Below are 43,773 nucleotides of genomic sequence, written 5' to 3'. Positions count from 1 at the left end.
AGAAGAAAAATGCAAAAAGACTTAATAGCGCCGATGTTATTCAGCGGAAGCTTAAATGCAACAGGTTTTGAAGGATGGCTTGAATTCTTTTTAATACCAGCATTGACAATGACGTCGGTGTTGATTACGGATAACGCCCCCATTCATCGAAAAAGAAGGATTAGGGAAATAGTAGAATCTGCAGGACATATTGTGTTATTTTTGCCAACTTATTCTCCAGATTTGAATGATATAGAGCATGACTTTAGTGCACTAAAGAGGGCGAGAATGTACGCACCTCCGGGTACTAGCATAGATAAGGTTATTCAAGATTACTGCATAGCTTAACGTCTCATAATTATCCTAATTAGCTATACATTGATCTACATACCTTATACCCCACTAAAGCGAAAAGTGCTATAGATTAAAATATTTGGTAAATTTATGGAATCAATTTCACTACTCATCTGCCTAGACTGACGGAAGAGGGACAAAACTTGACCAATTCGGTTTAAAAATCCGGCCTGCCCTGGCTTGATCGGACAATCACAACAGGGGCATAGTTTTGATAATTGAGCAAATGGGATCAGAGCACCCCCTTTTGGTTAACAAAAAATTAAAGGTCAATGCCCCCTTCGTTGAGCACCACGTTGGGATTTTCCCCCATGCGGAGAATATGGGCTGCCGTATTATGCACACCAAATTCGGCCCCTAGTTGGGCCCCCAGGGTGCCATGGATGGCCATATAGGCCATGAGGAATAGGGCAAAACCGAGATAGGCCCAGCTAACTTCATTGCGGCAATTGGTGCGCCAAACAAACCGTTGATAGCCGCGCCAAATGGTTGTGCCCACCATCATCGCCAGTAACAAGATACCTCCGACGCCATGGAGCAACATAGTTGTACCGGCGCCAATGCCCCAATCACTCACCTGATTTGTGGGAGGTTGGGCCAAGAGAATTTCAAAAAAGCCCGCCGCCACAGTAAAAAAACTAATAAAGGCACCGGCCACAGCATTGTACCAACCCACATCAAAGAAGTTTTGGCGTTGGGCGGGAATGGCAAACCCTTTAAGAATGATTTTGTCTAGGGGAAAAAATACGCCAGCAAAATCAAAAATTAGGGCAATGATGAATAACCCCAGACTGAAATGGACCAAATTGGGGTGGATGGGAAATCGGTAGGGCAGACCATTGGTGCCTAGCTGGAGGCCAATTTCTTTGAGTTGGTCAATCAGGGAGGGGTTCATGGGGCGGTCAATTTCCTCAGGAAAAAATGAGATGGGTAAGGGAACTTAAACCTAAAAGCTAGGGAATAATGCCGTCTTTGGTGGCTTGCACCACGGGAAGGGTATGCAGACCATATACCCAATCAACCAGGGAGCCGAGGAAAATTTGGATACACACTAATACCATAAATACGGTGGCCAGCATGAGGAAAGGCAGGCTGGTTTTCAGCGGGTTTCGCACCCTCAATACCCCCCGCCAAGCCGTTAACCCCGCCAAAATGGCCGACAATGACCAACCGTTGACCGTATGCCAATCCAATGCCGGTTGGGCCGCCGGGTAGGGCATGGCCAGGGCCGCTTCAAATTCACCGAAAATCACCGCAAAAAAAATGGCGATCGCCGCTGTGAGCCAATTCCACCAAGCTACTTCAAAGAACCGGGGCTTTTTTTGGAGGTAGCCCACCAGTTCGCTGATGTAGGCAAAGAAAACCATGCCAATGACAAAGTGGACAATGATGGGATGGAGGGTATCGGGGTAGGGCAGATTTTGGTCATTGAGGGTGAACATGGGCAGGTTCCACAAAGATGTTTTGGGTTGGGGGCTGGGGTTAGTAGTTAGTGGCCGGTCTGACGAAATTCATAAGTTAAACAAGTCAGAGCAAAAATAGAGTTAACTTAACCGAAGCTAATTGGCCATGGAGTTATCGTTCCTACTGGTTAACACTGGGGCTGGGTTGGGGCACAAAGGGCGGTCTTTCCCTTTCTGGAGTTTTGAAGCCAAAGTACAACAGGACAATAAAAATCAGGGGGGCAATGATGGCGATCGCCTTGATGCCCTGGTATTCCCGCTGTTGGGCTGGGGTCATGGCGGCCCATTTTAGTTCCTGGGCTGTGGGGGCATGGGGACGATGGAAACGGTCGATGGTTTCTTCGGCTAGCCATTGGGTGGTGGCCTTGAAGTTATGTAGAGGGGTGGGCAATAGCTCCAGATAGGTGGCGTTCCGCAATAAATCCCCCGCCTTGCCTTGGATGCGTACCCGGTCAAATAAATTGGCTACCCCATTGTTCAAACCCAGCTTCATCAACGTGCCCCGCAGTTGGGGATCGGGACTGACCAACGGTTTTCCCTTTTGCGCCGCCATCAAATTTTTGGCGATCGCCGCTCCTTGTTGATAGGCAATCTGGGCCAGGGCAGGTTTAGGATTTTCCTTGACGGTCACACAGTCTCCGGCAGCAAATACTTCAGCAAAGCTAGGTAATTGTAGGGTACTGGTCACCAGGGGTTGCCCGTGGCGGTCAATTTCCTCCGGGGGAATCTCTGCCGCCAAGGCTTTGAGGAGGGGATTAACCGCTGTACCCGCTGTCCAAATGGTGGTGCAAGTGTCTAAATGGCGCAATTCCTCCTCTCCGGTTTCCACAAATTGCAAACTTTCTGGGGTAACACCTTTAACCCCTACCCCCAACTTCAACGTCACCGGAATAGTTCTGGCTTGCAACTCTTCCAGGGCACAACGCTTGAGCCCACTATTGGCGTCCCCCGCTAGAATTCCCGGTGCATGGTTCACTAAGTAAATTTTTAAATCATTGATATCCCCCCCCATGGGCACGTACCAACTAGGCAGTAAATCCGCCAGCGTGGCCGCCATCTCCACCCCCGCCGGGCCGGCCCCAACGATCGCCACCGTCAGCAATCTTTCTTTTTCCGCTTTATCTTCCGTGGTTAGGGACTTTTCTAAACAGGTTTTCAAGTGATCCCGCAGGGCGATCGCCTCGGTTTGGGAACGGAAAGCAAAGGCATGTTCTTCGGCTCCTTTGGCCCCCAGATAACCCTGCACAGACCCCACCGCCAGCACTAAATAGTCATAATGCTGTTCCTGGCCGGAATCGAGCACCAAACGCTTCTCCGCCAACTGCACATCGGTTACCTTCGCCTGCACTAATTCAACATCACTATTGGCCAACAACTCCCCGTAGCTGGGACACACCACTGACTCAGGCAGTTCCTCCGTGAGCAACTCATAGAGCATGGGCTTAAAGACAAAATTTGTCTGGGGGTCCACCAAAATAATGGGGCCGGCGTGCTGATGGTGGCGCAGATGTAGGGCGGTGAATAGTCCCACAAAACCACCACCGACAATAACTGTTGTTGCTGAATCGGACGCATTAATGGCCACAGTTTTCCATCCCACTGCCGAACAATTTTCACCGTGCCCTGGGCACTTCCCTTGTAAAGGTAGCACGCAAGCAAAAAGTGGGGCCAACTTTCTAGAAATTGGAACCCCACTTCAGGGATGGTCGAATTGAGATGGTGCGTAGCCAGCCGCCTCACTCCCCCAGGGAAAGAAATTGGCTAAAAATTACTATTTATCGACAATTTAGAGGATAAATTACCATCTTGGGCAAAGATTTGCTGACAATCAATTACATAGGAGGCAAAATCACCTGATCCACCACATGGATAACACCATTGCTGGCATCCACATCGGCGGAAATCACTGTGGCTTTGTTGACTTTAACTTTGCCATCTTTAACTTTGAAGGTGAGGGCTTCCCCAGCCAAGGATTCCACTTCCCCAGAAGTGACTTGGGCGGCGGTAATTTTGCCGGGTACTACGTGGTAGGTCAAAATTTTCACCAATTTATCTTTGTTTTCTGGCAACAAGAGACTTTCCACCGTACCAGCGGGCAAAGCAGCAAAGGCATCATTGGTGGGGGCAAAAACGGTAAAGGGCCCCTCAGCGGATAAAGCTTCCACTAAATCAGCCGCTTCCACTGCAGCGACAAGGGTACTGAAGGTTTCGTTTCCAGCGGCAACTTCCACAATGTTCATGGTGGTTTCCATCGCGGCTTGGCTGACTACGGCGGGTTTTTCAGTGGTTTCCATTTCTGCCATGGCGACGCTGGGGACCCCGAGGGCAAATCCAGTCAGAGCAGTAAAAGCAACAATTCTAGCGGCGGTTTTCATAGCAATGTTTCCTAGTGAGAAGACTGTCCACCGCTATTATGACAAATTATAAATTTTTGTGAAGAGATGTTAAGGCAAAATTGCCACTGGCACAAGCTGACCCATGGGCGCAGCTTAGAAGATATCCGCCGGATCTGCGGCCCGCAAACGCCCCACGGCGATCGCCCCGGAAATACAACACATGGCAATGGTCATAATCAGTACGGTCAAAGCCCGAGCAGTGGTCATAATCAGGGGTAAACCCGTGGCCCGGGCGGTGTTGGTGTAGAGCAAAACCCCCAAACCAAAGCTAGGCAAAAAGCCAATCACCGCTAGCAGTAAAGCTTCTTGGAACACTACCCCCAACAAATAACGATCGCCGTAGCCAATGGCCTTGAGGGTGGCATATTCCGGTAAATGGTCGGAAACGTCGGTGTAGAGAATTTGGTAAACAATCACCGTGCCCACAATGAAGCCCATGGCGGTGCCCAAGCCGAAGACAAAACCAATGGTGGTGCGGGTTTGCCAATAATTTAATTCGTATTGCACCAACTTTTCTTTGGTGAAAACCTGGACATCGCCCCCGGTTAACTCCCGCCGGATTTGTTCGGCCACTAACTCCGGATCTTGCCCCGGTTTGAGTTGCAAAATGCCCACATCAATGGAACTGCGGTCCCGGCTGGGAAAAAGACGGAAGAAATTTAAGTCGCTGGTTATTAACGTGCCGTCCGCCCCAAAGGAAGAACCAAGGGTGAATAAACCCTGCACCTGGACGCGGCGATTACCCACTTCCGTAAAAACGGGGCCATCGGCTGCTAACAAAGTGGGTACCGGGCCAAATTCTTCCCTGGAGTCTTGGTCAAAGAGGAACACGTCAGGGCGTTTAATCAGGTTTAAATTTTCTTCTACCCCCGGTAGATTGATCGGATTACTGACGGGATTAAAACCCATGATATAAATTTGCCTGCTGACTTTGGTTTCCGGGTTTTTCCAGCGGTTGATGTCAATGTAAAGACTAGTGCCCCTGCTAACCGCTTTATTGCCCATGGCTTGGTACAAACGGCGGGACGCAAAAGGGGTAGGGTTAACAAAGGTGTCGGTTTGGGTGCTGAGAATGAATAAATCCCCTTGCAAACTCTCAGGAACCCGGACTGCACTGTCAAACAGGGCATTTTTGAACCCCAGTTGCATAAAAATCAACACATCGGCAAAGGCAATGCCGGCGATCGCCGCCAGGAGTCGCATCCTTTCATGGAATAACTGGTGCCAAGCAAGGGGAATTTTCATCTATTGGGTAGAGTGACGGATAAATCTGGGGTTGATGGACTTTTAATTAGGGGGAGAGGGGGGGGCACTGTCGGGTTCAATTTTCACCACCACCTTGGCATTGCTCAAACCGGCCACCTTTTTGCTTGCCCCGGGGCTGAGGGCAATTTTCACTTCCACTACCCTGGCATCAATGTCGGCGGCGGGATCGGAGTCCAGCACATCATTTTTGCCAATTCTCAAGCCAATATTGGTAACCTTACCTTCCAATTCCCCGCCAAAGCTGTCATTTTCACTGCGTATCCAGGCGGTTTGCCCCAGTTCTACCCGACCGATGTCATTTTCGTACACCTCCGCCACCACAATCATTTGGGACGTGATGCCCAGGTCGAGGATGCCATTGGTGTCACTGACTTTTTCCCCTGGGCGGGAATAAATTTTTAACACCTGGGAATCCACTGGAGCCCGCACCACAGCGGTGTCCAATTCAGCCCGGGCTTCCTGAAAGCGGGCCATGGCCAGGTTTAATTCCGCTTGGGCTTTTTGCACATCCACCTGGCGAATTTCTGCGATTTGGGAGAGGGTGGCCCGGGCCGATTCCCTTTCCAGCAACATGGTCTGGGCATCCTTATCCCGGATGGATTGTTGTTCTCGAATTCGTTCTTCCAGGGTGGCTTCGGTCTTCATTAACCGGGCCCGAGCTTCCTGTAACCTCTGGTTACTAGTTTCTAAGTTCAAGCGCCGCTGTTCCCAATCCGCCATGGCGATCGCCCCATTTTCCGCCAAACTGCGATAACGTCGGTCATCGTTGGCCGCTTGGTTCACCTCCGCCTGCAGACGGTCTATGGTGGCCTGTTGCTCTATTCTTTCCCCTTCCAATTGCTTAACTAAATTTGCCAGGGCGGCCTGGTTAACAGCAAAATTCTGTTCTAACTCCGCCTGGGCTTTCCGGACTTGGGATTCCTGGGCAGCAATTTGCCCCCGCTTAGCACCGGCTTCGATGATGGCCAAATCGGCCTGGGCCACCCGCACCGACTCCTGGGCGGAAACTACGGCGGCGGCCTTTTGTTCGTAGGAATCCAGCACTGCCACCACCTGGCCTTCCTTAACTTTATCCCCTTCCTTTACCAACACCTTCGATACTTTGGCTCCCCCAAAGGAACCGGGAGAAGCAGAAAGTTTGATAATTTCCCCTAGGGGGGCAATGCGTCCCAGGGCGGCCACGGGCTGGTCTTCTGGGGTCTGGGCTGCGGGAGCAAGGGCACCGGAAGCGTTTTCCTCCCCTTGGTTTACCCCGGAGCGGAGACTGTAAAAAATTATTCCCCCAGTGAATAAAACCCCCACCACCATGGCCAAAATGATCCAGCGGAGGCTATGGTCAGGGCTGGCAAGTTGTCCGGTTCTCGTGGATTCACCCATAAGGCAAAAGGGGCCAATAGCTGGAAAAGACTAGGTAAATTGTAACATTTCGATACAGGGGAATATGGGGGATATGGGCAAAGTTCTGGGGGGCTCAAGAAGGGCGCAGATTTTCCCCGGCCGCTTGGTCTAGGAGCCAGAGCAATTCCCCCTGGGGCTGGATATACCGGGCTGGATATTGCTGGGGGTCGGCTTCTAGGGCAAAGATTTCCCCCAAGGCTTGCTGTTTACTGGCCCCTGCCACGAGAAAAACCACAGAGCGGGCCTGGTTAATCAGGGGAATGGTGAAAGTTAACCGGGGTTGTCCGTCCTTGTTACCCACTGTGATTAGGCGATCGCCAACGGTCAGGGCCGGGGTGTGGGGAAAGAGGGAAGCGGTGTGGCCGTCATCCCCCAAACCAAGTAATACCAAGTCAAAAGCGGGGAAGTGCCCTGCTTCCACCTGGAAAAAAGTGGCCAACTCATTTTCGTAGGCCTGGGCATCCTGTTCCGGATCGGCGGCGGCGGTAGGCATGGGATGGATGTTGGCTTCGGGAATATCCACCTGGTCTAACCAAGCGAGGCGGGCCATACGTTGATTACTGTCGGGGTGGTCGCCGGGGACATAGCGTTCATCGCCCCAAAACACATGGATTTTTTCCCAGGGCAGGGCTTGGCGGGCCAGGGCTTCGTATAGCGGTTTGGGGGTACTGCCCCCCGAGAGGGCAATGGTGCCTTGGCCCCGTTCGGCGATCGCCTTGGTGATGCGGGTGGTGACACAAACTAGGGCCCGCTCAATCAAAATTTGTTTATTTATCAACACATCCACTTGGGGAGCCATGGAAACCTCTGGGCAATGGATAATCTAATTTTTCCCCTCCATATTGGGGTTGTTTTCCACTTAGGTAAAGGAATTGTCTAATTTCTTCATCTTTTGGCTTCTTGATGGGCTAATTTGCCGTAACCCCCCAGGGCCATTAACCACACTGTCACCACTAACCAATGGAAAATAGTAATTAACCAGAGGGAGCCGCTATACCAATAAAGGGCTGTGGTCACTATGCCCAATAGACCAGTGAGGGTAAGGAAAATGGGCTGGAAAAACAAATTTCTGCCCCTGGGATAAAACAGCAGGGCGTTGAGGGGATGGTAGATCAAAAACAGCACCAGACTCAGGGCCATGGCCCCCAAGGTGGGCCAAAATAAATTCAGTTCAGTGGGATAGGGCAATAACATGACCCGAAAAACCAATTCTTCCCCCAGGGCCGGCAGAAAAAACAGGGCCAAGATTGATTTCACACTGCCCCCCAAGGATTGCTCCCACCATTGCCATTGCAATAGGCCAAATTTCATCCCCAGGGGAATGGCGATCGCCCCGTAGACCACAACAGCGATGCCGAAGAATTGCCAATCCTGGGGCTTGGGTAAAAGAACTATGGCGCCCAAAGTCCGGCGGGCTAGGGCCGAAAACACCGGCACATCGCCAAAAATACTAGTGGGGGCCAGGGGTAAAATTTCCGGCATGGCTCCCCCCACTTGGTTGGGGCGCATAAACCAAAGTTGGGCACCCTGTTCAAGGAAAATTTGGTTGAGGATATCTTGGTTAACCCGGGGCAACATGGACTGCCAACTGAGCAGGGCATTGACGAGGGTATTGTCCTGGATGAAATCGTATTGATTGGTGAGATTGTCCGGGTCTAAGCCCGCTAGGGTGGCGGCATTGTTTTGCCAGTCTTCCCTGGTAACGCCCCTGGGTTTGAGCATGGCCAACAGGCGCTCGCCCAATTGTTTCAGCCGTTGAAAACGTTGACTTTCCGGGGAACTGGGGTGCTGATCCAACCAACTGAGAATTTCCGGGCTATTCTCCACTTTTTGCTGTAAACCCACAATGGCTAGGTACAGGGCTTGGTTAGAATCCTGCACACAGGACGCCGCCGGACTAACCCCCGCATAACCAGTGCCATCCCCGGTGCGGTAGCGGGCCATCATAATTTGCAGTTGTTTTTGCAATTCATCCAGGGGGGAAAGCACCACCTCACCAAAATTGTAATCCTGTAACAGGTCCAGTTTGACCATCACATCGGCAAAGGGACGACTTTGGACCCAGCCCCGCTGTAAATTGCCCGCATAGTTTTCCCAGGTTTGGGAGCCTGCAATGATGCCCTGGGGATTATGGGCATAGACCTGGTAGTAGGGAATTTCCCACTGCAACTCGTCGGTAAAGGGGTCCCGCACAATCTTAGGCAGGCTAAAGGCAAAATGCCCCGTCACTGTGCCCAACATCGTCTTTTCTCCCAATTTCCCCCCAATGCCGCCAAATAAATGCATCCCCAACAGGCGATCGCCTTCTTGCCATTGGCCCAGGGCCACCTCGGGGGAATCACTGCGGGGATCAAGTAAAACCTTTTGGGCTGTACCTTTGCGAGCGGGGGTATTGTGCCAATTTTGCTGACTAATATAGTCTCGACCGGGGCCTAGGCGAAAAATTTGTTCATCGGGTTGCAATTGCACCAAGGAGCGTGACTGGAGGGATTGCACCGTGAATAGGCCATCCTGACCTTGGGCCCCATAGATATACCATCCCGCTCGACCCACAGCGGTAGTGGCCAAATCCCTAGGAGTAGACATAAACCGATCGCCATTCAGGCGGGGCTGTTGGGGAATACGAATTGTTTCCTGGGGGCCATCAAACTGCTTACTGATGGCATTGTAATGTTGGACCAGCATTAAATCCGTGGCACAGGGCTGGGAACCAGGACAATCCTTGGGCACTGTGCTAGGGTCTGCTTTCGGATCAGGGCCAATGATTTTCACCAGGGCTTGATAACGGCCCGTCACCATTTCCGGCATGGTGGGCAGTTTAATTTCTGCTCGATTGCCGGCAGGGATATTCACCTGGGCCTGGGGAAAGCGCACCAACACATCGTCCACTGGTCTGGCTCCAGCTAAGGATTGCAACGGCCCTACCTGCGATCGCCCATTTAAACGACTGGGTAACAGATTGCCCCGGCGTTCACTATCCAAAGCGGCGGGGGTAAAGTTTACGTCGGTGGTAACTAGCTTTAAGTATCTTTCCAAATCGCCATTGCCCTGCCAGGTGAGGCGGAGTTTTTGCCCCACTAGGCCCTGTTGGCTTGAAGGAGCCTGATACAGTTCCATCCAGACCCAATCCCCGGGAGTGGCTTTAGTTTCTGCCACCGTGGGCAGGATTAATCGCCCCAACCATTCCCCCAAGGGTCGATAATACGCCCCATCTAAATTCTGTTGCAGGGGATAATAATCCACCTGGTTAGCGGGCAACTGACTGCTGATTTGATAGTCCGGGATGCGGTCGGAAGAGCCCTGGGGACGGAATAGCATGACCAGGAAAACTATCACCAAAGCGGCGATCGCCCCTAACCCTATCCGCCAGCGCCATTGCTTCATTTTTGAACCGCCCTAAAAATTGCCATAAAAAAACACCTGGGGCGTCTTTCCTTGTTTCGACTCCAGATGTTTTTCTAATTTCCTCACACCTGACCTAAGTATAAATCACCAACGGAGAATGTCAAGGCTCCACCCCAGAAAAAAGCTGATTTTCAAGAAATGTTGACCCAAAGCAGAACTCCAAAGCCTTTTCCTCCGTCGTTTGCCGTAGATTGTGAATTTTTTCTAAAATTTTCTCAAATCCTTCAACCTGGGTCTCCCCGATGCCAGCACAGTTCCATAGACCAAAAGCAAATCCCCCACCTGGATTATTCTTGGTTAAGAGTTGTACACAGGCGATCGCCATTTTGATAACCACGCTAAGATCACGGAGGATTGGCAAAAAGCCCAGGCTGATTGGCGACTTTCTTCTGCGGCCATAAACCGCTCCTGAAGCGGCTTTTCCTTTCTAGATCCGACGTTGTAATTGATCAATTATTTCAGTCGCCCGGCCGATGGACAACCGCCATGGCTCTCCAAATCGGGGTTCCCAGACCAGGATTAAATTAGCCTTTCCGGACAAGGCCTCTGTGAAAATCTTAAAAAAGTATTAAGATTTTAAAAGCTAGCTTATTTTCGGAGGAAATGTGTTTACTCGACTTGCCCAGCAACACCGCGATTTCGTGAAGGATTTAGTCATGAGTCTCAGGGCTCTGGCCACTGTGCTCGAAAATCGAGGCTATATTGCTTCTTGCTACACCTGTGGCGACCAACTCAATAGTGCTTCCTTCATGGTGAGTTTGGGGGAAAATCATCTGATTCGCTTTTTGGTATCGGACTACGGCATCACCTGGACAGAAATGCGGGATGACCGGGAATTAATGAAATTAGAAGGGGCCGAGGCGATCGCCCAATTGGAAGAGTTGGCCAATGTGGTCAAATATTGCTTGGCCGATGCCCCCAAAGGTGGCCGTAAAAAACGGAAAACCGCCCAGCTACAACTAGTCTAAGGCTGGGGTGTGCCATGGCCTCCGATGAGCTAAGTTTTCCCTGTGGGCCACTGCTGAGTTACGGGGGAATTACCGTTGATTGCCCTCCGTAAGGTATGGGGACCGGAATGGATTGTTTTGTCGTAGGACGTTAGATCCCCTGCCGGCCGTAACTGTGAAAATTAAGCTCGGGGCAAACGGTTATAACGTTGCAAACGGATGGTAACTGTCGTTCCTTGGTCGACAGCGCTTTCTAGCAAAATACTGCCACGGTGTAGATCGACGCATTTCTTGGCAACCATTAAACCGAGTCCTGTTCCCGCAATATTCCTGACATTTTTACCCCGATGAAAGGGTTCAAAAATTTGCTTCTGATCCTCCGACGAAATACCAATACCTTGATCGGTCACTTCAAAAATAATATTTTCTGAATCTAGGCTTAGGCTGATTTTTATCTGTCCTCCGTCGGGGGAGTACTTGATCGCATTAGATAGTAAATTTGATAGGATAGACCGCATTAATCTTTCATCCACCAATGCCTTAGTATCTTGATCGCCACAGATAAAGTCAAAATAATATTGATCACTGACACTTAATTGAATTTCTTCAATAAATTGCTGGAACAGTGATTTTAAATCTAACCAACTGGGATTAAATTCTAATTTGCCTGCTTCCGCCCGGTTAATGATTAAAATATCATCCAAAAGCTGGACCATATTTTTCACGGAATTTTGGATACGATGCAAGTTCCGGCTACGCTTATCGGGATCAAGCCAAGCTACTTCTGAATTCTCCAGTAATTGAGCCGCCGCTAAGGCCGTACTGAGGGGAGTGCGAAATTCATGGGAAGCCATGGAGAAAAAACGCGTTTTTAAGCGACTTAATTCCTTTTCCCGTTCTAGGGCGAGGCGAACTTCCTCGGTGCGGCGTCGTTCAGTGACGTCCCTTTGCACAGCAATCCAATGGGTATAGAAACCCGTTTTATCGGCAACTGGTACAAGGCTAAATTCTACCCAAAATTCACTGCCATCTTTACGATAATTAATTACTTCAACAGTAATGGATTGCCATTGACTAACGGCTTGTCTTACCTTATCTAATTCAGTGCGACTGGTTTTTGGCCCCTGTAAAACTCGGGGGGTTTTGCCTAGCATTTCTTCGGCAGCATAACCGGTAATTTTAGTAAATGCTTCATTGACATAGAGAATTCTCGGGCCGGGATCGTCGATGGGTTCTGCTTCCGTGATCACCACTGCATCATTGGTGTGAACGACTACGGATTGTAATAAACGAATCTGTTCTGCTTGCCGTTTTTGTTCAGTAATGTCAGTCACAACCGCCACTAACCCTGCAATATTTTCTTCACTATCTAATAGGGGAGCAGCGGAAAGGACAATTTCAATCCAGCTACCATCCTTTTTTTGACATTTTAATTCTAAGCTAGGGGAGGCAATGCCTAATAAAATTTCCTGTTTAAATTGCTGATAATCTTCCACCAAAATGTCCGATGTCAATAGTTCTGGATGGGCAATAATTTCTGCTTCTGCCCAACCAAAAATCCGTTCCGCCGCAGGATTCCAGATCTGAATTTGGTCTGCTAAATTAAGGGTAAAAATCCCCCTAGGGGAGGCTACAATGAGAGATTGCAGGGTGTGATTGGTGTGGCGGAGAGCTGCTTCGGTTTTTTGTCGTTCGCTAATTTCTACCCTCAGGGATTGGTTGGTGGCGGCAAGTTGCTGGGTACGTTTTTCAACTCGGTTTTCCAAATCTTTATTGAGTTGCTGTAATTGCTCATATAATTCCGATTGTTGAATGGCGATCGCCACCTGATTGGCCAATTGTTTCATTAACTCAACTTCCCACGGTTGCCATGGCCGGATAAAAGCACATTGGTGAGCAATTAGGAGGCCCCAAAGATAGGGAAATTCTGATTCATTGCCTAGGGAAGAAGAACGATCATGTTGAAGAATGGGAACCACTAATTTTGATTGCACACCAAACTGTTTGACGAAATCAGCTAGGCAAACTTCTACGTCATCCTGGTCGATGTTATTAATGGCCCGTACCTTACCTTTGGTATAGGCTTGATGATACTCAACAGGAAAAACTTCGTCGGAGAAAGTTCGCCCTAAAATACTAGGATAATTTGCATTAACTGATTCGGTAATGGCACTGCCTGTACCATCTTGCCAAATGCGATAAATTAAAACTCGATCAACGTGCAACAGGGTTTTAACTTCAGCGACGGTGGTATTTAAAACCGTTTCCAAGTTCAAGGATTGGCGGATATGCTGGGTAATTTGATTAATAAATCGTTCCCGTTGAGTTTGTTGCTTGAGGCTAATTTCAATCTTGCGGCGTTGCTGGTTTTGTCGGTACCACAAATAACAGGCAATGGCGATCGCCAGAAAAACAAATTCGATTGGAATTAGAAATTTGCCCATAGATAAGCGGATCCCAAAGGAAAAACCTTAATTAAATTTTTGTTTAACAATAATTTTCATGATTTTTAACAATAAAGCTAAATCCTGATCCTTGGCAAAAACACCATCAATCTGAGGCAGATAACTGCGAGCTTGCAGCGTGATCTGACTGTCGGCATAATCCGTAATTAGGAGCAGGGCTGGCGGTTTAGCAGACAAGTTTTTGATAATGGTAATTAAATCTAAAGTAGCTGAAATATCAATTGGTTCATATCTAATACCGCAACCAACTAGGATGGAGTGATATTCTCCAATGTCAACACGGTTAAATAGAATATCCTGGAAATTGATGGCAGAAATTTCAAAGTTTGGGCATAAAAACCGCTTGACCGATTGATACCATTGCCGATCCATTTCTAGGATACCAATCTTTGCCCTCGCTTTTTTGCGGGATGGGGCAGATGATTTTTTACCGCCTAGTTTCAACATTAAAGTCTGGTCTCAAATACAAAGTCTGCAAAGTTTCGAAGCATTAAACCAGAGAACAAATAGTTAAACCACGAAATATTTCTAGCAAAAAACCCTGGCCGTTCAACCGCCTAAGTCCCCCCATGGAGGGGGATGGACCGGTATAAATTTTTTCAGCCCTAAGCTCTGCTTTGACATCGCAAAAACTACAGTCCGATAATGCCCCAGGCACTAAGGGCAACGGCGATTAACCCCAAACTGACCAATGCTCCCCCACCATAAAGAACTACTTTGCCGGCTAAATAAACTCCGGCGGGATAGGGTTGCTTTTGCCATTCCCAACGGTAAGTTAGGGGAGCTTCGTTGCGGAAGTAGCCGATCGCCTCTAATTTTTCCCGATGATCAGCACCGTAACGGGGCATGCGGGCAAAGGGTAACTCACCACTAATCCGTTGGGGCAGAATGCGCCGCCGTTGATAGGGCACGGTATCGTAGCCAAAGTTTTCCAAATATTCCTGACTATTGAGCAGTTCATTGATGAAGCCGGGTAAACCCTTGGTGGCAATCACAATTGACCAAGCAATTTTCTCTTCTTCACTATAAACATCTCGACCCAGTAATCGTTGAATACACATTTGTGCAAAACGATAATTATTATTTACTTCAAAATTACGGCGACGAAAATTATCCGAAAGAGCTAAACCACGGATAAAATCCCGCACAGTAATTTGCTGATTTTTTAATTGGGATTCCAAGGCAATCTGCCGATTACTTTGAATCATTTGTTGCTCGTTGAACACCTGACGATAGGCCGCGGCAATCAGATTATCCATGCCAGAGGGGGAAAGGGTGCCCTCCGTGGTGAAAATGCGGGCGTGTTCATCTCCAGAGACTTCGTAGTTGGCAACCCGTTGATTCTGACTGACGGGGGAATAGGCAATTAAAGGCAGTGTCATAGATAAAGTTAGTTATTAAGCTTAAAAGTTGATCAATGCCCAGTCAATGACTGGTATGTGTTGGTATCAAAAATGCAATCCTAACAAAGTGAAACAGAAGAAAAGGGGGAGAAAGTCGTAAAGAAATCGGAAAGTTAGCTTATGTGTTTGAAACTGTTACATTTCGCAACATGAATTAACCCAGACCCGTTCACCCCTTCAGGTAAGCTGAGGTTGATAGAGAAAAGCACAATGGGCCATGAGAATTCTTTTAGTGGAGGATGATTTGCCGCTGGCGGAAACCCTTGCAGAGGCATTGAGTGATCAGCTTTACACCGTTGACATTGCCTCCGACGCTTCCCTGGCCTGGGATTATGCTGCCCGACTGGAATATGACCTGGTTATTTTGGATGTGATGCTACCGGAGTTGGATGGGATTACGCTCTGTCAAAAATGGCGATCGCACAGTTATTTAATGCCAATTTTGATGATGACCGCCAGGGATACCATCAACGATAAAATCACCGGTTTGGATGCCGGAGCCGACGATTATGTCATCAAGCCGGTGGATTTGGGAGAGTTATTCGCCAGGGTGCGGGCATTGTTGCGCCGAGGTTGTGCAACCTGCCAACCAATTTTGGAATGGGGACCGATCAAGCTGGACCCAAGCACCTATGAAGTTAGTTACGATGACGAAATTTTGCCCTTGACCCGCAAGGAATACAGCATTCTGGAATTGCTACTCCGCAATGGTCGCCGGGTTCTGAGTCGGAGCATGATTATCGATAGCATTTGGAATTTGGAGAGTCCCCCGGAGGAAGATACGGTCAAGGTCCATGTGCGGAGTTTGCGACAAAAATTAAAAAGTGCTGGTTTATCAGCAGATCTAATTGAAACGGTCCATGGCATTGGGTATCGTCTTGCCAATTTGGCGGAAAAGCCTTTGTGCCAAGGGAAAAACTAGCCCGGAAAACCATGCTCCCCCATGGAAAAATCTGTTCAATCCCTTTTCTGAGCCGGTGTTATTTGGGGTAGATCCTGGGGATCAAAATAGTTTCTTTTGCCGTAGGGCGCTAGGGCTTTGAGTACTTCCCGGCCGTAACTGCGGGAATTGACCCGGTCATCGAGGATGGCCAACCAGCCCCCGGACTCCCTTAGGGGTAACACGGCTTGCTGTAAGTCTTTCAAGGCCACCGGCAGTAAATAGTCCCGGAACCAGTCTTGATGATGGCGTTTGTGGTGTTGTACTCGTTTGGCCACCAGGGGATTTTCCAGGGAGGGAATGGGTAAAGTGCCTAGGATCAGCAGGGCCGGCGGGGGAAACTGTTCCCTTTGGGCGCACCAGTATTGCCAACCTGCCACTAAAATGCCAGGAGCAAAGCTGGGGGTGGGTTCCACTTTCACTCCAGAGCCTAACTTGGCCGCTAGTTGGCTGCCCAGTTGAGCTTTGAGAGGTAGATCATCGAGCAAAATCACCACAAAGCTGTCCGGTTGCACGGCGATAATTTCCGTCAGAATGCGTTCAATTTCCGTTAGTAAAGTGGTTTGGAAAGCTGGGGTATTGGGTAAAGGTAGGCGATCGGGTAGGTAAATGGTTAGGGCATCCTGCAGACGGTGGGGCGAAAATTTTAAGCACAGTAAATTTCCCAAACCTAAGGTTTTGCAATAGGTGGGGGCGGTTTTCTCCGCGTCTAAAAAACTGCCGATGAGCACAAAGGCGGCTTGATTGCTTTCCGGCCCTCCATCAAGAGAATCTCCCTGACCTTGATCGGAGCTTTGCCAAATTGGTTGTAGCCAGGGTTGTACGTTGACCGGACTGACGTGGAGACTTATTTTGCCCTGCTGTCGGTCCACTTCGGCCCAGAGGAGATGGTTATCGGTTTGTTCTTGCCAAAACTGCCAGAATTGCTGAATTTTGTCCGTCTTTTGCTGTTTAGCTCCATTTTTAAACTGGCGATTGGCTAATTGTTCCATCACCGCTTGGTTGAGGTCTTGGAGTTCTTCTCCATCAAGGGGATAAAAACCATGGGGATTGATGGGACGAGCGAAGAGGGACTGACTGAGGCGGCTCCAATGGGTTAGAACTTGGTCTTGACTCTGGGGAGTTTGGGCAAAGAGGGGTTGGAGGGTATTCCAATCTAGGTGATGGGAAAGAAAATCCCTTGTCCAATCTTCTAAATGTTCCACCTGCTCGATCGCCGTGAGGGCGGGGACATTATTGGGCAATGACGCTAAATTTTCCTGCAACCATTGGTCTGGAGTAAGAATTTCCGGCCAGGTAATGACCAAATCAGGATCATTGCTTTGTAGGGCCGTTTGCAAAGTTGGCAAAATCACCGTTTCTAAATCCTGCTGCCGTTTAGGGGTGGTGACCAAACGAACGGGCTGATCACTGAGCAAACAGGGCAACAGATAACTGGGGCCGTAGGTGGGGGGTAAACAACCGGTTTGGATCAGGGCCGATCGCCGTAGTCGCAGAGCCCGGGACACCAAACGACCCATGGTCAAGGAATGGGGCCAGGGGGGAATGGTTTGTTGGCGCTGTTGGGCTTTGAGCAGGTGGTGAACTTGGGTTTCGAGTAGTCCCATGGGGGTGTTTTTTCGGCCACTACCGGGATCTATGCCATGATGGGAAGTTAACGAAATTAATGTCATTAAGGTAAAAAAACATGGCTGAAATTCAATTTTCCAAGGGAGTTGCAGAAACCGTTGTCCCAGAAGTGCGCCTCAGCAAGTCGAAGAATGGGCAGTCCGGCATGGCAAAATTCTATTTCTTGGAACCGACAATTCTAGCGAAAGAAAGCACCGATGATATTACCGGCATGTATTTAATCGACGACGAAGGGGAAATTATCACCAGGGAAGTGAAGGGCAAATTTATCAACGGCCGTCCCACGGCGATCGAAGCTACGGTGATCCTCAATTCCCAACCGGAATGGGACCGATTTATGCGCTTTATGGAGCGCTACGGCGCAGAAAATGGCTTAGGTTTTTCCAAATCTGAATAATTTTTCAATTTTTCATCCTCCTCGGTGACGATGCGGCAATCCCTTTCCCGATCTTCCCAACCCAGTCCTAGTCAGACTTGGCCCTACTGGTATCTGGTGCCCATTTATCCCTACAGCCAAAGGCAAACTTTGTTGCGGGAATTGGTACCGGACACCATTTGGGTGTTGGAGCAGGTACAGGGAATTTTTTATGTGGTAGTACCCATCCGCATGACGGTGGTGCGCCTGAATACGGGGGGATTGCTAGTTTACTCTCCCATTGCTCCCACGGAAGAATGTTTGCAATTGTTGGGGCAACTAACGGCCAAATATGGCCCAGTCAAATATATTATCCTACCCACCATTTCTGGGTTGGAACATAAGGCCAATGTACCTTTCCTGGCCCGTCATTGTCCAGAAGCAACGGTGTATGTAGCCCCAGGACAGTGGAGTTTTCCCCTTAATTTGCCCCTTAGTTGGTTGGGCTTTCCGGTTGGTCGGACCAAGATCTTGCCCGCTGATAGTGCCGAAACTCCCTTTGCCGGGGAATTTGATTATGCTTACCTCGGGCCGTTGGATTTACGGCTCGGTAAATTTGGTGAAGTGGCATTTTTCCATTGGCCTAGTCATACTTTGTTGGTGACGGATACCCTCTTGGTTTTGTCAGAAAATCCCCCCCCAGTGTTGGCACTAGACCCCACTCCCCTAATCTTCCATGCCAGGGATAAAGCTGGCGATCGCCCGGAGGATACTACCGCCAATCGAGCTAAGGGATGGCAACGCATTTGTTTATTTTCTCTTTATTTCCAAGCCAGTACCCTAGAAGTTCCTAATTGGAACCAGGTGTTGCAAGAAGCAAAACAAGTTGGCGATCGCCGTCGGGAAAATTATTTTGGTTTATATCCCTTCCAGTGGCGGGGGGATTGGCAGAACACGTTTCAAGCCCTGTGGGGCGGTGGCAAAGTAAGGGTGGCTCCCATTCTGCAAGAGCTAATTCTCAACCGGGAACCGGAAGTAGTATGGCAATGGGTAGAAAAAATTGCCAGTTGGCCAGTGGAAACCCTGATTCCCTGTCACTTTTCCGCTCCGGTGGCTACTAATGGAGAACAAATCCGCCAAGCCTTTAGTTTCTTACAACAATCCACCACTAACAATGGGGAATTATTACCCCAAGAAGATCGGCAAATTCTGCAACGCATTGACCAATTCTTGATGCGTTGGCGCATTACCCCACCACCGGCTAGTAAACGTGAATAAACTATAAAAGATTAGCGAGAATTTACAATGAATTATAGAAACTACATTACGATTGAACCCAATAAACGAGGAGGTAAACCTTGTGTACGCGGCTTGCGTATCACTGTTTATGAAGTTCTCGAATATCTAGCTTCTGAGATGACTGAGGCGGAAATTCTCGAAGATTTTCCCGATTTGACCCGAGAAGATTTAAAGGCTTGTATTGCTTATGCAGCTGACCGTGAAAGTCGATTGATGATTTCTCCCCTGTCTGCATGAAATTATTATTTGACGAAAATCTCTCTCCCAAATTGCCCATTCAATTGGGCGATCTTTTTTCTAATTCTCTTCATGTACGAGATGTTGGAATGGAGGCAACAATTGATCCTACCGTTTGGGATTACGCAAAAAATAATGACTTAATGATTGTCTCTAAAGATGCAGATATGCACGATCTTAGTCTGGTGTTTGGTAGTCCTCCCAAAGTTATTTGGCTTCGATTAGGAAACTGCTCGACTTTACAAGTTGAAAATTTACTACGTCGAGAATTTAGCATGATTCAATTATTTTATGAAGATAAAAATTCATCTTTGCTCGCCCTTTCATAGTCAGATAAGTACGTGGTCTTAAACAACTCCACAAATAATAAATCATTCTCTACAATGAGATATGAGGTGGATCTTTAAAGTCCACTTTGCCCTCATTATCTGTATGTTGTCTGACCAAGGAGAATCTGCATGGACCCAATAAAAGACAGCCATAAAATTTTTAAAAGTCTTGCAGAAAAATATGGAAATAAGAATATATCTCATAAAGTTCAAGTCGCAGATTTTTTTAAAGATCTTCTTGAAGCAACAGGAGGTTTGATAATTGTTGATTTTTTAGACATGGAAAACTGGGATGTCATTGAAAGTTTTTCCTTTGATGAGAAGTCGGAGATTCTTACCCTTGTTTTATTCCGATCGCCAATTTCGTAGACTAGTTTTTCATGGCGATCGCCGTTTATTTTGATTGAGCCGTAAACCTTTGGATTGCCTCTAGGCGAGAGGGCATCAATATGCATTCCTCCAGCAGTGAAAAATTCAAACCTGGAAGTAATTTGCTGGTAGGAATTTCTTGATACCAATCGCCTTCTAGAGAGTAAATGGAGAACTTTTTATCCTGCCACATCCAAACTTCCTGAATACCCAACCGTTGATACTTTTCAAGCTTTTTCGGAGTACCACTGGTGACATTCACCTCAATTGCCAAATCAGGATGTTCCTTTTTTTCGCCAAGGTAATAGGATTCATCCGGCTCAAACGATACCGATTTCTCCCTTGATTCACGGGTTGCACTACCGGCTGGGAAAAATTCAATACCCTGGGAGAACAAATAATATTCAATCAAAAATCCAATTATGGTTTTGATGGATTCGTGGTATTCTCCCAAGGTCATGAACTCAATTACTCCGTCAAAATAGGTAATACGCAGCCCTGAGCGCTGTTCCATCACTGCTTGAATCGTCTTAAAATCTTCCCAACTGTGACGACCGGGTAGGATAAAATTTTGACTTTCACTGAGAGTTAAAGGAGAAGTGGCAACGGTCATGGGGACGGCCCTCGGCTTGGGCTACACAAATGCTACAGTCTCTATGTTAATCGCCCTTGGAGTGAAAGGCGTACCCTGTAACGTGTCCCTGGGAAATCGTCCCATTATCTCTTCTGTAACCCTCTAGAAGGAGGCCAATTTCTGCTAGAGCAAGCCTTTTGGACAATAGACATAAGCTATGACCACCGCCGATCGCCTTTTGCAACTGCGCCAACAACTCCAAAAAGCTAGCTACGCCTACTATGTGCTAGATGCACCGATTATGGAGGATAGCGTTTATGACCAGCTTTATCGGGAACTACAAAAACTAGAGGCAGAAAACCCGGAGCTCATTACCCCCGACAGTCCAACCCAACGGGTGGGGGAACAACCCGCTAGCCAATTCTCCGCCGTTACCCACAATATTCCCCTCTACAGCCTGGAAAATGCCTTTAACGTCCAGGAACTACAGCAGTGGCAGGAACGGTGGCAACGCATTGCCCCAACCATTGAAAAAGCTGAATACGTCTGTGAGCTCAAAATTGACGGCTCGGCGATCGCCCTGACCTATGAAAATGGTTTGTTGGTGCGGGGGGTCACCAGGGGAGACGGCACCACCGGGGAAGAAATTAGCCAAAATATTAAAACCATTCGTTCCATTCCCCTGAAATTGAATTTGGATAATCCGCCCCCAACGGTGGAAGTGAGGGGGGAAGCCTTTTTGCCCCTGGCGGAATTTAATCGCATCAATCAAGAACGGGAAGCCCAGGGAGAAAGCCTATTTGCCAATCCCCGCAACGCTGCCGCCGGCACCCTCCGCCAATTGGATTCCAAAATTGTCCACCAAAGACGCTTACAATTTTTTGCTTACACCCTCCATTTACCAGGGCAAGAAGAGCAAATTCAAAGTCAATGGCAGGCCTTGGAATACCTCAAAAAAGCTGGTTTTATGGTTAATCCCCATTGTCAGCTTTGTGAAGATTTAGATGGAGTAGTGGCATATTTTGAAGACTGGGAAGGGGCTCGCCAGCGCTTACCCTATATGACTGATGGGGTAGTAGTGAAAATTAATCAGTATCCACTGCAAAGCGAGTTGGGATTTACCCAAAAATTTCCCCGCTGGGCGATCGCCTTAAAATATCCCGCCGAAGAAACTCCCACTGTGGTCAAAGCCATTGAAGTCAATGTGGGCCGCACCGGCGCAGTCACTCCCCTAGCAGTGATGGAGCCAGTACAGTTAGCGGGCACAACGGTACAACGGGCTACCCTGCATAACCAAGACCGCATCCGAGAATTGGACATCCGGGTGGGAGACACGGTAATTATTCGCAAAGCGGGGGAAATTATCCCCGAAGTGGTGCGGGTAATGACAGAATTGCGCCCGGAAAATACCACTCCCTACATTTTTCCTTCCCATTGCCCCGCCTGTGGTTCCCCTTTGGTGCGCCCGTTGGAAGAAGCCGTCACCCGTTGTGTCAATAGTTCCTGCTCCGCCATTTTGCAAGGCAGTTTAATCCACTGGGCTAGCCGCAATGCGCTGGATATTCAAGGTTTGGGGGAAAAGGTTGTGATTACGCTCTTGGAAAATCGGTTAGTCAACTCCATTGCTGATTTGTACCGTTTACAGGTAGAGCAATTGTTGGCATTGGAACGCTTTGCCCAAAAATCCGCCGAAAAATTAGTTACCGCCATTGCAGCTAGTAAAAACCAACCCTGGAGCCGCATTTTATTTGGTTTGGGTATCCGCCATGTGGGGCAAGTCAATGCCAAATTACTCAGCCAACAGTTTCCCACCGTGGAAAAACTGAGCCAAGCCAGCATTCCCGACCTGGAAGGGGTCTATGGCATTGGCCCAGAAATTGCCGAAGCCGTGGTTAATTGGTTCAGGAACCCTGGCAATCAACAATTGATTCAAGATTTACAGGAGTTGGGTTTGGCATTGGCAGACCACGGCATTGATCAGACCAGAACTGACAGCGGCAAATTAAGGGGCAAAACCTTTGTGTTAACCGGAACTTTACCCAATCTCAGTCGCACAGAAGCTCAGGAATTAATTGAGCAGAGCGGCGGCAAAGTAACCAGCAGTGTAAGTGCCAAAACTGATTATGTTCTATTGGGGGATAAGCCCGGTAGTAAGGCCGCCAAGGCGGAAAGTTTAGGGATTAAATTACTATCGGAGGTAGAATTTTTACAATTGTTGGAGCCATAGGCAAATAGTCTGGTTTAAACAACATTGCGATGGGAGAGCAAGCAAAGTTGACCTAATCTCGGCACTATTTTAGGGGGCTCCATAGACTAGACTACAACAGCACTGTTATTGCTTCCTAGCAGGTCAGCTTAGATAGGTGTAGCGTCGTAAACTTTGCTCATAATCTTCCAACAGCCGTCGAGATTCCTCTAGGGTAATCTGCCCATTACTGAGGGCTAATTCCGTATGACGCCGCAGACCCTCGAGTAAATCATCGGAATCGTACTGGACATAGCCTAAAACTTCGGTCATGGTATCCCCCCGCACCACCGACTCGATCTGATAACCCTGGGGAGTGGTGGCAATGTGAACTACATTGATGTCGCCAAATAAGTTGTGCAAATTACCCATAATTTCTTGGTAAGCACCGACTAAAAACATACCTAAATAGTAAGGATTACCATCATTTTCTAGGGGGTGAACTTCCAGGTAGGGCTTGACATCCCACAGGTCAATAAAGCGGTCAATTTTGCCGTCACTATCACAGGTTAAATCGGCTAAAATCACCCTTTGACTAGGCTTTTCATTGAGGTGATGAATGGGCAGAATAGGAAAAAGTTGATCCAAAGACCAGGATTCTGGTGCTGATTGAAAAACCGACAAATTAACGTAGTAAATATCGGTCATTATTTTATCTAGGGCCTGAAAATCTTCGGGAATATACTCCAACTGTCTAGTAATTTCAAAAATTTTACGGCAACAAGCCCAGTGAATTTGTTCTGCCTGCCCCCGTTCAGTCAAGGTTAAATAACCAAAGTTAAAGAGACTGCTAGCCTCGGCTTTTAATTGCAGAGCGTCATGGTATTGCTCTTGGTATTGTGCCGTTGTAATAGTTTCGTAACATTCCCACAGATTTTTCAGCAGGGGATGGGCATTTTGGTCAGGGGGGTGGGGTTCACTAAAGCCCGCATGGTTACTGCCCAACACATCAAAAACTAGCACCGACTGATGGGCCATAATCGCCCGCCCACTTTCGCTCACTAGGATGGGAGGGGCAATGTGCCCAAGCTCACAGGCATCTTGAATGGCCGCCACAATATCGTTGGCGTAGTTCTGCATATTGTAATTTTTCGAGGCGGGATAGTTGGTTTTGGAACCGTCATAGTCCACCGCCAAACCGCCGCCCACATTGAGGTAGCGCATTTTGGCCCCCAACTTGACCAGCTCCACATAGAGTTGGCTGGCTTCCCTCATAGCTTCTTTAATCAGGGCAATGTCTGAAACTTGGGTTCCCAGATGGAAATGGAGCATTTTCAGGCAATCAAGGCAGTTATTTTCCTCCAGCCGACGAATCATCGTCACAATATCCGGCATGGTCAGCCCTAGCTTGGCCCGATCGCCCTTGCTGGAGGAAGTTTCCGAGGATTTGGATGACTGACAACTTAACCGGGCCCGTACCCCCAACATAGGTTTAATATTTAACTGCTGGGAGATGTGTAGTACCCATTCTAGTTCTCGCAGTTGTTCAACGATTATGATGGGGCGATGGCCCAAACGCTTGGCCAACAGGGCCGTTTCTAGATAATCCTGGTCTTTATAGCCATTGCAGATAATTAGGGGTTTGGCATGTTTGTCCTGACGGTCTAAGGGAGGCGGTAGGGTGGCCAGGGCGATCATCAGTTCTGGCTTAGACCCCGCTTCCAGTCCACATTGGGACGTTTGGCCAAAGCGCACCAAGGCCTCCACCAAATGCCGTTGCTGGTTACATTTAACTGGATAAACCGCCTGATAGGTGTTGGGGTAATTGTAACGGGCGATCGCCTTGGCAAAACAACTATTCAACCGTTCTAGGCGATCGGCAAGAATATCGGAAAAACGAATTAATAGGGGCAAGCCTAATTTCCTTTGCCGCAAGGCCTCCACCAGTTCTAGTAAATCTAAGGAGCCGCCCCGATCGCCGTTGGGGGAAACCGTCACGTTACCCGCCGCATTGATGGCAAAATAGGGTGCGCCCCAAGCCTCAACTCGGTAAAGGGTCTCGCTTTCCTCAATGCTCCAGGCAGTATTTTTTTTCTTTGACTTCTTGCCCAATTGTTTTTCCCCCGGCAAAGGTTCTTCCCCCATAATCCCTCTGTTTAAGATTAATCCATCTTTTCATGGTAACTGCCCCGGACTCTCCGGCGATCGCCTGGTTGCTGACCAAGCAAAAAGCACCCCCCGGAAAGGAGAGTGCAATTCGCTGATTATTCAATTGGTGTTACACCAAGGAATTAACCATTGATAGCAGGAGCGGTCAAAGCCACAGGAGCTTGCTCCCCAGAAGCCAAGTCGAGGGGGAAGTTGTGGGCATTGCGTTCGTGCATTACTTCAAAACCGATGTTGGCACGGTTCAACACATCAGCCCAGGTGCCGATTACACGACCTTGGCTATCCAAGATGGATTGGTTGAAGTTGAAACCGTTCAGGTTGAATGCCATGGTGCTTACACCCATCGCAGTGAACCAGATGCCGATTACAGGCCAAGCACCCAAGAAGAAGTGCAAGGAACGGCTGTTGTTGAAAGAAGCATATTGGAAGATCAACCGACCAAAGTAGCCGTGAGCGGCAACGATGTTGTAGGTTTCTTCTTCTTGACCGAATTTGTAACCGTAGTTCTGGGATTCAACTTCGGTGGTTTCACGCACCAAGGAGGAGGTTACCAAGGAACCGTGCATGGCGGAGAACAAGCTACCACCGAATACACCAGCCACACCTAACATGTGGAAGGGGTGCATCAGGATGTTGTGCTCAGCTTGGAACACGATCATGAAGTTGAAAGTACCAGAAATACCCAAAGGCATACCATCAGAGAAGGAGCCTTGACCAAGGGGGTAAATCAAGAATACAGCGGTGGCAGCGGATACGGGGGCAGAATAAGCCACACAAATCCAAGGACGCATACCTAAGCGGTAGGACAATTCCCACTGACGACCCATGTAGCAGAAGATGCCAATGAGGAAGTGGAATACTACCAACTGGTAAGGACCACCGTTGTACAACCACTCATCTAAGGAAGCAGCTTCCCAGATGGGGTAGAAGTGAAGCCCAATGGCGTTGGAAGAAGGTACAACAGCACCAGAGATGATGTTGTTACCGTAGAGCAAAGAACCAGCAACGGGCTCGCGGATACCGTCGATGTCGACGGGAGGGGCGGCGATGAAGGCAATGATGAAGCAGGTGGTGGCAGTTAAGAGGGTGGGGATCATCAAAGTACCGAACCAACCGACATAGATCCGGTTGTTGGTAGATGTCACCCACTGACAAAACTGTTCCCACAAGGAAGCGCTTTCGCGCTGTTGGAGAGTCGTTGTCATTTGGTTATAATTCCTTATGTATTTGTCAAGGTTCAGATTAGAACTGACTGTTAACACTTTAAAGGATTATTGGGGCTTTTGTAAAGCTTTGTAACGGAAAATTAATATAGGCAATGTTTATCAACAAGATGAGTTTTTCTTTTGCTTGCGTCTGCGAGGGGAGATTCTCCGCTAGGTAAGTGGGGCAGGAAAAACCGGAAAAACGAGATCGAACGGAAGGGTGCTAAACCATTCCATGTTCACCCTCAAGTTTCCCCACATCACCTAGATGGTATTTTCTCCCGACGGACTCGGATATTTTTAGCATCCAAGATAGAAGATATGTGGTATTTAACTGGCAGGAAAATTTTGCTCCTGACCGCTAAATTTCACCATTCATTAATGCTCCTATCTGTTTTTTTAGTTAAGTTTAGTAAATTTTTCATTGTCCAAGAAATTAAGTTAGGTAATGTTTTTCTCCCATAGTCCAAGTTCAGCTTCTAGGGAAAAAAATCCCCAAATAACTTGATATTTCGTAGCATTCAACACCGATCAATTGTTATTTGTCTCTAAAATAGATCTGAATGCGGACACCTCTGTTAAAGCAGGGGGAGGGGGGGATGACTAGATGCTCATATCAAGGTTTTTTAACCTTTATAGACCAGTAACCTAGGAAATTACAGGAATTGGAATGACAAAAAAATCCAAAAAAGCCAAGCAAGATAAACAAAGTTTGACTACGGATCAAGTGCCTCGCTTGTCAGAGGGAGAAGGTAGCTCCAAACTCCCAAAGAAAAAGTATGAAGATGAACTAGCTCGATTACAGCTTGAATTAGTGAAAATGCAATATTGGGTGAAACACACTGGCACCCGCATTGTCATTTTGTTTGAAGGGCGGGATGCCGCTGGCAAAGGGGGAACCATCAAGCGCATTACCGAACCCTTAAATCCCCGGGGCTGTAGGGTCGTTGCCTTGGGAACCCCCAGTGATCGAGAGAAGACGGAATGGTATTTTCAGCGTTACGTTCCCCATTTACCTGCCGGGGGAGAGATTGTTTGCTTTGATCGCAGTTGGTACAATCGTGCTGGCGTGGAACGGGTGATGGGATTTTGCACTGAGGAGCAGTATCAAGAATTTATGCATACATGTCCGGAATTTGAACGGATGTTGGTTCGTTCTGGCATCATTTTGCTGAAATATTGGTTTTCAGTCAGCGATGAAGAGCAAGAACGGCGTTTTCAGTCCCGTACTACGGATCCTGCCCGTCGTTGGAAACTCAGTCCCATGGATTTGGAGTCAAGGGACCGATGGGTAGAATATTCCCAGGCTAAGGATAATATGTTTGCTCACACTAATATCCCAGAAGCTCCCTGGTTCACGGTGGAAGCCGACGATAAAAAACGGGCTCGTCTTAATTGTATTAACCATGTTTTAAGCAAAATTCCCTATGTTGATATGACCCCAGAGCCGCTGGAGTTACCTCCCCGGACGATCGCCCCCCATAGTTACGTTCGTCCCCCCCTCAATGAACAATTCTTTGTACCACAAAGGTATTAGCAAGCCTTAAATAGTGTTTTAAAAGCCCCCCTCATTACAGTCGCTTTAATGGATCGATTCAGGGGGCAGACTGGAACTGGGGAAACAGAATTTTAGGACGGCAAATTTGTCCCTTCAGTTATCTGGCCAAAAGACGGGGCGTAGCGGTTAGAATGACTTCCACTTCCACCAGTCCAATGCGCTTTTCACAGGCAGACTTAATGCTGAGGCGTAGTTCATCTACCAACTCACCCTGGATAGGATGATGAACATTTAGATAAATCATGACCACATGAAATCTGCCTAGTTTTGACGAGGCCACATCGATTAACGTATAGTCCATTGCCTCGGGAATGGCTTCAGATACAGCTTCATGGATACTGGCAATAACCCTGGGGGAGGACGATTCTCCCGCAATCTCAGCTAAGGCATTTAAAAATGATCGGATGGGTTGATTAATTATCAAAGCCACTAGCACTAGTACAATAACCGAATCAATGACCGGCAGAATGAAGTGCAGGGGAGTGTTTTTTAACAGAGGTGCCAGTCCAAAGGCCAGACCCACTGCGGCACTGATAACGCCATCAATTAATGCCGATTGCTGTTCGGTCTTGAGAATATCGCTTCTTTTGCCTGTTTTGAGCCAATAGTAACGGTGGACGTAATATAGCCCGCCGCAGATGACTGTCATTCCCACTGAATAAATTACAATCAGACCGAGGACGATCTCTGAAAACTCATGGCCAGAGGCATAGGCAATGATCTTTGTGATGGCGGAAAATACAGCAAAGGCAAGGATGCCCAGTAAAATCACCGAACGAAATGTAATATAAATCGCTTCATCGGCGTAGTAGCCAAAGGGCCGAGTTTTATCCCAGGGTCGCATGACCGATTCCCCTACCCTTGCGGCAACCAGAGATGACAAAAAGTTAATACCGGAATATAAACCATCCACCAGTAATGCATCGGCATTGGCCATCCAGGCTGTTAAAATGCCGGCGATCGCCATAATCACATTACCGAAGCGGGCTATTTTGAGGGATCGTTTTTCAAGAATAGTCAGGGAGGTGGAGGAAGAAATCATGGTGATCTTTTTAACTTTGAATCGGCGACTAAGCTCAGACCCCCGCATTTAGTTGAGCCTTTGCCAAACTCTTTTCAGTTTAGATAATAGTCGGGGATGCAGTTGCGTCCCATATCCCCATGGCAAACTTGAATTTATTCGTCATATTGCCCCTGGGTCCCGCCACAGTGCTCCATTAACATTTGGCCAATGTCGGCCAGAATGCCAAAGCCAGAATCATTGGTCACCATGGCGATCGCCAGAAGGTCGGCATCCGGGCAAAGATTCTGATATTTTTAGGGGGATGTATTTTGGGGTAATGGGGAAAATTTAACTAATGTCAAAGTCTAAAGTTGCTTTGCTGACAGGTATCACGGGGCAAGATGGCTCCTATCTGAGTGAATTGTTGTTGGAAAAGGGCTACCAAGTCCATGGCATCATCCGTCGTACTTCCACCTTTAATACCGACCGCATCGATCATCTTTATGTTGATCCCCATGATCCTGAGGCCAAACTCCGGCTCCATTACGGTGATTTGACCGACGGCACCACCCTGCGCCGCATCTTGGAAGATGTCAAACCGACGGAGATTTACAATCTGGGAGCCCAATCCCACGTGCGGGTGAGCTTTGATTCCCCGGAATATACGGTGGACTCGGTGGCCATGGGAACGCTACGTCTTTTGGAAGCAATTCGGGATTACCAACACCGCACCGGCATTCAGGTGAAGTTCTATCAAGCTGGTTCCTCGGAGATGTTTGGCAAAGTGCAAGACATCCCCCAAAAGGAAACCACCCCTTTTTATCCCCGTAGTCCCTACGCCTGTGCCAAGGTTTATGGCCATTGGCAAACGGTCAACTATCGCGAGTCCTACAATTTGTTTGCCTGTAACGGCATTTTGTTCAACCACGAATGTGTCACCGCCGAGACCCCGGTAATAATCCGGAAGAATGGATTAATCGACATTTTACCGATTGAAGATGTAGTCCCCCATCGAACCGATGCCAGTCATGGTCACCGTTATACAACGGATCTCTTCCCCGAAAACCGTTTTGAAGTCTGGGATGCCAATGGTTGGACAGAAGTTACTTGCATGACGGCAACTTGGAATGGAGCTAAACGTGACCCTAGTAAAAATAAGCAGGTGCATCGTATTGCGGCCAGGGGGGCAGTCTATCAAGCCACGAGTGACCATGTTGTCTTTGTAGAAAAAAATGAACAGGCTTCAGAATTACCAGCTGGAGATGTAAAAGTAGGCGATCGCCTGGCCCTGATCAACTTACCCCAACCCACAGACCAAATTGATTTGACTGAGACTGAAGCTTGGTTGTTGGGAATGATTGCGGCGGAAGGTTATGTCAGTGAACAGGGCAAAGTACAGGTAACCAATCAGGATTCCGTATTATTGGACAGAGTTGAAGCGTCTTGGCGCAAGATTACCGGGGGCAGTTCTTCCCGATATGTTAGCCATTCTGGCTTTGAAGGCGGGGGAGAAGTAATCCAACTGCGCCTGAATGGAAATCCTGAATATGGTCGTTACATCTACAACTCCCTTTATAGCCAATGTGGGCACAAACGTATTCCCAAAAGAATTTTGAATGCTTGTTATCAAGAACGTATTGCTTTTTTGCAGGGTTTTAATGCCGGGGATGGACTAAAAAGTACTCCTTGTACCTACGAGTTCCAAGGATTTCGGACTGCATCTCCAGTATTGGCCGCCGGACTTTATTGGTTGGGGTTAACTACTCTAGAACAGCGGGCTATTATCTGCATTGAGGAAAGAGAAGACCGGGTATACTATCAAATCAATCTCAATTCGCCCAATACCCAAAATAATAAAGGGCAACATATGCGTCGTCCTTTGGAGGAAGTAGTAAAGGCTAAGCCCATTGAATACGAACATTGGTTGTTTGATTTTGCTACTACCAGCGGCACCTTTCATGCTGGTATCGGCCAAGGCTGGATTCATAATTCCCCCCGCCGTGGAGAGACTTTCGTAACCCGGAAAATTACCAGGGCGATCGCCAGAATTGTGGCCGGCACCCAAAAGAAACTGTATTTGGGCAATATCGACTCCAAAAGGGATTGGGGTTACGCCAAGGATTATGTGCGAGCCATGTGGGCCATGTTGCAACAGGAACAGCCCGATGACTATGTGGTAGCCACAGGGGAAACCCACGAAGTTAAGGAATTTTTAGAAATTGCCTTTGGTTACGTCAACCTCAACTGGCAGGACTATGTTGCCTTTGATGAACGCTATTTGCGCCCCGCCGAAGTGGATCTATTGATTGGTGATCCAACTAAAACGAAAGCTCAATTAGGTTGGCAACCCTCCGTCAGCTTCACAGAATTGGTTCATTTAATGGTGGAGGCAGACTTAGCCGTTCTTGGTTTAACTTCCCCTAACCAGAGTGAAAGGGTTCGGGAGCTTATGACCCAGGACATGGCCTTCATTCGGAGCCAGAATGGCCATGCTGTCGATTAATCTGGGTTGACCGTGTTAACTACTGCCTCAATATAAGGCACTTTAGCAACTCTCCCTAGTCTCCAAATTTTGGGGGAATAGAGATAAAAGTCCCCTATTTTTGCAGGACTTAGGGGGCGCACAAAGACTTGGGTAACCCCTTCCTTAACTCAATATTTTCTTTACCAACCATGCTTTCCTTAGAAAATCAGCGTATTTTGGTCACCGGTGGAGCCGGCTTTTTAGGCAAACAGGTCGTTGCCCAACTAATTGCGGCCGGTGGCGATCGCCAAAAAATTACCATTCCCCGCTCCAAGGATTGTGATTTGCGGCAAGCGTCAGCCTGTGAGCAGGCAGTGGAAAATCAGGACATTGTCATTCACCTAGCAGCCCACGTGGGGGGTATTGGTTTAAACCGGGAAAAACCCGCCGAATTATTCTACGACAACTTGATGATGGGGGTGCAGTTAATCCACGCCGCCTATGAAGCCGGAGTAAAAAAATTCGTTTGTGTGGGTACCATCTGCGCCTATCCCAAATTTACCCCCGTTCCCTTCAAGGAAGATGATTTATGGAACGGTTATCCGGAAGAAACTAACGCCCCCTATGGTGTAGCCAAGAAAGCTTTGTTAGTACAGTTAGAGTCCTACCGTTTGCAGTACGGTTTTAATGGCATTTACCTATTGCCAGTGAACCTTTACGGCCCAGAGGATAACTTTGATCCCCGTAGTTCCCACGTCATTCCCGCATTAATTTACAAGGTTTACGAAGCTCAACAAAGGGGCGATAAACAACTGCCAGTATGGGGCGATGGCAGTCCCACTAGGGAATTTCTCTACTCCACCGATGCAGCCCGGGGCATTGTCATGGGCGCCCAAGCCTACGACAAACCAGACCCCGTTAACCTAGGCACCAATTTTGAGATTTCCATCAAGGATTTAACCGAACTAATCTGTGAATTAATGGAGTTCGACGGGGAAATTATTTGGGAAACCGATCAACCCAATGGCCAGCCCCGCCGATGTTTGGATACCACCAAAGCCAAAGCGGAATTTAACTTTGAGGCCCAGGTGTCCCTGCGGGAAGGATTGAAAAATACCATTGCTTGGTATCGACAAAAACGGGGCTAACTACCGCAAAAGTTCCCCATTGAGGCGGAAGACGTAACAGTTTGTAACAGTTGGGCCATCTTTCTAGAAACCCCGTTTCAACCCTTGTTACACTAACGATCACGGTCTGCCCATTGGTTTGATGGCGAGCAAACTTTGTTAAGGAAACTATTTTAAACAACTCTATGGTTAATACCCTCGAAAAGCCTGGATTTGATGAAATCCGTCCCGGTGTTAAGGCTCCCGCCAAGGAAACCATCCTCACCCCCCGTTTTTACACCACCGACTTCGACGAGGTGGCAAAAATGGATATTTCTCCCAACGAAGACGAGTTGCGAGCCATCCTTGAAGAATTTCGGGTGGACTACAATCGCCATCACTTTGTTCGCAATGAGTCCTTTGATAAGTCTTGGGATCACATCGACGGTGAAAAACGTCAATTGTTTGTGGAATTCCTGGAACGTTCCTGCACCGCAGAATTTTCTGGCTTCCTGCTCTATAAAGAATTGGGCCGGCGCCTCAAAAATAAAAATCCCCTGTTGGCGGAATGCTTTAACCTCATGTCTCGGGATGAGGCTCGCCACGCTGGATTCCTCAACAAAGCCATGTCGGACTTTAACCTGTCCTTGGATTTGGGCTTTTTGACTAAGAGCCGTAAATATACCTTCTTTAAACCTAAGTTTATTTTCTACGCCACCTATCTTTCCGAGAAAATTGGCTATTGGCGTTACATCACCATCTATCGTCATTTGGAGAAAAATCCCAACGATTGCATCTATCCCATTTTTGAGTTCTTCGAAAACTGGTGCCAGGACGAAAATCGCCACGGGGATTTCTTTGATGCGATTATGCGGGCCCAACCCCACACTCTCAACGATTGGAAAGCTAAACTCTGGTGTCGTTTCTTCCTGCTCTCTGTCTTCGCCACCATGTATCTCAACGATACCCAACGGGCGGATTTCTATGCCTGTTTAGGTTTGGAAGCCCGGAGCTACGATAAGGAAGTCATTGAGAAAACCAACGAAACCGCTGGGCGGGTGTTCCCCATTATTCTCGATGTCAACAATCCTGAATTTTATGATCGCCTGGAAACCTGTGTGACTAACAATGAAGGCCTACGGGCGATCGATGCTTCCGGTGGCCCTGGTTTTGTTAAAGCCCTGCGGAAGTTGCCCATTTTTGCCTCCAACGGCTGGCAATTTATCAAACTCTATTTCATGAAGCCCATCTCCGTGGAACAGTATGCCGGAGTTGTGCGCTAGGACTATCCTCCGCTAGATAGATGTACCTGAACCGGTTTGAGTTGGCTCAATCTGGTTTGTAAGTGAATGAAGTAAATGCGCCTCAAGAATTTTGCCAGGTTTAGGTAGAATTTTTGGGGCTTTTTTCCTGGCTGAAAATTTTTTGGCGGTGTGTTCGCCGCAATCATGGCGGATAATGGGGTTTGAAGGCTGATTAATCCCGCTGTTTCTATGTCTGATAATTTGACCGAACTCTCCCAACAACTCCATGATGCTTCAGAAAAAAAACAGTTAACGGCGATCGCCGCTTTGGCAGCAATGGGAGAAGAAGGCCAGGGGGTACTGCTCGATTATTTGGCCAAAAATACCCCCCTAGAAAAACCACTCTTGGTGGTGGGAACTACCTACCAGACCCTCCGAAATTTAGGACAGGAAGCCATCACGGCCCAACTCCAGCAGAATTACCCCACAGGCATTTTTCCCCTACAATCAGCCCAGGGCATTGATTATCTGTCGCTCCAGGAGGCCCTAGCACGCCAAGATTTTGAAAGCGCCGATGAAATCACCAGGGACAAGCTCTGTGAACTGGCGGGGCCCGGGGCCAGTCAACGGCAATGGTTATATTTCACCGAGGTGGAAAAATTTCCTGCCCTAGACCTCCACACCATCAATGCCCTTTGGTGGCTCCACTCCAACGGGAATTTCGGCTTTTCGGTGCAACGACGACTGTGGCTAGCTTCCGGCAAAGAATTCACCAAGCTCTGGCCCAAAATTGGTTGGAAAAGCGGCAATGTTTGGACTCGCTGGCCTAAGGGTTTTACCTGGGATTTGTCAGCCCCCCAGGGTCATTTACCCCTGTTAAATCAGTTGCGGGGAGTAAGGGTAGCGGAATTCCTTTACAGTCATCCAGTTTGGTCCCAATACGGTTGGTAATCTTTTCCTTGGAGCAGTTCATCCGGGGCACTGTTAGCTCGGCCGCAAAAGGGTGAATCTGGGGACCTCCTCGCCTTTAGGGAAGAGAAGCCTCAACCTAGCTGCAACGGCTTGGCGTTCCATCACTAACCTTGAGTGCTAACGGATCTTTGCCGTAGTCAGACCGACTCTCTGGATTTCTACACCAGCACTTCATCGGGGGCGGTGTAACCCTGAAGATATTCGGGATTAAGGGGTCGGAGTAGATTGGTTGCCCGTTGTTTTTGCAGTTCACCACCGGCCACTACTACCAAATATTTCCCTGCTTGGAGTAGATTGCGATAGGGCAGGCTATCCCCACTGCCAAAGCTTAAGCCCACGCCACCACCAACAAAGAAGCTCCCCATGGCACCACCGATCGCCCCCAACAGGCCGCCCACAATGTGGTTACCGGGGTCTCCAGCCCAATCTAAAGTGCTCAAGCCGGTGATGAGGTTAAAGCAATAGCCGGCGGCGAAACCAAAGGGTACTAACCAGATGGCCATCAGCTTTGCCCTTTTGAGGGCTTGTTTTTTCGGGTCTACTAGGCCAAATTCGTCAGCGGTTTTATAACCTGTGCCAATGATGGTCAAATTCTTTTGGGCAAATCCGGCCTGTTCCAAGGTTGTATAAGCTTCTTCGGCAGCAATACGGTTGGCCACCACGGCGATCAGATAGGACATAAACGGGATATTTAACTGGATATGGGGCTTGGCTATATTCCCCATTTTAATGCCCTGGCGGTGGAGATAGTTCTAATTAACGGCGATCGCCAGTTTTCCTGGGCCGAGTGGGGGGGGATGGGCCGGCCAACAGTTGCTGACAAAAATTTTCTTCCCAGGGGGTCAGGGGTCGCCATTGCCCCGGACTCAAATTTTCTAGGGCTAGATGCCAAGGTGCTGCTGATTTACCTTTACCCCGTTGAGGAGAGCGGCCCGTTACTGTCATTTGCACCCGCACCAGTCGCAGGGTAGGGAAGCCCACCGCCGCTGTCATCCGCCGCACTTGACGATTACGCCCCTCCGTTAGGGTAATGCTCAACCAACTGGTGGGAATGGTAGCCCGGTAACGAATGGGGGGATTTCTGGGGGGAAAATCTGGTTCAGTAATAATGTCGGCGATCGCCGGTCTGGTACGGTAATCCCCCAAAGCTATGCCCCGCCGTAGGGGTTCTAGGTCTGCGGTCGTTGGTGCCCCTTCCACCTGGACAAAATAGGTGCGTTGGTGGGCAAACTCCCGGTGGGCCAAACGATGTTGCAGTTTACCGTTGCTAGTCAGCAGTAATAGTCCCTCACTATCCCGGTCTAGTCTCCCCACTGGATACAAATCCGGCAAGTCGATATAGTCCTTCAAGGTCGGTCGGGGGTTGTCCGAGTTATCGGTAAATTGGCACAGAACCCCATAGGGTTTATGGAAAACTATCGTTGCTGGCACTGCCAAAGTCTTAACTAATTGATTGAATAGGCTAGTTTACGGGAAAATTAGCCCCCCAAGGAAAAGCCCTAATGCAAGCGACCAAGCACATAGTCCACCAATTCCAACAGGGATTCCCTCGGAGCGGACATTTCCAACACACTCAAATGTTGCCGGGCCAGTTGCGCTTGGTGGGCGGCCAATTCCCTTGATCGCCGGATACCGTCCCCTTGTTCTACCAATTCCAAAGCTTGATCTAAATCCCCCGCCTGGGCAAATTCCCGTTCAATTAATTTACCGAGCAGAGGATATTTTTCGATAGCAAATAGGGCCGGTGCTGTGATGTTGCCGCTGATTAAGTCCGACCCCGCCGGTTTCCCCAAAACTTCAGTAGGGGAAGTGAAATCTAAAATATCGTCCACAATCTGGAACGCTAAGCCCAAATGTTTGCCATATTCGTAAAGATGATCGCATACTTCCCGGGGAGCATCGCTCAGCACCCCCGCCGCTTTGGCACTGTTGGCAATCAGGGAGGCGGTCTTAAAATAACTTTTTTCCAAATAAGTCTCTAAGTTAGTATCGGTGTCAAAACGGTTAATACTTTGGAGAATTTCTCCCTCGGCAAAATCCCGAATTACTTCCGATAATAATTTCACCACTTCCAAATTATCTAAATTAGCCAGATACCACGAAGATTGGGCAAAGAGAAAGTCCCCTGCCAGCACCGCCACCCGATTGTCAAATAAACTATTCACCGTGGGCACGTTACGCCGCAGATCCGCCTCATCCACCACGTCATCGTGGACCAGACTAGCAGTGTGGATCATCTCGGTAATTTCCGCCAGCCGTCGATGGCGCGCCGTTAATTCTTGATCTAACAGGGTTGCCCTCGACACCAACAACACGATCGCCGGCCGCACCCGCTTACCCCCAGCCTCGAATAAATGTTCCGCCGCCGCCCCCAGAATAGGATGCCGAGCACCGACAAGCCGCTTGAGGTTATCCGTCAACAAACGGAGGTCTTGGTCAACGGGGGCAAACAGGGAGGTAGTGGAGATCATCGGCTGGCCAAACTTGGCAGATGTGTTTACGAAAGTTTACATATCTTGATGCTTATTTTAAGATAACCTCTCGTGAACTAAAAATGTCGATTCTGGGTTTTTGGGGCGATCGCTGCCCTTGACTAAATTTTGTTCTACTTTTGCTTTGATGCCGGAGCAAAAAAAGATCCCCGGACTCGGGCTGGCTGTGTTAGGCTAAGGGTAAGGATTTGCAATCAATTACAAAGAGCTCTCCAGGGTCTAGGTTTTGTCTAATCCCCGGTTTTTATGCGTGGCATCGTACTCATTAGTACTATATCTGCGCCCCTGGCGATCGGGACAGTGGGAGATTCTAGAGAAAAATAACATTGATTCCAGGGCGTTGAGCAAGGGAGAAGGATTACGGAGTCCTCGAAACATTGCCCCCGGGTCAGGAACCAAAGAAATGTGCTTCCCTCGGAGTTGGTCTTGGGTGGGATGGCAGATCATGACAACCAAATTAATCACAATAGTTAATGTTTTTGAGGGACACTATGGTTTTGAAGATATTGTTAGTGGCATCGGCATACATTCTGGCAATTTACGGGGGTTTGTTACTCCTTAAATATGTCATTGATCATCAAACTAACAAGCTGCAACCCTAGTTTGATTTTAGGTTTAATCCTAAGTTGCCTTAGGGGTGGTGGTAGTTGTTTTGGCCAGGGCAAAGGTTTGGTTTTCTCCTCTGTGGGGGAATTCAAACTTTGCTCTCTCAGTCGTCATATTAAGTTTGTTTGAACTCACAGGAGAATTAGCTGGAAGCACTGGTGTAGAATCGCAGGGCAAACTGCCAAAAATAATGGGAAAGGGCCAACAAGGCGATCGCCAATCCTGCTGTTGCCAGTAGCCAAATGGGTTCTAGGCGACCCAGCATAGCCTCTGCGGGCACAGTGGTCAAAAAGGCGATGGGAATAACAAAAGTGAAAAAGATGCGGTAAATGGCGGGATAGGCCACCATGGGATAACGGCCAGCTTCGAGAAATCCCTTCAATACTTCAGTGACGTTATAAATCTTAACGAACCAAATACTAGTGGCCCCCAGCATAAACCAAATGCTGTAGAGGATAATGCACCCCAACCCAAGGAGCATAGCCCCCAGCAGTAAATCCTCGCCTTGGAGATTTAAGGTCACCCCCGCATAGATAATTAGCCCCAGCCCAAAACAAATATCCGGTACGCCCCAGGGGGACAGTTGCCGGAGGGAAAGCCAAAACTGACTGCTGATCGGTTTTAACAGCACAAAATCCAGGGTGCCTTGCTCTACGTAACGGACAATGCGGTTCAGATTGGGAATGAATAGGGTGGCCGCCAATCCCTGGAGAATGGTGAACATCCCCAGCACCACCAGGGCCGATTGCCAATTCCAGCCCGCAAAGCTATAACCAGTGCGATAGAACAAAAATAGGCTGAATAAACTGCCTCCCAAATTCACCACACTGCCCACGCTGGCAATGACAAAGTTAAGGCGATACTCCAACTCAGCGGCGATCGCCGTTTGCCAAAATAGACCTAAAACGCGGCGGTAGGTAGAAAAATTGATCAAGGGTCACAAAGTAGAAGAATCATTCTGGGGTTGTAGTTAACCCTTGCCAAAACCTTTGCCCTTATTCTCCGACGGCAAACTTAGACAGTGATTAATTTGTTCGCGAATTTTGTCGTGGTCTAGGTTTTGGCCAATCAGCACCAATTGATTGGACTTTTCCCCATTCCATTGGTCATCTTCGAGGCTAAAACGTTTGCCACTAAGGTGAAAAATATGTCGTTTCGGACTTTCGTTAAACCAAAGAATCCCCTTAGCGCGGAAAATGTTGGGGGTCAATTGGTTATCGAGAAAATACTGGAACTTACGGATGGAAAAAGGCTGGTCACTGCGGAAAGAAAGGGAGGTAAAACCATCCATTTCTAAGTGGTCACTGCTGTACTTTTTCCCATGGCCGTGGTCATGGTGATGATGATCGTGGCCGTGATGACTATGGTCATGGCTGGGATCCTGACAATCGGGGGCACAATCATGGTCATGATCATGGCTATGGTCGTGGTCTTCAGGGGCATACTTATCCGATTCAAACAGACCGACGCTGAGAATGAGGGGTAGGGGCACTTCAGCTTTTTTGCTCCGTAAAATTCTCGCCCCCGTTTTTAGATCCCGCAGGCGCACTTCCAGGGCATCCACCTCCGCTTCATCCACTAAATCGGTTTTATTGAGAACGATAATGTCCCCGTAGGTAATCTGACTTTGGGCGGCCTGGCTGTTGAATAAATCTAAGCTGAAATTTTCACAGTCCACCATGGTGACAATGGAATCCAGCCTGGTCATGTCCCGCAGTTCAGTGCCCAAAAAGGTCAAAGCCACGGGCAATGGATCCGCTAATCCGGTGGTTTCTACCACCAAATAATCAATTTTCTGTTCCCGCTCTAGAACTTTGTAAACCGCTTCAATTAAATCCTCGTTAATGGTGCAACAGACACAACCATTGCTCAATTCCACCATGTTTTCGTCACTGGCAATGACCAATTCATTATCAATGCCAATTTCACCAAATTCGTTCACCAACACGGCGGTTTTGAGACCCTGTTGATTGCTCAAAATATAGTTCAAAAGAGTGGTTTTACCACTGCCCAAAAAGCCAGTGATGATGGTTACCGGCAATCCCTGTTTGGGAATGGCCATCGCTTCTGAAGTCTGGGGGGCATGGTCAACGGTGGACATATTAGTTGCTAAAAACTGAGAAATTTTGAGGCAAGGAAATTACGGGAAAAGCCGGGGTTCTCCCTACGTTTTTTCATGGTACCACGGCTTTTTGGGGTGACCTAGGCTGGGCACCGTTACTGGCGACGATCGCCAAGTTTGCGATAAACGGCCCGCAGATCGACGTTGTGATGGGCCAGGGCCACCAGGGTGTGATAGAACAAATCTGCTACTTCCCCGGCGATGGCTTCCGGATCGTCATCCTTGCAGGCCATAACCACTTCCGCACTTTCTTCACCGATTTTTTTCAGGATTTTATTATCTCCCCCCGCCAACAATTTGCAGGTGTAGGATTCAGGGGTGGGATGATCCCGGCGATCGCCAATGACCCGGGCCAATTCCGTCAACATATCCGCTGGTGGAGCGGATTTATGCCCGTCCAGTTGGTGGAAGCAACTCCGTTCCCCGGTATGGCAAGCAATGTCCCCTTTTTGCTCAATAGTCAGCAATAAAGCATCACTGTCACAGTCGTAGCGGATGCCCAAAAGTTTTTGGAAATGACCAGAGGTGGCTCCCTTATGCCATAGTTCTTGGCGGGAACGGCTCCAATACCACACCTGCCCCGTGGCCAGGGTTTTAGCCAGGGCTTCTTGGTTCATCCAAGCCAACATCAACACCGTGCCGTCCAAATAGTCCTGGGCGATCGCCGGCACCAATCCCTGGTCGTTGTAGCGAATTTTATCTAAGGGCACAGCCTTGGCCAAAGGCAAGTCAGAGTGGGACATCAGAGGAATAATGGGGGAACTCCGCCCCGCAGAACGGCTGGATATTTATTTCTCTAGCCTATCACTGGCTGTATTCTGGCCGGAAGTTGCCCAGGCCATGGCCCCACTCCGTCCTCTGGCTTGAATTTAAGCTCAAGTGAGTTTTTTTATTCGGCGATCGCCGCTTCATACACCTTTTTGAGGTTGCGGTAGCGGTCTGAATAGCTTTGGATCACTTCTATGGCAAACATGGGGGTTTCCTGTACCACAAAGAGAAAGCGCTCCCGGTCCATGGCCACCAACACGCAATCGGTTTTGGCGATCGCCGTAGAAGTTCTTTGGTGATCACCGTGGACAATGGCCCCTATGCCAAAAATCCCCCCCGCTTCAATGGTTTCAATTAACTGGCCATTCAGAGTCATTTCCACTTGCCCTTCCAGTATGCCAAACATAGATAGTTCCACCGCCCCTTCCCGGAAAATTACTTCCCCGGCCTTGTAGGTTTTTTCCACTGTTTTTCCATAATTTTTCACGGTACTCAACATAATGCTAGTCATAAATAAGTTTCTCCTAAGGTTAAGCAAAGACTAAGAAAAGCCACCATCCAGAGCAGATAATGGACAGAAAAAGTTTGCCCCTATCCTATCAGTGGAAGAGGCAACCATCGCCATTGATACTTTCTAAAATAGTTATTTAGCGCCAAATTTTCTTTAACACTAAAGCCGGTTTTACATCCGCTTCTTTGCCACTGGGCACCTGTAAACCAATAAATTTTTCTTGATCCGGGGGAATAATACGGGCGGCGGGAGTTTTCCCCAGAATGGCAACGGTGTATGTCCCCACGGCGATCGCCAAATGCATGGGAATTCCTTCCGTGCAAACCACCAAGTTAGCCCCCGCCAGTAGGGCCGCCATTTTACCCACATCCCCTGGACGTATGGCCATTGCCCCCGGATTGTGATCCTGCATGGCCTGCACCCAGCCAGTGTCCTCCGCTGGAGGGATCAGCACAATTTTTAATCCCGGTTGTTTTTGCTTAATGTCTTCGATGATTTCATGCCACTGGGCAATGGGATAAGGAAAATCCCCCGTGTCCGGTTGACGTATGGCCCCGCCATTAAGCACGACATAACCCCCATTTCCCAGGTCTAACTTTTTCTGGGTTGCCTCCATCCACTCAATGTCCGCCTTGGGCAGAGTAATCTGCAACGGAGGACAGGGCCGATTGATACCAAAGCCTTGGGTTAGATCATGGAAAAGGAAAGGAACATATTGATCCGGCTTAAAAGGCACTGTCGCTGACAAAAAGAAACTGGCACTGCCCTGGTAACCCACCCGTTGGGGAATGCCATTCAGCCAGAGAAGCAACTCAATTGTCCATTGCCGGGCCACCGTCACCACCGCTTCGTATTCCCGGTCACGAATAATGCCCAACAGATTTAAAAAGTCCGCTAGACCGTTGCGGTCCCGATAATCGAAGGCCAGCACCTCATTAACCTGAGCACATACCCTGTAGGCCGACTTAGCTCTAGGTTCCACAATCACGTCAATCGTCGCCTGGGGATATTGCGCCTTGAGGGTGGCAAGGGTCGGGAAAAACAGAATTTGTTCAGAGATTCCACCGGGGACAAGGGCTAGGATGCGCATTGTTCAAAAGCTGAAACAGCAGCAAAGGGCGATTTAATCAGATTCACTATAGCAACTTTTTCGCCAATCCCAGCCCCAGCAATGTCAGCAATATCTATGACAATTAACAAGGAGAGCTCTCCCTTGCCGTAAAACTTCCATGGTAATGATTTTTGATTGATGATCAAATGGCTATTCTCGCCGTGGTTTGGGCTCCGATTTTACAACTAATACCAGAAGGGCATACTAGATCCCCATAACGGTGAGGATGTTGGGAATAAAATATTAAGTAAAGTAAGGTTGGTCTGGGGGCGCGGGCAATGTTTAGGAGATCAATAGGTCCAACGCTGGCCCCATTGGTACAATTCCCGTGGGGTTGATAGTTAAATGACTTTCGTAGTAATGGCCCTTGATGTGTTGAAAATTGACCGTTTCAGCAATGCCAGGTTGTTGGTATAAGTCCCGTAGATAGAGCCGCAGGTTGGGATAGTCCTGAATCCGCCGCAAATTACATTTGAAATGTCCCACATAGACCGCATCAAAACGAATCAAGGTGGTAAACAAACGCCAATCCGCTTCGGTAATTTGTTCGCCGGTTAAATATCGATGATCTTGTAAAATCCCCTCTAACCAATCTAAACTCTCAAATAATGGGGCGATCGCCTCTTCATAGGCCGTTTGGGTCGTGGCAAACCCACATTTATAAACGCCATTATTAATAGTGTGATAAATCCGGTCATTGAGGGCATTAATTTCGGCACGGAGAGCTTCGGGATAATAATCCCCAGGCTTTGCCCCCAACCCATCAAAGGCGCTGTTAAAAATTCTGATAATTTCCGACGATTCGTTATTAACAATGGTCTGAGTCTCTTTATCCCACAGGATAGGTACTGTCACCCGACCACTATATTGGGCATTTGCCTGGGTATAGATTTGGTAAAGATATTCCGCCTTAAATAAGGGATCGGGCACTACCCCAGGGCCAGGGGCAAAGGTCCAGCCCTTTTCTCGCATTAACCAATGGACAACGGAAACATCGATCATTCCCTCCAATCCCTTCAATTTACGAAAAATCAGGGCACGGTGCGCCCAAGGACAGGCCAGGGAAACATAAAGGTGATAGCGCCCTGCTTCGGCTTTGAACCCAGCATTACCTGAGGGACCAGGCGATCCATTGGGGGTAATCCAATGGCGAAATTGGGAGTCTTGCCGCACAAATCGCCCCCCTGTACTTTCGGTGTCGTACCACTGATCCTGCCAAATACCGTTGACGAGTAAGCCCATAATGTTCTTGCGCTGAAGATTGCCATTGCCTCATTATGAAAGTTCCCGCTTGCTTTGGCTAATGCAACTGGCGATCGGTAACTATCCCTCTTTCATCAAAATGGGTGAATTAGAATGGAGATAAAAGGCTGGAAAGCTTGGAGGGAGTATGACGAAGGTAAGAGAAGCGAAAAAGACAGTACAATGTGTAGACACGTATAGTGAACT

General features: G+C 48.4%; 41 protein-coding genes and 2 pseudogenes. 15 read left to right on the top strand and 28 right to left on the bottom strand.

Going from position 1 to position 43,773, the window contains the following annotated elements:
- Positions 1 to 327, top strand: a 327-nt coding sequence (locus tag IQ217_RS12590) for a transposase (protein WP_194020201.1), incomplete at its 5' end; no start/stop codon positions are given.
- Between the two features lie 268 nt (positions 328 to 595).
- Here IQ217_RS12590 and IQ217_RS12585 read toward each other — a convergent pair.
- The 9 genes from IQ217_RS12585 to IQ217_RS12545 all read right to left on the bottom strand — a co-directional run bounded on the left by IQ217_RS12585 (position 596) and on the right by IQ217_RS12545 (position 10,598).
- Positions 596 to 1,228 carry a DUF2231 domain-containing protein gene (locus tag IQ217_RS12585; protein WP_190598799.1) on the bottom strand — a complete coding sequence of 211 codons (633 nt, stop codon included), beginning with the start codon at positions 1,226 to 1,228 and terminating at the stop codon, positions 596 to 598.
- Positions 1,229 to 1,286: 58 nt separating this feature from the next.
- Entirely contained in the window at positions 1,287 to 1,775 is a 489-nt protein-coding gene (locus tag IQ217_RS12580; protein WP_010874203.1) for a DUF2231 domain-containing protein, read from the bottom strand.
- 142 nt (positions 1,776 to 1,917) lie between these two features.
- Positions 1,918 to 3,381 (bottom strand): FAD-dependent oxidoreductase, encoded by a 1,464-nt coding sequence (locus IQ217_RS12575; protein ID WP_194020200.1) that lies wholly within the window; start codon positions 3,379 to 3,381, stop codon positions 1,918 to 1,920.
- 247 nt (positions 3,382 to 3,628) lie between these two features.
- The gene (locus tag IQ217_RS12570) at positions 3,629 to 4,171 is read right to left on the bottom strand and encodes a fasciclin domain-containing protein (RefSeq protein ID WP_190598797.1); all 543 of its coding nucleotides are present in this window, start codon (positions 4,169 to 4,171) and stop codon (positions 3,629 to 3,631) included.
- A 114-nt stretch (positions 4,172 to 4,285) separates the two neighbouring features.
- Positions 4,286 to 5,437 (bottom strand): ABC transporter permease DevC, encoded by a 1,152-nt coding sequence (gene devC, locus IQ217_RS12565; protein ID WP_194020199.1) that lies wholly within the window; start codon positions 5,435 to 5,437, stop codon positions 4,286 to 4,288.
- A 42-nt stretch (positions 5,438 to 5,479) separates the two neighbouring features.
- Entirely contained in the window at positions 5,480 to 6,835 is a 1,356-nt protein-coding gene (locus tag IQ217_RS12560; RefSeq protein ID WP_194020198.1) for an HlyD family efflux transporter periplasmic adaptor subunit, read from the bottom strand.
- Positions 6,836 to 6,929: 94 nt separating this feature from the next.
- Positions 6,930 to 7,655 carry a 6-phosphogluconolactonase gene (gene pgl / locus IQ217_RS12555; RefSeq protein WP_194020197.1) on the bottom strand — a complete coding sequence of 242 codons (726 nt, stop codon included), beginning with the start codon at positions 7,653 to 7,655 and terminating at the stop codon, positions 6,930 to 6,932.
- 86 nt (positions 7,656 to 7,741) lie between these two features.
- The gene (locus IQ217_RS12550; protein ID WP_194020196.1) at positions 7,742 to 10,240 is read right to left on the bottom strand and encodes a CPBP family glutamic-type intramembrane protease; all 2,499 of its coding nucleotides are present in this window, start codon (positions 10,238 to 10,240) and stop codon (positions 7,742 to 7,744) included.
- 121 nt (positions 10,241 to 10,361) lie between these two features.
- A complete protein-coding gene (locus IQ217_RS12545; protein WP_228024183.1) occupies positions 10,362 to 10,598 on the bottom strand; it encodes a hypothetical protein in 237 nt (78 codons plus the stop codon).
- Between the two features lie 268 nt (positions 10,599 to 10,866).
- Here IQ217_RS12545 and IQ217_RS12540 point away from each other — a divergent pair, with 268 nt between their 5' ends.
- Positions 10,867 to 11,229 (top strand): DUF1815 family protein, encoded by a 363-nt coding sequence (locus IQ217_RS12540; protein WP_010874211.1) that lies wholly within the window; start codon positions 10,867 to 10,869, stop codon positions 11,227 to 11,229.
- A gap of 161 nt (positions 11,230 to 11,390) precedes the next feature.
- On the opposite strand, the gene IQ217_RS12535 is transcribed toward IQ217_RS12540, so the two are convergent.
- The 3 genes from IQ217_RS12535 to IQ217_RS12525 form a co-directional block, all read right to left on the bottom strand.
- Positions 11,391 to 13,652, bottom strand: a complete 2,262-nt coding sequence (locus IQ217_RS12535) for a sensor histidine kinase (protein WP_194020195.1) — start codon at positions 13,650 to 13,652, stop codon at positions 11,391 to 11,393.
- Between the two features lie 27 nt (positions 13,653 to 13,679).
- The gene (locus IQ217_RS12530; RefSeq protein WP_194020194.1) at positions 13,680 to 14,120 is read right to left on the bottom strand and encodes a hypothetical protein; all 441 of its coding nucleotides are present in this window, start codon (positions 14,118 to 14,120) and stop codon (positions 13,680 to 13,682) included.
- A 185-nt stretch (positions 14,121 to 14,305) separates the two neighbouring features.
- Complete coding sequence (locus IQ217_RS12525) at positions 14,306 to 15,055, bottom strand: phycobilisome rod-core linker polypeptide (RefSeq protein ID WP_194020193.1); 750 nt, start codon at positions 15,053 to 15,055, stop codon at positions 14,306 to 14,308.
- 238 nt (positions 15,056 to 15,293) lie between these two features.
- Between IQ217_RS12525 and IQ217_RS12520 the strand changes: the two genes are divergently transcribed.
- Complete coding sequence (locus IQ217_RS12520; RefSeq protein ID WP_190598789.1) at positions 15,294 to 15,998, top strand: response regulator transcription factor; 705 nt, start codon at positions 15,294 to 15,296, stop codon at positions 15,996 to 15,998.
- Positions 15,999 to 16,033: 35 nt separating this feature from the next.
- Here the strand turns inward: IQ217_RS12520 and IQ217_RS12515 are convergent, their stop codons facing one another.
- Positions 16,034 to 17,689, bottom strand: coding sequence for an ATP-dependent DNA helicase (locus tag IQ217_RS12515; protein WP_194020192.1), 1,656 nt, complete (start codon positions 17,687 to 17,689; stop codon positions 16,034 to 16,036).
- 14 nt (positions 17,690 to 17,703) lie between these two features.
- Here IQ217_RS12515 and psb28 point away from each other — a divergent pair, with 14 nt between their 5' ends.
- The 5 genes from psb28 (at position 17,704) to IQ217_RS12490 (ending at position 20,234) form a co-directional block, all read left to right on the top strand.
- Positions 17,704 to 18,042, top strand: coding sequence for a photosystem II reaction center protein Psb28 (gene psb28, locus IQ217_RS12510; RefSeq protein ID WP_010871246.1), 339 nt, complete (start codon positions 17,704 to 17,706; stop codon positions 18,040 to 18,042).
- A gap of 24 nt (positions 18,043 to 18,066) precedes the next feature.
- A complete protein-coding gene (locus IQ217_RS12505) occupies positions 18,067 to 19,278 on the top strand; it encodes a DUF4336 domain-containing protein (protein ID WP_194020191.1) in 1,212 nt (403 codons plus the stop codon).
- A gap of 27 nt (positions 19,279 to 19,305) precedes the next feature.
- The gene (locus IQ217_RS12500) at positions 19,306 to 19,536 is read left to right on the top strand and encodes a DUF433 domain-containing protein (RefSeq protein WP_190598786.1); all 231 of its coding nucleotides are present in this window, start codon (positions 19,306 to 19,308) and stop codon (positions 19,534 to 19,536) included.
- Positions 19,533 to 19,865, top strand: coding sequence for a DUF5615 family PIN-like protein (locus tag IQ217_RS12495; RefSeq protein ID WP_194020190.1), 333 nt, complete (start codon positions 19,533 to 19,535; stop codon positions 19,863 to 19,865). The genes IQ217_RS12500 and IQ217_RS12495 overlap by 4 nt, the downstream gene beginning before the upstream one ends.
- 129 nt (positions 19,866 to 19,994) lie before the next feature.
- Positions 19,995 to 20,234 (top strand): hypothetical protein, encoded by a 240-nt coding sequence (locus IQ217_RS12490; RefSeq protein ID WP_228024184.1) that lies wholly within the window; start codon positions 19,995 to 19,997, stop codon positions 20,232 to 20,234.
- 25 nt (positions 20,235 to 20,259) lie between these two features.
- On the opposite strand, the gene IQ217_RS12485 is transcribed toward IQ217_RS12490, so the two are convergent.
- Positions 20,260 to 20,847 carry a Uma2 family endonuclease gene (locus IQ217_RS12485; protein WP_194020189.1) on the bottom strand — a complete coding sequence of 196 codons (588 nt, stop codon included), beginning with the start codon at positions 20,845 to 20,847 and terminating at the stop codon, positions 20,260 to 20,262.
- Positions 20,848 to 21,025: 178 nt separating this feature from the next.
- On the opposite strand from IQ217_RS12485, the gene ligA reads away from it, so the two are divergent.
- Entirely contained in the window at positions 21,026 to 23,035 is a 2,010-nt protein-coding gene (gene ligA, locus IQ217_RS12480) for an NAD-dependent DNA ligase LigA (protein WP_194020188.1), read from the top strand.
- A 123-nt stretch (positions 23,036 to 23,158) separates the two neighbouring features.
- Here the strand turns inward: ligA and speA are convergent, their stop codons facing one another.
- A complete protein-coding gene (gene speA / locus IQ217_RS12475) occupies positions 23,159 to 25,138 on the bottom strand; it encodes a biosynthetic arginine decarboxylase (protein ID WP_194020187.1) in 1,980 nt (659 codons plus the stop codon).
- Between the two features lie 146 nt (positions 25,139 to 25,284).
- Complete coding sequence (psbA, locus tag IQ217_RS12470; RefSeq protein WP_194020093.1) at positions 25,285 to 26,367, bottom strand: photosystem II q(b) protein; 1,083 nt, start codon at positions 26,365 to 26,367, stop codon at positions 25,285 to 25,287.
- A gap of 670 nt (positions 26,368 to 27,037) precedes the next feature.
- Between psbA and ppk2 the strand changes: the two genes are divergently transcribed.
- On the top strand, positions 27,038 to 27,904 hold the full coding sequence (gene ppk2 / locus IQ217_RS12465) for a polyphosphate kinase 2 (RefSeq protein WP_199309704.1): 867 nt from the start codon (positions 27,038 to 27,040) through the stop codon (positions 27,902 to 27,904).
- A gap of 118 nt (positions 27,905 to 28,022) precedes the next feature.
- Here ppk2 and IQ217_RS12460 read toward each other — a convergent pair whose 3' ends face one another.
- Positions 28,023 to 28,967, bottom strand: a complete 945-nt coding sequence (locus tag IQ217_RS12460) for a cation efflux transmembrane domain-containing protein (RefSeq protein WP_194020186.1) — start codon at positions 28,965 to 28,967, stop codon at positions 28,023 to 28,025.
- Between the two features lie 316 nt (positions 28,968 to 29,283).
- Here IQ217_RS12460 and IQ217_RS18985 point away from each other — a divergent pair.
- The 5 genes and pseudogenes from IQ217_RS18985 to IQ217_RS12440 form a co-directional block, all read left to right on the top strand.
- Positions 29,284 to 29,895, top strand: a pseudogene (locus tag IQ217_RS18985) (GDP-mannose 4,6-dehydratase); the annotation flags it as partial.
- A 945-nt stretch (positions 29,896 to 30,840) separates the two neighbouring features.
- Positions 30,841 to 31,431 (top strand): annotated as a pseudogene (locus IQ217_RS19510) (GDP-mannose 4,6-dehydratase); the annotation flags it as partial.
- Between the two features lie 170 nt (positions 31,432 to 31,601).
- Positions 31,602 to 32,540, top strand: coding sequence for a GDP-L-fucose synthase family protein (locus IQ217_RS12450; RefSeq protein ID WP_194020184.1), 939 nt, complete (start codon positions 31,602 to 31,604; stop codon positions 32,538 to 32,540).
- Positions 32,541 to 32,704: 164 nt separating this feature from the next.
- Positions 32,705 to 33,781, top strand: coding sequence for a magnesium-protoporphyrin IX monomethyl ester (oxidative) cyclase (acsF, locus tag IQ217_RS12445; RefSeq protein ID WP_190598441.1), 1,077 nt, complete (start codon positions 32,705 to 32,707; stop codon positions 33,779 to 33,781).
- A gap of 210 nt (positions 33,782 to 33,991) precedes the next feature.
- On the top strand, positions 33,992 to 34,693 hold the full coding sequence (locus IQ217_RS12440; protein ID WP_194020183.1) for a GUN4 domain-containing protein: 702 nt from the start codon (positions 33,992 to 33,994) through the stop codon (positions 34,691 to 34,693).
- A 179-nt stretch (positions 34,694 to 34,872) separates the two neighbouring features.
- On the opposite strand, the gene IQ217_RS12435 is transcribed toward IQ217_RS12440, so the two are convergent.
- The 11 genes from IQ217_RS12435 to IQ217_RS12385 all read right to left on the bottom strand — a co-directional run bounded on the left by IQ217_RS12435 (position 34,873) and on the right by IQ217_RS12385 (position 43,566).
- Positions 34,873 to 35,394, bottom strand: coding sequence for a hypothetical protein (locus IQ217_RS12435; protein ID WP_190598454.1), 522 nt, complete (start codon positions 35,392 to 35,394; stop codon positions 34,873 to 34,875).
- Positions 35,395 to 35,470: 76 nt separating this feature from the next.
- Positions 35,471 to 36,145 carry a pseudouridine synthase gene (locus IQ217_RS12430; protein WP_190598443.1) on the bottom strand — a complete coding sequence of 225 codons (675 nt, stop codon included), beginning with the start codon at positions 36,143 to 36,145 and terminating at the stop codon, positions 35,471 to 35,473.
- 68 nt (positions 36,146 to 36,213) lie between these two features.
- Positions 36,214 to 37,185 carry a solanesyl diphosphate synthase gene (gene sds / locus IQ217_RS12425; RefSeq protein WP_190598444.1) on the bottom strand — a complete coding sequence of 324 codons (972 nt, stop codon included), beginning with the start codon at positions 37,183 to 37,185 and terminating at the stop codon, positions 36,214 to 36,216.
- 240 nt (positions 37,186 to 37,425) lie between these two features.
- On the bottom strand, positions 37,426 to 37,671 hold the full coding sequence (locus IQ217_RS12420; RefSeq protein ID WP_194020182.1) for a hypothetical protein: 246 nt from the start codon (positions 37,669 to 37,671) through the stop codon (positions 37,426 to 37,428).
- 283 nt (positions 37,672 to 37,954) lie between these two features.
- Entirely contained in the window at positions 37,955 to 38,647 is a 693-nt protein-coding gene (locus IQ217_RS12415; RefSeq protein ID WP_194020202.1) for an ABC-2 family transporter protein, read from the bottom strand.
- Between the two features lie 135 nt (positions 38,648 to 38,782).
- Positions 38,783 to 39,913 (bottom strand): CobW family GTP-binding protein, encoded by a 1,131-nt coding sequence (locus IQ217_RS12410; RefSeq protein WP_190598446.1) that lies wholly within the window; start codon positions 39,911 to 39,913, stop codon positions 38,783 to 38,785.
- Positions 39,914 to 40,029: 116 nt separating this feature from the next.
- Positions 40,030 to 40,677: a bifunctional phosphoribosyl-AMP cyclohydrolase/phosphoribosyl-ATP diphosphatase HisIE gene (hisIE, locus tag IQ217_RS12405; RefSeq protein WP_194020181.1), complete on the bottom strand. Its 648-nt coding sequence runs from the start codon at positions 40,675 to 40,677 to the stop codon at positions 40,030 to 40,032.
- 146 nt (positions 40,678 to 40,823) lie between these two features.
- Positions 40,824 to 41,213 (bottom strand): cyclic nucleotide-binding domain-containing protein, encoded by a 390-nt coding sequence (locus IQ217_RS12400; RefSeq protein ID WP_199309706.1) that lies wholly within the window; start codon positions 41,211 to 41,213, stop codon positions 40,824 to 40,826.
- 136 nt (positions 41,214 to 41,349) lie between these two features.
- Positions 41,350 to 42,303 carry a glycosyltransferase family 9 protein gene (locus IQ217_RS12395; protein ID WP_190598448.1) on the bottom strand — a complete coding sequence of 318 codons (954 nt, stop codon included), beginning with the start codon at positions 42,301 to 42,303 and terminating at the stop codon, positions 41,350 to 41,352.
- A complete protein-coding gene (locus tag IQ217_RS12390) occupies positions 42,291 to 42,470 on the bottom strand; it encodes a hypothetical protein (protein ID WP_194020180.1) in 180 nt (59 codons plus the stop codon). The genes IQ217_RS12395 and IQ217_RS12390 overlap by 13 nt, the downstream gene beginning before the upstream one ends.
- 136 nt (positions 42,471 to 42,606) lie before the next feature.
- Positions 42,607 to 43,566, bottom strand: a complete 960-nt coding sequence (locus IQ217_RS12385) for a glutathione S-transferase family protein (RefSeq protein WP_194020179.1) — start codon at positions 43,564 to 43,566, stop codon at positions 42,607 to 42,609.
- Positions 43,567 to 43,773 lie beyond the last annotated feature (207 nt).

Source organism: Synechocystis salina LEGE 00031 (genome assembly GCF_015207985.1).
Taxonomy (GTDB): domain Bacteria; phylum Cyanobacteriota; class Cyanobacteriia; order Cyanobacteriales; family Microcystaceae; genus Synechocystis; species Synechocystis salina.
The sequence above is the reverse complement of the archived record's forward strand: the minus strand, read 5'-3'. Positions and strand labels throughout refer to the sequence as shown.

What these genes read in the sequence shown, in the direction of transcription:
- IQ217_RS12585 (WP_190598799.1), bottom strand. Translation starts at nt 1,228, where the DNA reads ATGAACCCCTCCCTGATTGACCAACTCAAAGAAATTGGCCTCCAGCTA.
- IQ217_RS12580 (WP_010874203.1), bottom strand. Translation starts at nt 1,775, where the DNA reads ATGTTCACCCTCAATGACCAAAATCTGCCCTACCCCGATACCCTCCAT.
- IQ217_RS12570 (WP_190598797.1), bottom strand. Translation starts at nt 4,171, where the DNA reads ATGAAAACCGCCGCTAGAATTGTTGCTTTTACTGCTCTGACTGGATTT.
- devC (WP_194020199.1), bottom strand. Translation starts at nt 5,437, where the DNA reads ATGAAAATTCCCCTTGCTTGGCACCAGTTATTCCATGAAAGGATGCGA.
- IQ217_RS12560 (WP_194020198.1), bottom strand. Translation starts at nt 6,835, where the DNA reads ATGGGTGAATCCACGAGAACCGGACAACTTGCCAGCCCTGACCATAGC.
- pgl (WP_194020197.1), bottom strand. Translation starts at nt 7,655, where the DNA reads ATGGCTCCCCAAGTGGATGTGTTGATAAATAAACAAATTTTGATTGAG.
- IQ217_RS12550 (WP_194020196.1), bottom strand. Translation starts at nt 10,240, where the DNA reads ATGAAGCAATGGCGCTGGCGGATAGGGTTAGGGGCGATCGCCGCTTTG.
- IQ217_RS12535 (WP_194020195.1), bottom strand. Translation starts at nt 13,652, where the DNA reads ATGGGCAAATTTCTAATTCCAATCGAATTTGTTTTTCTGGCGATCGCC.
- IQ217_RS12530 (WP_194020194.1), bottom strand. Translation starts at nt 14,120, where the DNA reads ATGTTGAAACTAGGCGGTAAAAAATCATCTGCCCCATCCCGCAAAAAA.
- IQ217_RS12525 (WP_194020193.1), bottom strand. Translation starts at nt 15,055, where the DNA reads ATGACACTGCCTTTAATTGCCTATTCCCCCGTCAGTCAGAATCAACGG.
- IQ217_RS12520 (WP_190598789.1), top strand. Translation starts at nt 15,294, where the DNA reads ATGAGAATTCTTTTAGTGGAGGATGATTTGCCGCTGGCGGAAACCCTT.
- IQ217_RS12515 (WP_194020192.1), bottom strand. Translation starts at nt 17,689, where the DNA reads ATGACATTAATTTCGTTAACTTCCCATCATGGCATAGATCCCGGTAGT.
- psb28 (WP_010871246.1), top strand. Translation starts at nt 17,704, where the DNA reads ATGGCTGAAATTCAATTTTCCAAGGGAGTTGCAGAAACCGTTGTCCCA.
- IQ217_RS12500 (WP_190598786.1), top strand. Translation starts at nt 19,306, where the DNA reads ATGAATTATAGAAACTACATTACGATTGAACCCAATAAACGAGGAGGT.
- IQ217_RS12495 (WP_194020190.1), top strand. Translation starts at nt 19,533, where the DNA reads ATGAAATTATTATTTGACGAAAATCTCTCTCCCAAATTGCCCATTCAA.
- IQ217_RS12490 (WP_228024184.1), top strand. Translation starts at nt 19,995, where the DNA reads ATGGACCCAATAAAAGACAGCCATAAAATTTTTAAAAGTCTTGCAGAA.
- IQ217_RS12485 (WP_194020189.1), bottom strand. Translation starts at nt 20,847, where the DNA reads ATGACCGTTGCCACTTCTCCTTTAACTCTCAGTGAAAGTCAAAATTTT.
- ligA (WP_194020188.1), top strand. Translation starts at nt 21,026, where the DNA reads ATGACCACCGCCGATCGCCTTTTGCAACTGCGCCAACAACTCCAAAAA.
- speA (WP_194020187.1), bottom strand. Translation starts at nt 25,138, where the DNA reads ATGGGGGAAGAACCTTTGCCGGGGGAAAAACAATTGGGCAAGAAGTCA.
- psbA (WP_194020093.1), bottom strand. Translation starts at nt 26,367, where the DNA reads ATGACAACGACTCTCCAACAGCGCGAAAGCGCTTCCTTGTGGGAACAG.
- ppk2 (WP_199309704.1), top strand. Translation starts at nt 27,038, where the DNA reads ATGACAAAAAAATCCAAAAAAGCCAAGCAAGATAAACAAAGTTTGACT.
- IQ217_RS12460 (WP_194020186.1), bottom strand. Translation starts at nt 28,967, where the DNA reads ATGATTTCTTCCTCCACCTCCCTGACTATTCTTGAAAAACGATCCCTC.
- IQ217_RS12450 (WP_194020184.1), top strand. Translation starts at nt 31,602, where the DNA reads ATGCTTTCCTTAGAAAATCAGCGTATTTTGGTCACCGGTGGAGCCGGC.
- acsF (WP_190598441.1), top strand. Translation starts at nt 32,705, where the DNA reads ATGGTTAATACCCTCGAAAAGCCTGGATTTGATGAAATCCGTCCCGGT.
- IQ217_RS12440 (WP_194020183.1), top strand. Translation starts at nt 33,992, where the DNA reads ATGTCTGATAATTTGACCGAACTCTCCCAACAACTCCATGATGCTTCA.
- IQ217_RS12435 (WP_190598454.1), bottom strand. Translation starts at nt 35,394, where the DNA reads ATGTCCTATCTGATCGCCGTGGTGGCCAACCGTATTGCTGCCGAAGAA.
- sds (WP_190598444.1), bottom strand. Translation starts at nt 37,185, where the DNA reads ATGATCTCCACTACCTCCCTGTTTGCCCCCGTTGACCAAGACCTCCGT.
- IQ217_RS12410 (WP_190598446.1), bottom strand. Translation starts at nt 39,913, where the DNA reads ATGTCCACCGTTGACCATGCCCCCCAGACTTCAGAAGCGATGGCCATT.
- hisIE (WP_194020181.1), bottom strand. Translation starts at nt 40,677, where the DNA reads ATGTCCCACTCTGACTTGCCTTTGGCCAAGGCTGTGCCCTTAGATAAA.
- IQ217_RS12400 (WP_199309706.1), bottom strand. Translation starts at nt 41,213, where the DNA reads ATGACTAGCATTATGTTGAGTACCGTGAAAAATTATGGAAAAACAGTG.
- IQ217_RS12395 (WP_190598448.1), bottom strand. Translation starts at nt 42,303, where the DNA reads ATGCGCATCCTAGCCCTTGTCCCCGGTGGAATCTCTGAACAAATTCTG.
- IQ217_RS12385 (WP_194020179.1), bottom strand. Translation starts at nt 43,566, where the DNA reads ATGGGCTTACTCGTCAACGGTATTTGGCAGGATCAGTGGTACGACACC.